Source organism: Pseudaestuariivita sp. (assembly GCF_052825805.1).
On record NZ_JBRBVB010000009.1, the window covers coordinates 113,546 to 169,470 of the forward strand.

Annotated in this window: 52 protein-coding genes, 1 tRNA gene and 1 other RNA gene (1 of these 54 cut by a window edge); 29 read left to right on the forward strand and 25 right to left on the reverse strand. The window is 65.0% G+C overall.

Annotated features, from left to right (window positions below; translation table 11 throughout):
- On the reverse strand, positions 1-482 hold the 5' portion of the coding sequence (locus tag ACU0B3_RS11005) for a hypothetical protein (RefSeq protein ID WP_446260901.1). It extends 13 nt beyond the left edge of the window; only the first 482 of its 495 coding nucleotides appear in the window; it begins with the start codon at positions 480-482; the stop codon falls past the left edge of the window.
- A 259-nt stretch (positions 483-741) separates the two neighbouring features.
- Here ACU0B3_RS11005 and ilvN point away from each other — a divergent pair, with 259 nt between their 5' ends.
- Positions 742-1,308 (forward strand): acetolactate synthase small subunit, encoded by a 567-nt coding sequence (ilvN, locus tag ACU0B3_RS11010; RefSeq protein WP_446260902.1) that lies wholly within the window; start codon positions 742-744, stop codon positions 1,306-1,308.
- A gap of 160 nt (positions 1,309-1,468) precedes the next feature.
- Here the strand turns inward: ilvN and ACU0B3_RS11015 are convergent, their stop codons facing one another.
- Positions 1,469-1,852 carry a hypothetical protein gene (locus tag ACU0B3_RS11015; RefSeq protein ID WP_446260903.1) on the reverse strand — a complete coding sequence of 128 codons (384 nt, stop codon included), beginning with the start codon at positions 1,850-1,852 and terminating at the stop codon, positions 1,469-1,471.
- Between the two features lie 280 nt (positions 1,853-2,132).
- Between ACU0B3_RS11015 and ACU0B3_RS11020 the strand changes: the two genes are divergently transcribed.
- From ACU0B3_RS11020 to ACU0B3_RS11060, 9 genes are all read left to right on the forward strand, one after another.
- Positions 2,133-2,894 (forward strand): helix-turn-helix domain-containing protein, encoded by a 762-nt coding sequence (locus ACU0B3_RS11020; protein ID WP_446260993.1) that lies wholly within the window; start codon positions 2,133-2,135, stop codon positions 2,892-2,894.
- Between the two features lie 87 nt (positions 2,895-2,981).
- The gene (locus tag ACU0B3_RS11025; RefSeq protein WP_446260904.1) at positions 2,982-3,329 is read left to right on the forward strand and encodes a DUF4345 family protein; all 348 of its coding nucleotides are present in this window, start codon (positions 2,982-2,984) and stop codon (positions 3,327-3,329) included.
- 49 nt (positions 3,330-3,378) lie between these two features.
- Positions 3,379-3,727, forward strand: a transfer-messenger RNA (tmRNA) gene (gene ssrA / locus ACU0B3_RS11030).
- 69 nt (positions 3,728-3,796) lie between these two features.
- Positions 3,797-5,071, forward strand: coding sequence for a chromate efflux transporter (gene chrA, locus ACU0B3_RS11035; RefSeq protein ID WP_446260905.1), 1,275 nt, complete (start codon positions 3,797-3,799; stop codon positions 5,069-5,071).
- A 71-nt stretch (positions 5,072-5,142) separates the two neighbouring features.
- Positions 5,143-5,628 carry an SspB family protein gene (locus tag ACU0B3_RS11040; RefSeq protein ID WP_446260906.1) on the forward strand — a complete coding sequence of 162 codons (486 nt, stop codon included), beginning with the start codon at positions 5,143-5,145 and terminating at the stop codon, positions 5,626-5,628.
- A 129-nt stretch (positions 5,629-5,757) separates the two neighbouring features.
- Positions 5,758-7,161 carry a class II fumarate hydratase gene (gene fumC / locus ACU0B3_RS11045; RefSeq protein ID WP_446260907.1) on the forward strand — a complete coding sequence of 468 codons (1,404 nt, stop codon included), beginning with the start codon at positions 5,758-5,760 and terminating at the stop codon, positions 7,159-7,161.
- Positions 7,158-7,553, forward strand: a complete 396-nt coding sequence (locus tag ACU0B3_RS11050) for a VOC family protein (RefSeq protein ID WP_446260908.1) — start codon at positions 7,158-7,160, stop codon at positions 7,551-7,553. The genes fumC and ACU0B3_RS11050 overlap by 4 nt, the downstream gene beginning before the upstream one ends.
- Entirely contained in the window at positions 7,550-7,726 is a 177-nt protein-coding gene (locus tag ACU0B3_RS11055) for a DUF4169 family protein (protein ID WP_446260909.1), read from the forward strand. The genes ACU0B3_RS11050 and ACU0B3_RS11055 overlap by 4 nt, the downstream gene beginning before the upstream one ends.
- Positions 7,723-7,971 carry a ribbon-helix-helix domain-containing protein gene (locus ACU0B3_RS11060; RefSeq protein WP_446260910.1) on the forward strand — a complete coding sequence of 83 codons (249 nt, stop codon included), beginning with the start codon at positions 7,723-7,725 and terminating at the stop codon, positions 7,969-7,971. Before ACU0B3_RS11055 ends, ACU0B3_RS11060 begins: the two co-directional genes overlap by 4 nt.
- A gap of 74 nt (positions 7,972-8,045) precedes the next feature.
- Here the strand turns inward: ACU0B3_RS11060 and ACU0B3_RS11065 are convergent, their stop codons facing one another.
- Positions 8,046-8,327, reverse strand: coding sequence for a hypothetical protein (locus ACU0B3_RS11065; protein ID WP_446260911.1), 282 nt, complete (start codon positions 8,325-8,327; stop codon positions 8,046-8,048).
- Complete coding sequence (locus ACU0B3_RS11070) at positions 8,324-10,966, reverse strand: [protein-PII] uridylyltransferase family protein (protein WP_446260912.1); 2,643 nt, start codon at positions 10,964-10,966, stop codon at positions 8,324-8,326. The genes ACU0B3_RS11065 and ACU0B3_RS11070 overlap by 4 nt, the downstream gene beginning before the upstream one ends.
- A 163-nt stretch (positions 10,967-11,129) precedes the next feature.
- Here ACU0B3_RS11070 and ACU0B3_RS11075 point away from each other — a divergent pair, with 163 nt between their 5' ends.
- From ACU0B3_RS11075 to ACU0B3_RS11100, 6 genes are all read left to right on the forward strand, one after another.
- Positions 11,130-11,597 (forward strand): YbaK/EbsC family protein, encoded by a 468-nt coding sequence (locus ACU0B3_RS11075; protein WP_446260913.1) that lies wholly within the window; start codon positions 11,130-11,132, stop codon positions 11,595-11,597.
- Between the two features lie 323 nt (positions 11,598-11,920).
- Complete coding sequence (locus ACU0B3_RS11080; protein WP_446260914.1) at positions 11,921-12,328, forward strand: DUF2852 domain-containing protein; 408 nt, start codon at positions 11,921-11,923, stop codon at positions 12,326-12,328.
- Positions 12,329-12,388: 60 nt separating this feature from the next.
- Positions 12,389-12,802 carry a DUF2852 domain-containing protein gene (locus ACU0B3_RS11085; RefSeq protein WP_446260915.1) on the forward strand — a complete coding sequence of 138 codons (414 nt, stop codon included), beginning with the start codon at positions 12,389-12,391 and terminating at the stop codon, positions 12,800-12,802.
- A 144-nt stretch (positions 12,803-12,946) separates the two neighbouring features.
- Entirely contained in the window at positions 12,947-13,387 is a 441-nt protein-coding gene (locus ACU0B3_RS11090; protein ID WP_446260916.1) for an RDD family protein, read from the forward strand.
- 73 nt (positions 13,388-13,460) lie between these two features.
- A complete protein-coding gene (locus ACU0B3_RS11095; protein WP_446260917.1) occupies positions 13,461-14,288 on the forward strand; it encodes an arginyltransferase in 828 nt (275 codons plus the stop codon).
- Positions 14,288-14,680 carry a VOC family protein gene (locus ACU0B3_RS11100; RefSeq protein WP_446260994.1) on the forward strand — a complete coding sequence of 131 codons (393 nt, stop codon included), beginning with the start codon at positions 14,288-14,290 and terminating at the stop codon, positions 14,678-14,680. Before ACU0B3_RS11095 ends, ACU0B3_RS11100 begins: the two co-directional genes overlap by 1 nt.
- Positions 14,681-14,958: 278 nt before the next feature.
- On the opposite strand, the gene tig is transcribed toward ACU0B3_RS11100, so the two are convergent.
- Entirely contained in the window at positions 14,959-16,293 is a 1,335-nt protein-coding gene (gene tig, locus ACU0B3_RS11105) for a trigger factor (protein WP_446260918.1), read from the reverse strand.
- A gap of 275 nt (positions 16,294-16,568) precedes the next feature.
- On the opposite strand from tig, the gene ACU0B3_RS11110 reads away from it, so the two are divergent.
- The 3 genes from ACU0B3_RS11110 to ACU0B3_RS11120 are packed head-to-tail and all read left to right on the forward strand — an operon-like array spanning position 16,569 to position 18,502.
- A complete protein-coding gene (locus tag ACU0B3_RS11110) occupies positions 16,569-17,708 on the forward strand; it encodes a sugar-transfer associated ATP-grasp domain-containing protein (RefSeq protein WP_446260919.1) in 1,140 nt (379 codons plus the stop codon).
- A gap of 60 nt (positions 17,709-17,768) precedes the next feature.
- Entirely contained in the window at positions 17,769-18,107 is a 339-nt protein-coding gene (locus ACU0B3_RS11115; RefSeq protein WP_446260920.1) for a hypothetical protein, read from the forward strand.
- A complete protein-coding gene (locus ACU0B3_RS11120; RefSeq protein WP_446260921.1) occupies positions 18,104-18,502 on the forward strand; it encodes a DUF6314 family protein in 399 nt (132 codons plus the stop codon). Before ACU0B3_RS11115 ends, ACU0B3_RS11120 begins: the two co-directional genes overlap by 4 nt.
- A gap of 208 nt (positions 18,503-18,710) precedes the next feature.
- On the opposite strand, the gene ACU0B3_RS11125 is transcribed toward ACU0B3_RS11120, so the two are convergent.
- Positions 18,711-19,922 carry a bifunctional alpha/beta hydrolase/OsmC family protein gene (locus tag ACU0B3_RS11125; RefSeq protein ID WP_446260922.1) on the reverse strand — a complete coding sequence of 404 codons (1,212 nt, stop codon included), beginning with the start codon at positions 19,920-19,922 and terminating at the stop codon, positions 18,711-18,713.
- A gap of 156 nt (positions 19,923-20,078) precedes the next feature.
- Between ACU0B3_RS11125 and ACU0B3_RS11130 the strand changes: the two genes are divergently transcribed.
- Entirely contained in the window at positions 20,079-21,959 is a 1,881-nt protein-coding gene (locus ACU0B3_RS11130) for an NACHT domain-containing protein (protein WP_446260923.1), read from the forward strand.
- Here the strand turns inward: ACU0B3_RS11130 and dddP are convergent.
- Positions 21,956-23,293 (reverse strand): dimethylsulfonioproprionate lyase DddP, encoded by a 1,338-nt coding sequence (dddP, locus tag ACU0B3_RS11135; protein WP_446260924.1) that lies wholly within the window; start codon positions 23,291-23,293, stop codon positions 21,956-21,958. The genes ACU0B3_RS11130 and dddP overlap by 4 nt on opposite strands.
- Positions 23,294-23,424: 131 nt before the next feature.
- On the opposite strand from dddP, the gene ACU0B3_RS11140 reads away from it, so the two are divergent.
- A complete protein-coding gene (locus tag ACU0B3_RS11140; RefSeq protein ID WP_446260925.1) occupies positions 23,425-24,177 on the forward strand; it encodes a heme-dependent oxidative N-demethylase family protein in 753 nt (250 codons plus the stop codon).
- A 56-nt stretch (positions 24,178-24,233) separates the two neighbouring features.
- Here the strand turns inward: ACU0B3_RS11140 and ACU0B3_RS11145 are convergent, their stop codons facing one another.
- The gene (locus ACU0B3_RS11145; RefSeq protein WP_446260926.1) at positions 24,234-25,049 is read right to left on the reverse strand and encodes a lytic murein transglycosylase; all 816 of its coding nucleotides are present in this window, start codon (positions 25,047-25,049) and stop codon (positions 24,234-24,236) included.
- Positions 25,050-25,336: 287 nt separating this feature from the next.
- On the opposite strand from ACU0B3_RS11145, the gene ACU0B3_RS11150 reads away from it, so the two are divergent.
- Positions 25,337-25,711, forward strand: a complete 375-nt coding sequence (locus ACU0B3_RS11150; protein WP_446260927.1) for a DUF6280 family protein — start codon at positions 25,337-25,339, stop codon at positions 25,709-25,711.
- Positions 25,712-25,800: 89 nt separating this feature from the next.
- On the opposite strand, the gene glnA is transcribed toward ACU0B3_RS11150, so the two are convergent.
- The 3 genes from glnA to ACU0B3_RS11165 all read right to left on the reverse strand — a co-directional run bounded on the left by glnA (position 25,801) and on the right by ACU0B3_RS11165 (position 28,325).
- Positions 25,801-27,207: a type I glutamate--ammonia ligase gene (gene glnA / locus ACU0B3_RS11155; RefSeq protein WP_446260928.1), complete on the reverse strand. Its 1,407-nt coding sequence runs from the start codon at positions 27,205-27,207 to the stop codon at positions 25,801-25,803.
- Positions 27,208-27,258: 51 nt separating this feature from the next.
- Positions 27,259-27,597, reverse strand: a complete 339-nt coding sequence (locus ACU0B3_RS11160) for a P-II family nitrogen regulator (RefSeq protein WP_446260929.1) — start codon at positions 27,595-27,597, stop codon at positions 27,259-27,261.
- 299 nt (positions 27,598-27,896) lie between these two features.
- Positions 27,897-28,325: a Hint domain-containing protein gene (locus ACU0B3_RS11165; RefSeq protein WP_446260930.1), complete on the reverse strand. Its 429-nt coding sequence runs from the start codon at positions 28,323-28,325 to the stop codon at positions 27,897-27,899.
- A 214-nt stretch (positions 28,326-28,539) separates the two neighbouring features.
- Here ACU0B3_RS11165 and ACU0B3_RS11170 point away from each other — a divergent pair.
- Both ACU0B3_RS11170 and purB read left to right on the forward strand, forming a co-directional pair.
- Positions 28,540-28,624 (forward strand) — tRNA-Leu (locus ACU0B3_RS11170).
- A 294-nt stretch (positions 28,625-28,918) separates the two neighbouring features.
- Positions 28,919-30,226 (forward strand): adenylosuccinate lyase, encoded by a 1,308-nt coding sequence (gene purB, locus ACU0B3_RS11175; RefSeq protein WP_446260931.1) that lies wholly within the window; start codon positions 28,919-28,921, stop codon positions 30,224-30,226.
- A gap of 169 nt (positions 30,227-30,395) precedes the next feature.
- Here the strand turns inward: purB and ACU0B3_RS11180 are convergent, their stop codons facing one another.
- A complete protein-coding gene (locus ACU0B3_RS11180; RefSeq protein WP_446260932.1) occupies positions 30,396-31,523 on the reverse strand; it encodes a DUF2235 domain-containing protein in 1,128 nt (375 codons plus the stop codon).
- A gap of 124 nt (positions 31,524-31,647) precedes the next feature.
- On the opposite strand from ACU0B3_RS11180, the gene ACU0B3_RS11185 reads away from it, so the two are divergent.
- A complete protein-coding gene (locus tag ACU0B3_RS11185; protein WP_446260933.1) occupies positions 31,648-32,349 on the forward strand; it encodes a hypothetical protein in 702 nt (233 codons plus the stop codon).
- A 171-nt stretch (positions 32,350-32,520) separates the two neighbouring features.
- Here the strand turns inward: ACU0B3_RS11185 and der are convergent, their stop codons facing one another.
- The 3 genes from der to ACU0B3_RS11200 all read right to left on the reverse strand — a co-directional run bounded on the left by der (position 32,521) and on the right by ACU0B3_RS11200 (position 36,345).
- Positions 32,521-33,978, reverse strand: a complete 1,458-nt coding sequence (gene der / locus ACU0B3_RS11190) for a ribosome biogenesis GTPase Der (protein WP_446260934.1) — start codon at positions 33,976-33,978, stop codon at positions 32,521-32,523.
- A 290-nt stretch (positions 33,979-34,268) separates the two neighbouring features.
- The gene (locus ACU0B3_RS11195) at positions 34,269-35,600 is read right to left on the reverse strand and encodes an outer membrane protein assembly factor BamB family protein (RefSeq protein WP_446260935.1); all 1,332 of its coding nucleotides are present in this window, start codon (positions 35,598-35,600) and stop codon (positions 34,269-34,271) included.
- Positions 35,601-35,679: 79 nt separating this feature from the next.
- On the reverse strand, positions 35,680-36,345 hold the full coding sequence (locus ACU0B3_RS11200; RefSeq protein WP_446260936.1) for a tetratricopeptide repeat protein: 666 nt from the start codon (positions 36,343-36,345) through the stop codon (positions 35,680-35,682).
- A gap of 284 nt (positions 36,346-36,629) precedes the next feature.
- Here ACU0B3_RS11200 and ACU0B3_RS11205 point away from each other — a divergent pair, with 284 nt between their 5' ends.
- The 3 genes from ACU0B3_RS11205 (at position 36,630) to ACU0B3_RS11215 (ending at position 43,101) form a co-directional block, all read left to right on the forward strand.
- Positions 36,630-38,996 (forward strand): efflux RND transporter periplasmic adaptor subunit, encoded by a 2,367-nt coding sequence (locus tag ACU0B3_RS11205; protein ID WP_446260937.1) that lies wholly within the window; start codon positions 36,630-36,632, stop codon positions 38,994-38,996.
- Entirely contained in the window at positions 38,993-42,739 is a 3,747-nt protein-coding gene (locus tag ACU0B3_RS11210; protein ID WP_446260938.1) for an efflux RND transporter permease subunit, read from the forward strand. Before ACU0B3_RS11205 ends, ACU0B3_RS11210 begins: the two co-directional genes overlap by 4 nt.
- Before the next feature lie 161 nt (positions 42,740-42,900).
- Positions 42,901-43,101: a VPEID-CTERM sorting domain-containing protein gene (locus ACU0B3_RS11215; RefSeq protein ID WP_446260939.1), complete on the forward strand. Its 201-nt coding sequence runs from the start codon at positions 42,901-42,903 to the stop codon at positions 43,099-43,101.
- Positions 43,102-43,429: 328 nt separating this feature from the next.
- Here the strand turns inward: ACU0B3_RS11215 and xrtE are convergent, their stop codons facing one another.
- From xrtE to ACU0B3_RS11230, 3 genes are all read right to left on the reverse strand, one after another.
- Entirely contained in the window at positions 43,430-45,007 is a 1,578-nt protein-coding gene (gene xrtE, locus ACU0B3_RS11220; protein ID WP_446260940.1) for an exosortase E/protease, VPEID-CTERM system, read from the reverse strand.
- An 85-nt stretch (positions 45,008-45,092) separates the two neighbouring features.
- Positions 45,093-46,901 carry an ABCB family ABC transporter ATP-binding protein/permease gene (locus ACU0B3_RS11225; RefSeq protein ID WP_446260941.1) on the reverse strand — a complete coding sequence of 603 codons (1,809 nt, stop codon included), beginning with the start codon at positions 46,899-46,901 and terminating at the stop codon, positions 45,093-45,095.
- Positions 46,898-48,445, reverse strand: a complete 1,548-nt coding sequence (locus ACU0B3_RS11230; RefSeq protein ID WP_446260942.1) for a LysM peptidoglycan-binding domain-containing protein — start codon at positions 48,443-48,445, stop codon at positions 46,898-46,900. Before ACU0B3_RS11230 ends, ACU0B3_RS11225 begins: the two co-directional genes overlap by 4 nt.
- 159 nt (positions 48,446-48,604) lie before the next feature.
- On the opposite strand from ACU0B3_RS11230, the gene ACU0B3_RS11235 reads away from it, so the two are divergent.
- Positions 48,605-49,159 (forward strand): LOG family protein, encoded by a 555-nt coding sequence (locus tag ACU0B3_RS11235; RefSeq protein ID WP_446260943.1) that lies wholly within the window; start codon positions 48,605-48,607, stop codon positions 49,157-49,159.
- 45 nt (positions 49,160-49,204) lie between these two features.
- On the opposite strand, the gene ACU0B3_RS11240 is transcribed toward ACU0B3_RS11235, so the two are convergent.
- The 7 genes from ACU0B3_RS11240 to ACU0B3_RS11270 form a co-directional block, all read right to left on the reverse strand.
- Entirely contained in the window at positions 49,205-50,092 is an 888-nt protein-coding gene (locus ACU0B3_RS11240; protein ID WP_446260944.1) for a metallophosphoesterase, read from the reverse strand.
- Between the two features lie 26 nt (positions 50,093-50,118).
- Complete coding sequence (locus tag ACU0B3_RS11245) at positions 50,119-50,718, reverse strand: superoxide dismutase (protein WP_446260945.1); 600 nt, start codon at positions 50,716-50,718, stop codon at positions 50,119-50,121.
- Between the two features lie 110 nt (positions 50,719-50,828).
- Positions 50,829-51,245 carry a hypothetical protein gene (locus ACU0B3_RS11250; protein ID WP_446260946.1) on the reverse strand — a complete coding sequence of 139 codons (417 nt, stop codon included), beginning with the start codon at positions 51,243-51,245 and terminating at the stop codon, positions 50,829-50,831.
- Positions 51,246-51,328: 83 nt separating this feature from the next.
- The gene (locus ACU0B3_RS11255; RefSeq protein ID WP_446260947.1) at positions 51,329-51,880 is read right to left on the reverse strand and encodes a sarcosine oxidase subunit gamma; all 552 of its coding nucleotides are present in this window, start codon (positions 51,878-51,880) and stop codon (positions 51,329-51,331) included.
- Entirely contained in the window at positions 51,873-54,818 is a 2,946-nt protein-coding gene (locus ACU0B3_RS11260) for a sarcosine oxidase subunit alpha family protein (protein ID WP_446260948.1), read from the reverse strand. Before ACU0B3_RS11260 ends, ACU0B3_RS11255 begins: the two co-directional genes overlap by 8 nt.
- An 82-nt stretch (positions 54,819-54,900) precedes the next feature.
- Complete coding sequence (locus ACU0B3_RS11265; RefSeq protein ID WP_446260949.1) at positions 54,901-55,233, reverse strand: sarcosine oxidase subunit delta; 333 nt, start codon at positions 55,231-55,233, stop codon at positions 54,901-54,903.
- Between the two features lie 102 nt (positions 55,234-55,335).
- Positions 55,336-55,578, reverse strand: coding sequence for a hypothetical protein (locus ACU0B3_RS11270; RefSeq protein ID WP_446260950.1), 243 nt, complete (start codon positions 55,576-55,578; stop codon positions 55,336-55,338).
- Between the last annotated feature and the right edge of the window lie 347 nt (positions 55,579-55,925).

Genomic DNA, 55,925 nt, shown 5'->3' on the forward strand with positions numbered 1-55,925 from the left:
CGCCAGCGGTAGACCGAGGCCGCGATCACCGCAAAGAGGATGTGTCCCCAGAAGGCGACCCAGGTGATGCCGGTGAACCCGAGGAAGGGCTTCATCCCGGCCACGAGATGCGCCATGCCGTAAAGCGCGAAGACCCAAAGGAAGATGCCGTAGGCCACAGCCGCGACGAGCCACGGCAACGCCGGCAGCACGCGGCGGCGGATGTTTTCGGCGATCACCCAGCCCAGCGGGTAGGCGACGAGGCCGGCAAAGAAGTGCAGACCCTCGGCGGCGGGACGGTAACCGGAGCCGAAGACGGCTTTGATCGTGGCGTTGGCAAGCCCGACGGGCGCCAGCGCGGCAAAGCCGGAGACCGGAGAGAGGACCTGGCCAAAGATGTCAAAGGCCAAAAGGGCGGCCGCGCCTGCGAGCAGGACGCTGAGCGCCTGCTGCAAAAGGCCGGTGTCTGCAGGGGCGAGCGGGGTGGTGGCGGTCATGGTCATGGCGGCGTCTCCTTGGTGCGTCATGTGGTTTGGTGTGCACCGAGGAGCGTCTGCTGAAGGGTGCGGGGTTGAACTGGCCAAGGGTGTGCCAGACCCGGCGCGCCCGGGATAGCGCCGCCACGGACCTGTGAAACGGCGCACACGGCCACGCACGGACCTGTGACAACCTGCCGCATATTGCAACAATTGGCGCTCTTTCGGCCTAGGCGCCGCCGCACGCAGCGGGTAATTGTTTCAAAACTTCGGGGGAGGGAGACCCATGTCAGCGCTCAAGATCAAGAAGGGCTCGTCCAAACACTCGGCCTACAACCTGCGCCCGACCTTTTCGGACACGCAGGAGCGGCACACGCTGACGGTGCTCGTCGACAACGAGGCGGGTGTTCTGGCGCGTGTCATCGGGCTCTTTTCCGGGCGCGGGTACAACATCGACAGCCTCACCGTGGCGGAGATCGATCATCAGGGCCATCTCAGCCGCATCACCATCGTCACCACCGGCACGCCGCAGGTGATCGAACAGATCAAGGCGCAGCTGGGCCGGCTGGTGCCGGTGCACGAGGTGCATGACCTGACCGTCGAGGGCCCCGTGGTCGAGCGCGAGCTGGCGCTGCTCAAGGTCGAGAACGCCGGCGACAAGCGGGTGGAGGCGCTGCGGCTCGCCGACATCTTTCGCGCGCAGGTGGTCGATTCGACGCTGGACAGCTTCACCTTCCAGATCACCGGCACGCAGGAAAAGGTCGACGCCTTTGCCGACCTGATGCGCCCCTTGGGTCTGGCGGAGATGGCCCGCACCGGAGTAGCAGCGCTGTCGCGGCACAGCCAAAGCTAACCTCGCGCTTCACTCTCGGAACAGCAAAGCGGCGAAGGCCCGGGTGGGACCTCCGCCGCGGGCCCTGTCCCGTGAGCGGACTTGAAGACAGGGCGTCTGAGTTGTGCGTGCTTAAAGTGTGGGCGCAGCGCGCGGCGCTATCCAAACCTCTCGGCAAGTATCAGGCGATCCCGCGCGCCGAGACGCCACTGCCGCGCCGCTGCGGGAGCGAAATCACGCCGTCGCAATTGGCCGGATCCCCCGGATGCCGTGCCGCGTCCGACGACGGCGCACGCACCAAAGCCTGCGCCAGCCCTTGGTAGGCCATGCCGCAGAGTACCTTGGGGTTGCGCGCGAGGCGCAGCTGGTCCTGCTCCATCAGGTCGAACCGCACGAGATCGCCGGATTCGAGGCCCGCCGCAGCGTCCGTCAGCGCGCCGTCATGCAGCGACGTCGCGCCGGGTGTGTAATAGGCCAGGCGTCCGTGGTCTTCGCACCAGATCACCGCCTTGTTGTGGGCCGCGTCACTCCAGAGCACGACGCCCATCATTGTTGTCTGTGCCATCAGTCCCATCCCTTTGACACGATGATGGTGCGGCAGAAAGCCGGTCAATCATAGGCGTCAAACCGGACACCCTTGGGCGGTTTGTGGCAGGACAGAAAGACCCTGACGCCAAACAGCGTCACGATTGACGCTAAAGCGGAACAGCTCTAAACAGAAACCTACGGGGGTGGGGACCCGTGGACCACATTATTGCAAGGGACGTGCAATGCTGATGACGAATCCAGCGAAAGGCTCCAAAACTGATGCTGGTATGCCCCCGACCCCGTCCGACTTGCGCGGCATGTTCGGACAGAACCTGCGCATATTGTGTCAGGACGCGCCGTCCATCTCGGCCTTGTGCCGCGAGCTTGGCATAAATCGCACGCAATTCAACCGATACTTGTCTGGGGAAAGTTTTCCTCGCCCCGATGTATTGCACAAGATCTGTGCATTCTTTGATGTCGATGCCCGGATCCTGCTCGAGCCTGTCGCCGATATACGCCAGGCCGACACCGATGTGTTGCACCACCCCGACCTCAAGGACTTCGTCGGCTCCGGCTTCACCTTCCTTGGGGAGGACGCGTTTCCCTCCGGCTTCTACCGCTTTTCGCGCCAGAGCTTCGTCGATGACGGCAGCTACGTGCAGGGCATGATCTACGTCTACCGCACGTCCAAATACACGCTGCTGCGCGGGATGGAGCCGAAGGCCGCGATGGAACAGCAGGGCCTGCCCCTGCACGTGCGCGCACGCGAGTACCGCGGGTTCCTCCTCCCGCAAGAGGGTGGGATCGCAGCGCTGGTGTCGCGGCGCAATGCCATGACCTGCTCGTTCAACTTCCTCGCGCAGGTGCCCTCCTTCGAGAACAACTACTGGGAAGGCTACGCCGCCCGCACCGTGCGGGAGGGCGTGTCGGGCCTGCGGGTCTCGCGGCTGGTCTACGAATACCTCGGGCGCAACACGGGCGAGGTCCTGACCGCCGCGCGCGCGACGGGCTTCTGCACCCTCGAGGACCTGCGCCCCTATCACCGGACACTCCTGCGCGCCGGTCAGCCCTTCCGATAGGTCCACCGCTCCCGTCTTCCAGAAATGCCGCGCCTTGACCTGCGCGTGCATCACCGCATGTGACAAGCTAGATAATGGAGCAATCACATGCACTGGCTCGACCTGACCGTTGCCCTTTTGACCCTGGCCTTCGGCGCCTTTGGCTTTCTCGCCCCGCGCTACACGCTCGGCGTCCTTGATCTGACGACCACGAGCAGCACGATGGGGATGAGCGAGATGCGCGCCTCCGTCGGCGGGCTCTTCGTGATCGCAGCCCTCGGCGGGCTGTGGATGAACGACCCCGCTGCCTGGGCTATGCTCGGCTTTGCCTACACCGGCGCCGCCCTCGGGCGCGTGATCTCGCTGGCGCTCGACAGCCCGCCCACCCGCAAGGTCCTGATGTTCGGCGGTATCGAGGCCGCGCTGGCAGCCGTGCTCCTCGTCCGCCACCTCTGAGAGCGCTCCAGCTTCATCTTCCTAAATAAACTCCCGCCGGAGGCTCCCGAAACTTACAACCGGCGCGGCGCTTGCCTATTTCTGGGATGTCCTTCGGGACTATGGACATAAACGCGCTCGTAATAAACGGCTCGGACCCGGGGGCGGTACCCGGCGGCTCCACCAACTTCCTTCGTTTGAGGATCGCGGGGCCGAAATAGGATCGACGGACGTCTAAAGGGGTTAGCTTTGTCTCGGCTGTCTGCCACCGTTACCGGCGAAAACAGTACAATTGCAAACGACAATCGTGCTCCGGTTGCTCTGGCTGCGTAAGCAGTCCGGGTAGAACCGATCTTAAGCCCTAGGCCCTAGCCGGCCTAGGCGGGGTTCGCAGGCACCTGGCAACAGAAGCCTGCACTTCCATCCTTTCCATCCAGCTTCCCAAACGCTGTCGCATTGCCTTTGCACACGCATGGCATCAAGACGGGATGATGGAGCCTACCCCTACAAATGACGCGGAAACCCTGCCGGAGTTCACCCGCACCTTCGCGCGGATCGGCGTGCTGTCTTTCGGTGGCCCCGCAGCCCAGATCGCGCTGATGCAGCAGGTGCTGGTCGAGGAAAAGAAGTATCTTTCCCAGGACGCTTTCCTCCGCGCGCTTTCCTTCTGCATGCTCCTGCCCGGCCCCGAGGCGATGCAGCTCGCGACCTACGCAGGCTGGCACCGCCGCGGCATCCCTGGCGGGCTGATCGCGGGGCTCCTCTTCGTGCTCCCCGGCGCCTTGGTGATCGCCGCACTAGGCGCACTCTACCTGACCATCGGCACCCAGCCGCTGTTCGAGGCGCTCCTGACCGGCGTGCAAGCCGCAGTCATCGCCATCGTGATCAAGGCCCTCATCGGTCTCAGCAAACGCGCTCTCGACGGCACAAGAGACATTGCCCTGGCAGCCGCATCCTTCGTCGCGATCTGGGCGTTCGACGTCCCTTTCCCTCTGCTCCTCCTCACAGCGGCCTGTGTAGGCGCCCTCTTCTATTCGCGGGCCCAAACCAAGCCCGCCTCGACAGCAGCAAGAAAACCAACTCCACCAGCCACCATCGCCCTCTGGGCGGCTCTCTGGGTGTTGCCCCTCGCACTCCTCTGGCTCGCAGGAGCGGAGTTCCTCCTCGACCTCGGCCTCTTCTTCAGCCAGCTCGCGGTGATCAGCTTTGGCGGCGCCTACGCGCTCCTCGCCTACATGGCCCAGACCCTCGTCGAGGTGCAGGGCTGGGTCACCGAAGGCCAGATGATCGACGCGCTCGGCCTTGCCGAAACAACCCCCGGCCCGCTCATCCTCGTCACGCAGTTCGTGGCCCTTCTCGCCGGATACGGCGCCGGAGGATGGGGCCTCGCCCTCGCCGCGATGCTCCTTTGCCTTTGGGTCACCTTCGTGCCGTGCTTTTTATGGATCTTTGCGGGCGCCCCCTACATCGACCGGCTCGCAGGCATGCCCCGCCTCTCCGGCGCGCTCTCGGCCATCACCGTCGCCGTGGTCGGCGTCATCGCCAGCCTCGCGCTCTGGTTCGCCGGCACCGTCCTCTTTGCCCGCCCGGACGCGCTCTCCCTCCTCGGCCTCACGCTCCCCGACCCAAACAGCCTGCGCCTCGGCACCCTAGCACTTGTCGCCCTCGCCGCAGCGCTCCTCCTCTGGCGGAAAGTGTCCCTCGGCGTGACCCTTTGCGCGACATCCGGCGCAGCGCTCGCGGCCCATCTGATCGCCGTGTGACGCTAGGGCTTTCGCTGCGTCAATGTTGCACTATACTTAAGCTACCAGCGGGACAGCCCCGGGAGAGCCCCATGTCGGATGCCATTGACTACGGCAACTTGATGCACCGCGCGATGCGCAGCCTCATCCACGACGTTCTGACGGATGTGCAGGCCAACGGACTGCCCGGCGACCACCACTTCTTCATCACGTTCGACACGACGCACCCGGACGCGGCGATCGCGCCATGGCTCGCCGACCGCTACCCCGGTGAGATGACCGTGGTGATGCAGCACTGGTACGACGGCCTCGACGTCACGACCGAGGGCTTTCACGTGACGCTCAACTTCGGGGACGCGCCCGAGCCGCTTTATATCCCGTTTGCCGCGATCAAGACGTTTGTCGATCCCTCCGTGGAGTTCGGCCTGCGGTTCGAGAATGCCGAGGATACCGCGTCCGAGCTTTCCGTGGTGCAGGAGCAGACCGCGCCCGAGACGCCCAAACCGGCGGACGCTCCGAACGCCAAGGAGGCAGGCCCGGCTGACGTTGTCTCCCTCGACAGTTTCCGCAAGACCTGATCCCGGCACCCGCCTGTGCACACGCACAGGCTGCACGCACTGACTAAACGTACTGGCATTGAAAGCGCTTGCCGCACTGCCGCGCGCCCCGTATCCCTCTGCCCGACATAAACCAGAGGATCGCGCCACATGACCGCTGCCGAGACCGCCACCCGCACCGAAACCGACAGCTTTGGCCCTCTGGAGGTCCCGGCGGACAAGTACTGGGGCGCGCAGACTCAACGCTCGATCCTCAACTTCCCCATCGGCTGGGAAAAACAGCCCGTCGCCATCGTCCGCGCGCTCGGCGTGATCAAGCAGGCCTGCGCCATGGCGAACAAGCGGTCGGGCAAGCTCGATGCGGACCTCGCCGACGCAATGATCCAGGCCGCCTCCGAAGTGGTGGCCGGCCAGCTCGACGACCACTTCCCGCTTGTCGTCTGGCAGACAGGGTCCGGCACGCAGTCGAACATGAACGCCAACGAGGTGATCGCCAACCGCGCCATCGAAATCCTCGGCGGCACGCTTGGCTCGAAAAGCCCGGTCCACCCGAACGATCACTGCAACATGGGGCAGTCCTCGAACGACACCTTTCCCACGGCCATGCACATCGCGACGGCCATGACCGCCCGCGACGTGATCCTGCCGGGTCTGGCCAAGCTGCACGCTGCTCTGGAGGCCAAGGTCCAGGAGTTCGACGGCATCATCAAGATCGGCCGCACGCATACGCAGGACGCCACGCCCCTGACGCTGAGCCAGGAGTTCTCGGGCTACACACACCAGGTCGCTATGGGCATCCAGCGGGTCAAGGACGCGCTCGGGCGCATCTACGAGCTGGCGCAGGGCGGCACGGCCGTCGGCACCGGCCTCAACACCGCCAAGGGATGGGACGTCGAGGTGGCCGCCAACATGGCGGAGATTACCTCCCTGCCCTTCGTGACCGCCCCCAACAAGTTCGAGGCCCTCGCCGCGCATGACGCGATGGTCGAGATGTCAGGCGCTTTGAAGACTGTCGCCGCGTCGCTCTTCAAGATCGCCAACGACATCCGGCTCCTCGGCTCTGGCCCCCGCTGCGGCCTGGGCGAATTGATCCTGCCGGAGAACGAGCCGGGCTCCTCGATCATGCCGGGCAAAGTGAACCCCACCCAGTGCGAGGCGCTCACCCAGGTCTGCGCGCATGTCATGGGCAACGATGCCGCGGTCGGCTTTGCCGGCAGCCAGGGCCATTTCGAGCTCAACGTCTACAAGCCCATGATGGCGTACAACGTCCTGCAATCCATGCAGCTGCTCGGCGACGCCGCCTCCGCCTTCACCGACAACCTCGTGTTGGGGCTTGCCGCTGACGAGGCGCGGATCGACAAGCTGATGCGCGAGTCGCTGATGCTGGTGACGGCGCTCGCGCCCGAGATCGGCTACGACAACGCCACCAAGGTTGCCAAGACCGCCCACATGAACAAGACCACGCTCAAGGAAGAGGCGATCGCCCTCGGCTTTGTCGACGAAGAGACCTTCGACCGCGTGGTGCGCCCCGAGAACATGGTCGGACCCAAGTGAGCCACCGGGGGCGGAGCATTGCAGCCAAGCGGTCCCTCCGCCCGCACCTGATGTTTCAGGGCAAACTTGCGGAGGCCCTCGCCCTATGGGAGCGGGCCTTCCCCGACATGGCACTCACCCGCCTCGATGACGGGGCGGGCCCGCCCGCCTCGGTCGAGGTACAGCTCGCAGGCCAGACCTTCACCGCCTTCGACAGCCCTCCGGTGCACGACTTCGACTTCACACCCTCGGTGTCCCACTTTGTCGCCTGCCCCACCCAAGAGGATGCCGAAACGCTCGCCGCCATCCTCGGAAAGGATGGCACAATCTTGATGCCCGCCGGCCCCTACGACTTCGCGCCCTGGTTCACCGGCGCCACCGGCGTCAACTGGCAGATCGAGGTCGCCAAATGAGCACCCCGATCAACCTCAACAAAGCCCGCAAGGCCAAGGCCCGCACCCAAAAACGCGCCAAGGCGGACGAGAACGCGGTCAAGTTCGGCCGGACCAAAGCTCAGAAAGACGCCGACAAACGCACCGCGGACAAGGCCATCCGCCACCTCGACCAGCACCGCAGAGACCCATGAGCGCGCGGCCCGTCAAACGCTCGCTTACGCTCAAAGGCCATCGTACCTCTGTCTCGCTCGAGGACCCCTTCTGGCAGGAATTCCGCCGCATCGCCGCCGCGAAAGGCAAACCCATCAACGCGCTGGCTGCCGAAATCGACGCCGCACGCGACCTCGAGACCGGCCTCGCCTCCGCCATCCGCCTCTACGTCCTTGCGCACCTCAAAAACGAAACAAGCCGCGAAGGTCCATCTTCTCTGGTTTGAAAATACCTTGGGGGGAGCGTTGAAACTCCCTGGAGTTTCAACGTGGGGGGCAAAGCCCCCTTCTACCGCTCACGTCACTGACGCGGTCGGGACCGCCACCCACCGCGCCGGCGCGGCGCCGAGATCGTCTGCAGACCCGCCTTCAGCACATCCGTCATCGGATGCCCATCGTCGCCGTGCCGCTCGAGGAGCGCGGCGATGGCCCTGGTCTGCGGCACATCCGCCGGCAGGCTGAGCGCCCAGTCGAGAAAGATCGACCGGCACTGCGCGTCCGTGATCCCCTCGATCCGGTACGCCTCGCGAATGAGGCCCTTGTGATCGATGTTCGCATCCGTGGCGTCCGTGTCCGCACTCATGTGTCCCTGCCTTCGTCCAGCACGCGGGAGATGATCTCCGCCGCCCGAGTTGTGCGCGCCGCAAGCGTTGCGTCAAGGTCCATGCGCGCATCGCAGCCCGTCAGGCGCAAGACAAACGCCGTTCCGGCCTCGCCCAGCGCCTCTGCGTCGAGGTCCCCCTTGCCGATCAGCTGGCCTGCCATGCGCAAGGCCCAGCACAGGCGATAGGCCCCAACGATCTGGCCGGCTTCCGCCTCCGTCACCCATCCCAGCGAGGCCGCCGCCGCAAGCCCGGCCTCCACGCCGGGTCCCTCTTCGCCCGCGACAAGCAGCGCCGCCTGGGCAAAAAGCTCGATGTCTTGCGAGCGCCCCGGTCCCAGCTTCGCATCCCAGGCCGCGCGCGAGGCCCTGGCCTCGAAAATCCGGGCGCGCATATCGGCAAGGTCCCGCAGGACGAGACCGGCAGCGCGGGCCTTCCCGAGAAGGGCTTCGAGGAACGCGGTCAGGTCCGCGCCAAGCTGCGCCTCCCCGGCCACGACGGCGGCGCGGGTCAACGCCATGTGCTCCCACGTCCACGCCTCGCTCTGCTGGTAATCCTGGAAGGCCGCCCAGGACGTCGCCACCGGCCCCTGATTGCCCGAGGGACGCAAGCGCATGTCCACTTCAAAGAGCCGCCCTTCGGACATCGGCGCGGTCAGCGCCGTCACCAGCGCCTGCGTCAACCGCGCATAGTAAGGACGCACCGCCAGCGGGCGGGGTCCCTCCGACATCGCAGCGTCCTGGGGATCATAGATCACAATCAGGTCGAGGTCCGACCGCGCGGTCAGCTGCCCAGCCCCGAGCGATCCCATGCCGAGCACCACCGCCCCGCGCCCCGGCAACGGGCCGTGTTTGGCGGCAAACTGCGCGGTGACCACCGGCCAAAGCGCCGCGAGGATCGCCCGCGCCAGCGCGGCGTAGTGACTTGCGGCCTCCTCGGGCGGGGTGATGCCGCGCAAAAGGTGCACGCCGACGCGAAACTGCCAGTCCTTGGACCAGCGCCGCGCGGTGTCGAGCTGCGCCTCGTAATCCTCTTCCCGCGCCAAAAGGCCCGCCAGCTCCGCCGAAAGCGCCGCCTCTCCCGGCCAGGGCGCAAAGAAGGCGCCGGCGATCACCGCATCGAACACATGCGCATTGCGGGACAGATACGTCGCAAGCTCCGGCCCGATCGACACCGTCTCGACCAGCAGGTCGATCAGCTGCGGGTTGGCGTCAAAGAGCGAAAAGAGCTGCACCCCCGCCGGCAGCCCCGCCAGGAACCGGTCAAAGGCCGCGCGCGCCTCGTCGGGACGCGGGGCGGCCTCGAGCCGCGCGAGGATCTCGGGCTGGAGACGTCTGAAGATCGCCGCCGCCCGGTCCGAGCGCAGCGCCGGATACTTGAGCCAGCTCTCGTCCACCTTGCTCGTGGCCGCCGCGGACTTGCTGCGCGGCGGGTCAAAGAAGGTCTCGGTGCAGGCGTGCACCTCCTCCAGCGTCTCCGTCAGGTGGCGTTTCAGCGCATCCGTGTCCGTGTCCATGAACGCCGCGAGCCGGTCAAAGCCGGCATCGGTCTTGGGCAAATCATGCGTCTGCGCGTCGCGCAGCATCTGCACCCGGTGCTCGACCTCGCGCAGCGTGCGGTAATGGCGCGTGAGCGTCTCGGCGGTGTCCTGGTCGACCCAGCCTTGCGTGGCGAGGCGCGCCAGCGCCGGGACCGTGCCGCGCAGGCGCAAGGAAGCGTCCCGCCCGCCCGAGATGATCTGCCGCGTCTGGGTAAAGAATTCGATCTCCCGGATGCCGCCGCGCCCCAGCTTGAGGTTATGGCCCGGCAGCGTGATCGGCCCGAAGAGCCCTTTGGCCTCGCGGATCGCCAGCCGCATGTTGTGCGCGTCCTCGATGGCGGCAAAGTCCAGATGCCGCCGCCAGATAAAGGGGCGCAGTGCGGTGATAAAGCTCTCCCCGGCAGCCAAATCCCCGGCGGCGGGGCGCGCCTTGACCCAGGCGGCACGCTCCCATGTCCGGCCGAGGGTTTCGTAATATTGCTCGGCGGCGCCCATGGCGATGCAGACGGGCGTGGTGCCGGCGTCGGGGCGCAGCCGCAGGTCGGTGCGAAAGACATACCCCTCGGAGGTCACGTCGTTCAGGATCGCCGTCATCTGTCGCACCGCGCGCGCCAGTTTGCGCCGCGCTTCGGCGATGTCGACAAGGTCCATGCCCGAGTCGTCAAAGAGGCAGATCAGGTCGATGTCCGAAGAATAGTTGAGCTCGCCCGCGCCCATCTTGCCCATGGCAAAGACGGTCGGGACCGGCACGTCCTCCGGCAGGCGGCGCAGGCCATAGCGCAGGGCGGCCTCGGTCGCGGCGTCGGCAAAGTCGGTCAGGGCGCCAGTCACCTCCTCCAGCGTCCAGAGCCCGGCCAGATCGGCGAGCGCCACCAGCAGCGCGCAGCGGCGTTTGAGCCGGCGCAGGTCTTTGGACGGATCGGCATTGGGCGGCAGCGCGTGGGTCTCGGCCACAAGCGCGTCGCGTGCCTCGGTGATGTCAGCGGCGGCGGTCTCGAGCCACGCCTGCTCCTTGACGATCAGGTCGGCGAGATAGGGCGCGCTGCCTGCCGCCCCCGTGAGCAGCTGTAAGGTGGGCATGTCTGCCCACCCTACGTGGCGGGTCACATCTTCCGCCCGGGCTTTGTCATACGGACGGGGACAGCGGGTGTGCGGACAAAGTCGGGTCATGCGCGCAGCCTTGGTGCTTGACCCCGGCGGCGTCAATCTATTGTCCTCGGGCGCAGGACGAAGGAGCGCGCAGATGAGCAAGAGTTTGAAACGGGTTCAGGCCGCGCTGGAGGCCGAGGGGCTGTTCCCGGACTTTCGCGAGGTCGCGCAGGCGCGCACGGCGCAGGAGGCCGCGGACGCCGTCGGCTGCCACATCGACCAGATCGCCAAGTCGATCATCTACCGCGGTCAGGACAGCGCCACGGCGCTCCTCTTTCTGACGGCGGGCGGCAACCGCGTGGACGACGCCAGGGCCGCGCTCGTCGCAGGAGAGCCGCTGGGCAAGGCGGACGCGGCGCTGATCCGCGCGCAGACGGGCTTTGCCATCGGCGGTGTCGCGCCCGTCGGGCACCTGGTGCCGATCCGCGCCTTTTGGGACCCACGCCTGTCGGAATTCGACGTCGTCTGGGCGGCGGGCGGCACACCGCGGCACGTCTTTGCCCTGCCGCCACGGGTTCTTTTGCGGATTTCCTGCGCGCAAGTGTCTGAATTTACGTCGTAACGCGGACGGGCTGAAAGCGGGTATACTTGAACCGGTTGTTCACGCGCCGACCCGAGGGGTGGCGCAATCGCGCCGCCCCATCGGGGCGGGTCGGCGCGGCCTGACGGTTCCCGTCAGGCGGGGGGCTTTGTTTTGAGTCATTATTGTGTGTGCAATTTCAGGTCGGCTGTTCCAATTTTAAAAATGTAAAAAACCTTCACATTTGCCCTTGCAAGAACGGCGAAGGTGTCCCATCTCTTGTGATGTGAAAGGGATTTACATGAGGCCAAACCGGCAGCAGCCCGATCACACCGCAACATGGGACACATGATATGGAGACCTCGATGACCACTTTCGCCACGACCCCTCACTCCGCGCCCCGCCCCGCCGGGTGGTTCAGCCGCACCGAGGCCTGGCTCGACGACAAGGGCAAAGGTGCCTGGATCGCGGCGATGGTGCTCGGCTTCATCTTCTTCTGGCCCGTCGGCCTCGCCCTTCTGTTCTACATGATCTGGAGCAAACGCATGTTTTCGAAAAGCTGCCGCTCGGTGCGCACCTCGCGCTTTGGCATGAACCAGACCACCGGCAACCGCGCCTTTGACGCCTACAAGGAAGAGACGCTGCGCCGCCTCGAGGAAGAGCAGCAGAGCTTTGAGGATTTCCTCGAGCGCCTGCGCGAGGCGAAGGACAAGGCGGAGTTCGACCAGTTCATGGACGAGCGCGCCACCTCGAACCAGAAAGACGACGCCTAAGGCGCCACAGGGTCCCCGCCCCGCCCGCACGAGGGCGGGGCCTTTGCAGAAGAGGACAAGATGACCGCACACACGCCCCCGTCCCAGCCGCGCGTCCCCAACTGGATGCTGGTGGTATTGATGGCCATGTACACCGGCTTTGCCATCCCCGTCTCGATCGTCGCGCTTGTGCAATCGCTGTTCTTCGGCGTCGTGATCGTCGTGGTGCTGGCCTATTTCTGGACGCAAATCCCGGCGATGCTGCTTGGACGGAACGCACCGATGGCCGAGGCGGTGGGCGAAGTCGTGCCGCAGATGCCGGCGCTGGCGCCTACGGGCAACGCGAGCTTTGACGCCTACCGGGCCGAGCTGATCGACCGGCTTGAGCGCGAACGCACCGACTTCGACACCTTTGTCACCCGGCTGCGCGCGAGCAAGGATAAGTCCGAGTTCGACCGCTTCATGGACGCCCGCGCCAATCGCGGCGCCGCGTAACCTGCCCGCGTCCCGGGCCTGACCCGGGACGTCGCTCCAAGCCTCAATCCTTGCGGCATCAGTGGCGGCAGCGCTGGCAATCGCCCAAAAGCTGCCCATATCCCGAGAGCAATACGCTCTCACCCCCCCTCGAAGAGACCCCCGATGCACACCCCCGACCCGATGACACAGCCCGGCTTTTACACCTCGGTCCCGATCAAGCGGCTTGGAGCCTGGGTCGTAGACATTCTCGTGATCACGCTCATCTGTCTGGTGCTGACGCCCTTCACCGGCTTTCTCAGCATATTTGTCTGGGCGCCGTTCTGGCTGATGGTCAGCTTTCTCTACCGCTGGGCGACGCTGGCGGGCGGGTCGGCGACCTGGGGGATGCGGCTGATGGCAATCGAGCTACGCGACAATGAGGGCCAGCGCCTGACCGGCGGCCTCGCCTTTGCGCATACGCTCGGCTACTCGGTGTCGATTGCACTGGCGGTCCTGCAGGTCATCTCGGTGGTGCTGATGGCGACCTCCGCGCGGGGTCAGGGCCTGACGGACATGGCGTTGGGAACCGTGGCGATCAACCGGCGGTTAAGTGGGCGATACTGATCACCGTTTTCGGGGGGTTGGCGGAGCCGGGCGCTGTTGCTAGGCTCCGCCCACGCCCCCCGCTAGGACCCGCATGCGCCACACCCTGCCCATTGCACCGCAGTTCTATGTGACTGCACCGCAACCCTGCCCTTACCTTGAAGGGCGGATGGAGCGGAAGCTGTTCACGGCGCTGCAGGGCGACACGGCGAGCCGGCTCAACGACTCGCTGTCGAAACAGGGCTTTCGCCGCTCGCAGAACGTGCTTTACCGCCCCTCGTGCTCGGATTGCGCGGCATGTCTCAGCGCGCGTATCGACGTGTCCAAGTTCACCCTGTCGCGCAGCCAGAAGCGGGTGCTCAAGAAAAACGTCCACCTCGCGCGGCGCGCCACCTCTCCCTGGGCAACCGAAGAGCAGTACGAGCTCTTCCGCATCTACCTCGACAGCCGCCACGCCAATGGCGGGATGGCGGATATGGACGTCTTTGAATTCGCCGCGATGGTGGAGGAGACGCCGGTCAAGTCGCGTATCGTCGAATACGCGGACACCCAGAAGGGCGAGCTGATCGGCGCGTGTCTGACGGACGTGCTCGATGACGGGCTGTCGATGGTCTACTCGTTCTTCGACCCCGACTACGCACAGGATTCGCTCGGCACCTACATGGTGCTCGACCACGTGGAGATCGCGCGGGAGGCGGGTCTGCCTTACGTCTATCTCGGATACTGGGTGCCCGGCTCGGACAAGATGGGCTACAAGGCGCGGTTTTCGGGGCTCGAAGTCTATGCCGGCAACCGCTGGCAAGTGCTGCGCGATCCGCGCGATTTCGACGCGACGCGCCATCCCCTGTCGAATGATCCGATTGCCGAGCAGGTGGCCAACATCTCGCTGCCCGGCGCCGAGCCTGCCAGCGGGAACGAGTGATCCAGCACCTGCACGCCGTCGCGCTTTTGGTCCCGGACTATGACGCCGGGCTGGCGTTCTACGTCGATACGCTTGGGTTCGAGCTTGTGAGCGACGAGGACCAGGGCGGCGGCAAACGCTGGGTGCTGATCCGGCCACCGGGTGGTGAGGCGTGCCTTCTGCTTGCCCGCGCCGTCGGGGAGCAGACCCGCGCCATCGGCAACCAGTTCGGCGGGCGCGTGGGGCTGTTCCTGCACACCGAAGACTTTGCCCGCGACCACGCGCGGATGCTGGCCGCTGGCGTCACCTTCGAAGAAGCGCCTCGGCATGAGCCTTATGGCACCGTCGCTGTCTTTCGCGATCCCTGGGGGACGCGCTGGGATTTGTTGCAGCTCGTGCAGGCCAGCGAGTGAGCCGGCTGCTTCTTTTCAATGGAAGCAAAACTGATGTGCACGCGCCGGCCCGGGGTGGCGCAATCGCGCCGCACGTTTTGCCGAAGGCAAACCTTTGGTTTGACGGGGGCGGGTCATGCCGGAGGCATGCCTACGGCATGACGCGGCCTGACGTGAACGTCAGGCGGGTGTTTTGAGTTAAGCGGAACGTGTTAGGGAGAGGATTGGGCGCTGCAGATCAACAAAAAAGGCCGCCTCGGTTGTACCGGGCGACCTCTTTTTAGTTCAGGTACAGAAACTTACTCGTCGTCCATCGCCTCGACGGTCTTCTCGAGCTCTTCCTTGGAGACCTCTTTCTCGGTCACGTCGGCGAGCTCGGCGATATAGTCGATCACCTTGTCTTCGAAGATCGGCGCGCGCAGTTGCTGCTGCATCTGCGGGTTTTGCTGCACGAATTCAAAGAACTGGCGCTCCTGACCGGGGTACTGGCGCGCCTGCGCCATCACGGCCTGGCTCATCTCGGCGTCGGTCACGTCGACCTCGGCCTTTTGTCCGATGTCCGCGAGCAAAAGGCCCAGACGCACGCGGCGTTCGGCGAGCTTGGTGTGCTCTTCGGTCGGCTCGACCTCACCATGGTCATGGCCCTCGACGTCCGGGTTCTCGTCGTGGAAGAGCTGATGCGCGATCTGCTTGGCCTCGGCCTCGACCAGCGACGGCGGCAGATCGAAGGACACCTTGGTGTCGAGCACATCGAGGAGGCCACGCTTCATCACCTGGCGCGCGGCGGCGGCGTACTCGGCCTCCAGACGCTCGGCGATCTGCGCTTTCAGCGCGGCAAGGTCCTCGGCGCCAAATTTCTTGGCCAGCTCATCGTCGATGGCTGCCGCTTCGGGTGCCTTGACCTCTTTGATGGTGCAGGAGAACACGGCCGCCTTGCCGGCCAGATGCGCGGCCTGGTATTCCTCGGGGAAGGAGACCTCGACCTCTTTCTCTTCACCTGCTTTCACGCCGACGAGCTGCTCTTCGAAACCGGGGATGAAGGAGTTGGAGCCAAGCACCAGCGGGTAGTCCTCTGCCGAGCCGCCCTCGAACGCCTCGCCGTCGACCTTGCCGACAAAGTCCATTACGACCTGGTCGCCGTCCTTGGCCTTGGAGCCTTTCTTGCGCGGCTCGAAATTCTGCGCGGTCTCGGCGAGGTTGCCCAGCGCCTCGTCCACCGCGGCGTCCTCGGCCTTGACCACGAGACGCTCGAGCGCGACGCCCTTCAGATCGACCTCTGGAATGTCCGGCAGCGCCTCGTAGGACATTTCGACGGTGACGTCGTCGCCCTCTTTCCAGCTCTCGCCGTCCTTCATCTCGACCTTGGGTTGCAGCGCCGGGCGGTCACCGCTGTCCTCGAAATGCTTGGACATCGCGCCGTCGATGGTCTCCTGCATGGCCTCGCCCAGAACACGGGGGCCGAACTGCTTTTTCAGGAGCGCCATCGGGACCTTGCCCTTGCGAAAGCCCTTCATCTCAACCTCGGGCTGCGCCTCGGCGAGCTTGGTGTTGACCTTGTCGTCGAGCTCATCGGCGGTGAGCGTGATGGTATAGGCGCGTTTCAGGCCTTCGTTCAGGGTCTCGGTGACCTGCATATCGGGTCCCTTTTTCTCTCGGGTCGTCGGAAAATCAGGCGCCCTGATACAAGCGCCCCCTGCCCCGCGCAAGCACCTTTATTTTGTGGCTCGGCGCGCCGGATCGGTGGTTGCTATGCGTGCGGCCGTGCGTCTTTGTTTTCGCGGCATCTGGCGCTATGCGCGCTGCAGTGCCGCGCCACGAACCCGCCCCCAAGTGCCGCGTGAGGGACATAAGATCGCCGGAAAGGCCGGGCTTAACTCAGCGTCAACGCAGTGGGCTTAAGAGGGGCGATATGGTTGATACAACTCTGGGGGCGGTGCCGTTTATGAGCGCCGACAAGGCGGCCTACGCCCAGACATCCGCGCCGCAAAGCGCGGCCGCGCTCCTCACCTATGCCGCCCGCGCCTCGGGGCGCGGCGTGCTGAGCCTCGCGCTCGAGGCGCGGCGGTTCAAACGGTCCAGGGCGCGGCTCGAGCTGTGGGAATACGTCAAATTCGGGCTCTACGATCCGGCGCGCCACAGCGCCGAAGAGCGGGCCGCCTTTGTCTCCATGAGCCTGCAGAACCGGTGCCTGCACGCAGTCAACGACATGGCCTGGTTCGGCGTCACCGAGGACAAGTGGAACTCCGTCAAGTTTCTGGAGGCCGCCGGCCTGCCCGTCCCGCACACGTGCGCCGTGCTCGACCGGTCGGCGCGCATCTATCACCAGGGGCGCGGCCTCCGCACACCAGACGCGCTGCACGGCTTTCTGCGCGATGAGGCGCGCTTTCCACTTTTTGGCAAACCGAACAAGGGGCTCGGCTCCATTGGGGTCTTCATCATCGACGATGCCGGCCCGGATCACATCCTTGTCCGGGGCCATGCGCCGATGGGATACAGCGCCTTTTTCGACATGGTCGTCGGGGATCAGGCGTTCCTGTTGCAGGAGGTGGTCCGGCCCTGCGCCGCGCTGCGTGCGGTGACCGATGCCACGCCGACGATCCGCATGGTGAACCTGTGGTCCGAGGACGGGCTTTATACGCCATCGGCGGTGCTCAAGCTGCCCGCGCGCGGCAACCTTGCGGACAATTTCTGGCGCCAGGGCAACGTGCTGTGCGACGTGGACGTCACAAACGGCGAGATCCGCTCGATCGTGACCTCTGAAGGCCCCGCGCTCAAGCGGCACCTGACGCACCCGGACACGGGCGTGCCGCTCATCGGCACCCGCCTGCCGCATTGGGAGGCGGTACGCGCCGTCAACGCCGACGTCGCCGCGCTGCACCGCCCGCTCGTCTACCAGTCGCTCGACATGGCGATCACCGACGACGGCCCGGTTGTGATCGAGGTCAATCCCGGCTCGTCCTTTACCCTGCCGCAATACGCGTCTGGCCAAGGGTTCATGGCGCCGCGGGTGCGGGAGCACTTCACGCGCGCGGGGGCTGACTTCCTCTAGCTCAGCGCTCTGATGTGAAAGTGAGGCGACAGCCTCCGCGCAATACGCTAGGCACGCGGCATGCGCTGCACGCCTGCTCTTGCCCTTTCCGCCGCTCTCCTCGCGGTCCCTGCCTCCGCCGAAGACTGGCAACCCCTCGACGGACCCGCCATCCGGGACGCGTTGACCGAGCGCACGCTGCGCTTTCCCACCGCAACGCAGACCTTCTACGCCTCCGGCCGCACGCTTTATGACGCGGGCCGCCCGTCCTGGGGGTATTGGCGCATCGAGGCAGACCGCTATTGCTCGCAATGGCCCCCGCGCGGTGAGTGGGCGTGCTACGCGGTCGAGGCTGCGGGAGATGCCGTGCGCTTTGTCGCGCCGGACGGGTCGCTCTCCACCGGCGTGCGCGTGCCGTGATCGATATCTGGTCGTTCGAAGGACGCTGGCACCTCACCCGCCACATCGACGACCGCGCGGGATCGCAGTCCGGCCGCCTGGCCGGAACCGCCACCTTTGCCCGAGACGGCGCGGGGCTGACGCTCACCGAAACCGGAACGCTGCGTCTCACCAACGGCGGCACGTTCAAGGCGACACGCCGCAGCCTCTGGCGCCCCGGCATCACCGTCCTCTTCGAAGACGGCCGCCCCTTTCACAGCTTTACCGCCGACGCTCCCCAGGCCCACCACAACTGCCCGCCGGACAGCTACGATGTGACCTACGACTTCGACGCCTGGCCGGACTGGGAGGCCCGCTGGACCGTCAAAGGCCCGCGCAAGGACTACACGATGGTCTCGCGGTATACGCGGAGCTAGTGCATTCCGTAACGTAGGTGGATCGGTCATTCACGCGCCGTCCCGCGGGGTGGCGCATCGCGCCACCCGTTTTGCCGTAGGCAAACCTACGGTTTGACGGGGGCGGATCATGCAAGAGGCATGCCTTCGGCATGACAATTCCTGTCAGGCAGGTGCTTGAGTTTGAGCGAGCGCACATACCAAATGCCACTGCGCAAAAGTCCGGTTCCTAACGCTCCACCAACTCCGTAATCACGTTCGAGACACGCTCCATGGTACGGTGCACCGGGCACTTGTCCGCGATCTCCATCAGGCGCGCGCGCTGATCGGGGCTCAGCGGCCCTTCGAGCGTGATGCGCCGCAGGAACGAGTCGATGTTCTCCGACCCCGCAACACCCGCGTCCTGCGCGTGCACCTTGTCGTGGCTCACATCGACCGACACATGGCGAAGCGGCCACTTCTTGCGCCGCGCGTACATGCGGATCGTCATCGACGTGCAGGCCCCCAGCCCCGCCGACAGGAACCCGTAGGGCGTCATCCCGCGGTTGGTCCCGCCATAGGCTTCGGGCTCGTCGGCGCGCACATGGTGATAGGGCCCCGCGTTCACGTCCTGCAGGAAGCCGTCTGCGTCCGCCTCGGACACCCGCACGATCCCCTCAGGCGCGCCGATGGGCGGCGCCGGCACGGTCAGCGGCACGTAACGTTTCACCCAGGTCGCGATCACGTCGGCAGCATATTCGGCGTCGCCGGGATCGGAGATCAGGTGATCGGCGGTGTCGAGCGTGACAAAACTCTTGGGGTGTTTGGCAGCGGTAAAGATCTCGGCGGCGTTGTCGATGCTGACCGTGGCGTCCTGGGGGGCGTGCAGAACGAGCAGCGCCTTCTTGAGGTCCGCGATCGCGGGGCCAAGCGACTGGGCGCGCACGTCCTCGACAAAGTCCCGGCTGATGGTGAAGGGGCGCCCGGCGAGGGAGACCTCGGCGCGGCCCCTGCCCTCGATCTCCGCGAGTGCGCCCTCGAAGTTGTGGGTGACGTGGCCGGGGTCAAAGGGCGCGCCGAGCGTGACGACGGCCTTGGCGCTTGGGATGTCGCCCGCCGCCTTGAGCACCGCAGCCCCGCCGAGCGAATGTCCGATCAAGAGCGCGGGCGCCATGTCCACCGTCTCGAGCGCGGTGGCCGCCGCGACCAGATCGCCGACGTTGGAGGTGAAATGCGTGTTCTCGAACTCCCCCTCGCTGTGCCCGAGCCCGGTAAAGTCGAACCGCAGCACCGCAATCCCCATGGTCGTCAACCGCTGCGCGATCCTGCGCGCCGCCGCGATATCCTTGGTACAGGTAAAGCAATGCGCGAACAGCGCCGTCGCCAGCGGCTTGCCCTGCGGCATATCGAGTCGCCCCGCCAGCGTATGCCCCTGCATACCTTTGAATTTAAACGGTTTCATGGGATGGTCCTCGCCCGGTGTGCCTCAGAGTGTGGGGGGCTCCGGCGTTTGGGGCAAGGTTCGTGTCACCGGTGTCACGGGGGTGTGAGAGGGGGTGAAGTATCGACATGTGGCAAAGAGAGAAGTACTATTATAGAAATTGAGGAGTAGTAGCTAATGACAGGTCAAGTTGACCCAAACCAAGTAGCGGCAACCATTGCTACTGACTTAATCAAAGACTTTTTTGGTGGGGTCGCAAGTTATACCCAAGATAAGTTCTCTGACACACTGCAGCGGCTTTTCCCAAAATTTGAAAAACATCTCATCGAAGTCCATCGACGTGTATCGCACGTCAAGGTTCTATGCTCCCCAGATGCACCGATCGATTTCAGATCGGTGTACGTGTGTCCAACTCTTCGATTAAGCGAAGAGACTATCGGTGATGACGAATTCTTGGAGCGGGTCATCGATGGAGGGCGGATCGTTGTAAAGTCGCAAGGTGGTGCAGGTAAATCATTTCTAGTGCGGCACCTCTGGTTATCGCTCTTTGAAAAACCGCGTGGTGTTGTTCCAGTTTTTATAGAATTACGTGGCATTAACTCGAATTCGTCGGTTGATCTAGAGTCGTATATTCGACTGACTTGCGTGGAGACCGGCGAATTATCTGAGGCGAACTTTGCAGCCTTTGGCGCTAAAGGCGCCTTTGTCTTTTTGCTGGATGGATTTGATGAGGTCGAACGAAGGCATCGAGCAGAACTAGAAGCCCAGCTACTTTCTTTGGCAAAGAAGTTCCCCAAGTGTTCCTTGGTTGTCACTGGAAGACCAGACGAGCGCTTTGCGAGCTGGACAAGCTTTTCAATTTATTCATGCGAACCGTTTAATTATGAGCAATTTTGTGCGCTGATCGGTAACGTACCGTTTGATGTCGGGGCCGTTAAGCGCTTCTTGAAATTGGCGTCCGAAGATTTTTTCAAAAAAAATGAGGATTTTTTATCAAACCCACTACTTGCGCTTATGATGTTGATGACATACCGTGAAAACGCGGAAATCCCAACATCTCTAGCCGCTTTTTATGAAAATTGCTACTTTACTTTGTTCTCGCGCCACGACGCTCTGAAGGAGCAATTCAATAGAGAGAAAGTTCTAGATCAAAATGAGTTTCGCAGGCTTTTCTCTCTATTTTGTTTGCTTGGATATCTTAAGTCTAAGCAAGATTTTTCAGAAGCCGAGATCTATTCCCTAATTGAAAGATCAATCGAGCTTTCTAGAATTTCAATAGGAATACCAGAGGCGCTCGCAGAGTTTTGCGAAACCGTCAATCTTGTTTATAAAGATGGGCTAAGATACTGGTTTGTCCATAGGTCGTTCCAGGAGTATTTTTCAGCCTACTGTTGTGTTGCAGTCTTGACGGAAAGAACTTCAGAGATTCTAAGGGTATTTGCCGAACGCCATATGGATAGCTGTCTTCAATTGGCCTCTGAGATGCATCCAGATTTAGTTTTTAAAGAATACTTCTCTCCTGGATTATCATTGCTTGAGGCAAGGTTCAGCAAGATCGAGAATGGGCAAGGGGAAGGTTTTAACGCACTTTCAACGACAAAATTTGTAGTCATGTTTGATCTGAGTAAGGGGGGCTCGTCGACTAGTTTGTTTTGGGACGAAGACGCAGACTTGCGAGTTTTTATGGCTGCATGCCGAAAAGTCTTCGGCTTTAATGAGAGCGGATTTATTGATTGCTTATTGAAAATGCACAATGAGACTTTGATTAATGCGTCAATTACCCCTTGGCCTTCTAAATTTCCACAACGCATTCGCGTGTCGGTTTCAACCTCCAACCAAGCTCTTATATTTTCCTATGAAGGTGCGACAAATGGCGAAAACCCTTTGGTGCCGACCAAAGCATTTGATGCATCTGTCCAGAAAAAGTTGGCACCACACATTGAGGAATTGAACAAGGTTCTAGAAAAGGAGCACTTAGAGATCCTTCAATTCATCCGAGAAATTATCAAGAAATCGAAGGAGAAGTCCAATATTCTTGCCGAAGAATTGGGTATCTAGCCCACCAACCTCTCATCAAACGGATACTTCGTCAAATTCTCGTACCCGTCTTCGGTGATCAACACCTGGTCTTCGAGCTTGATGGAGAAGTCGCCGCCGACCTCTCCGAGCAGCACTTCGACACACAACGTCATGCCGGGCTCCAGGGCGTAGTCGAAGGCACCCGGGACGGCCTTGTCGGGGTAGGCGAGGAGGGGCCATTCGTCGCAGAGGCCGACGCCGTGCATGAAGCAGCCGTAGCGCTGTGCCAGGAACTTGTCGTCGAGCTGATGGCAGCGGGCGATGAGGTCGGGGATCATCACGCCGGGGCCGAGCATCTCCATGTTGGTCTGGATGTGCTCGATGGCGTGGTTCATCGCGTAGATCATGTCGGGGCGCGGTTTGGCGTCGCCGATCCACCAGGTGCGCGAGATGTCGGTGCAGATGCCGTAGGCGCCCACCAGGTCGGTGTCGAAGGCCAGGATTTCGTTGTTCTTGCAGATGCGCGGGCCGCATTCCTGGAACCAGGGGTTGGTGCGCGGGCCTGAGGTCAGGAGCCGCGTCTCGATCCACTCCCCGCCGCGTCGGATGTTCTCGGCGTGCAGGATCGCCCAGACGTCGTCCTCGGAGACGCCGCCGCCGGGAATGCGCTCGCGGGCAAACTCCTCCATCGCGTAGCACGCGGTCTCACAGGCGTGGGAGGAGCAGCGCATCGCCTTGATCTCGTCGGGACCTTTGACGGCGCGCGCCTTTTCGGTGACCTCCTCGCCCTCCATGACCTCGAAGCCTTGCGCCTCGAGCGCGCGCAGGCCGTGGAGCATGGGCTTGTCCACGGCGAGGCGCATGTTGCCGGGGGCGTGCTCGGCGCAGAGGCGGCGGACTTCGTTTGAGAAGGCGTCGGCGGCGATGTCGATCTTGTCCCCGCGGTCGAAGTAGAAGAGGTCTGCGCCGGAGCGCACTTCGCGCACGAGCGGGTTGAAGGACGACAGGAACGGCGCGTTCCTGTAGTCCCAGATCACCATGTATCCGTCCGCGCAGAGCAGCACGGCGCGGAACGGGTTGTGCGTGTTCCAGAGCTGCATGTTGGTCGAGTCGGTGGCGTAGCGGATGTTGAGCGGGTCGAACATCAAAAGCCCGGCGTAGTCGCGGTCCACGATGTGCTGCGTCAGGCGGCGCCAGCGGTAGTCGCGCATTGCAGCGAGGTTGGGAAGCTCGAGACCGGCCGCCTCCCACTCGCGAAAGGCGAGCTGCGTCGGGCCGATCTCGATCCGGTCCATGTCGTTGGGGGTGCCGTCGCCAAGTGTTGCGCCGCGGGTCGGGTCGATCTTGCGGGTGTCGCGGTAATGCTGGTTCATGGCGTGCCTCCCTTTTGGGCAAACGTGGCAAGCCCGCGGGGGCGCGGCGCGCCTGTTCCCGACACGAGCGTTGCCGTTTTTTGATCGGGTATTGGCTGTTGCGGGGGCGGGATTTGCGGCACTCTGGCGGGATGCAAGCCGCTCCAATCCTGCAACACGCCCTGCCCTATGTGCTCGACAGCACGCGGCGTCTGCCGGGGATTGCGCCGACGGAGCACTGGCTGATTCAGGACGAGGCCTATGCGGCGCAGATGGCCGAGCGGGCGCGGCTGATCGCGGAGCTGCCGGAGGAGGTACTGGCCCTGACGCCCGAGGGGCAGCCGGCCGCCGAAGAGCTGCTGCGGCTGGTCGTGGACGAGGCGCAAGGCTGGGACGGGTTCGAGGTGCGGGACGGTGCGGTGCGCTGTCCTGACGGGCGGGCGGTGGCGATTGATTTCGCACAGCCGCTCGAGACGCTCGCGCAACTGGTGCAGGAGGACCTGTGCCTGCTTGCGCCGGCAGGCGGCGGGTCGGTGCTGACCGGCGCGGTGCTGTGTTTTCCGGCGTCCTGGCGGCTTTCGGAAAAGATCGGGCGCCCGCTCCCGGAGATCCACGCGCCGGTGCCGGAGTATGACGACGGGCTCGCGCGGCGTGTTCAGAGGCTCTTTGATGCGATCCGGGTGGGCCAGGTGCTGATGCGGCACAACCTTTTGTGGTACGCGCGGCCCGAGCTCTACCAACCGCGCTCGGAGATCACGCCGCGCAAGGAGGCCGGGCCCGGCGAATATCTGCGCAGTGAACGGCAGACCTTGCGGCGGCTGCCGCGCACTGGGGCCGTGGTCTTTGCGATTCACACGTATGTGCTGAGTCCCGAGGACGGCTTACGTGCCGTTTCCGTTAGGTAAACCTCGGGGAAAATGCCAAGCGGGCGCCGGATGGGCGCCCACTTTGTGCCGCAATGTCAGCCGTCGACGCGCTGCGCGGAGTAAACAATCGCGCGCAGGTAGTTACCGCTATCATTCCAGACGTTGAGCACGTTGAAGTTGTGCGTGCCTTCTCCGTAGGGCTGTCCGGCGCGCCAGCCGTTGCGGGCGAGCATGTTGGCAGCGGAGGCGAGCGCGTCCACCGCGGAGTAGGGATCGGCCTTGCCGTCGCCGTTGCCGTCGACCCCGTAGCGGATCCAGTTGCCGGCCAGGAACTGCATGTGGCCAAGCTCGCCGGACGGTCCGCCCTTGGTGGCGGCGGTGATGACGCCGCGGTCGACGAGCTGCAGCGCGGCAATGGCATGCGACTCGAACCGGGGATGGCGCCGGCAGTAGGAGGCGAGCGTCACCGCGCCGCCCACGATGGGCGTCGCACCGAGGTAGCCGCCCCAGCTCGTCTCCAGCCCCCAGATGGTCGCAAGGATGCCAGCGGGCACGCCATAGGCGCGCTCGATCGAGGCGAAGGTATTGGGATTGTTGGCTTTCTTGCGCTTGGCTGCATTGATGAAAGCCTGTGCGGAGCTGCCGGAGCGTTTGGCCAAGAACTGCCCCGGGTCGGCCTGCAGCGTGCCGGTCTGGCTTGAGGGGCGCGACTCGAATCGCCACGTGATGCCCGAAAGCTTGGCCCCGCTGAGCGCCTGCATCCCGCGCTGTCCGATGCCGGCGGCCTGCGCCTCGCGGGCGAGGCCCTGCTTGTAGCCGCCGAAGGCGTTCTGGCTGGTGATGCATTGTGCTGCGCTGACCGCTGTCGCGGCCATGGCGATGGCGCCCGCCACAAGGCTTGCTTTGATCATATGACCCGTCCTCTCCCCGAAGTTCCTGTGCCTTGGCTGGACCTTACCCGAAGCCTGCCGGTGCGGTCAGCCCCGAAATCCTGACTTGTGCGACATCTTGCTAGGGCGGGCTTGGTGAGGGCACAACACTCCGTAACCAATTTTTCAACAATGGCCCAGAATAGGGCCCCTTTGAACAAGCTATTGCCGCATTTCGGTTCAACCATAGCGGTACTCAAGTGCGGGACTGAAGCACGAGGTGATTTTTATGAGTACGGGTAAAGGAAAAAGACTATGGAGCAGATAAAATGGCTAAAGATACACAATTCCCATCCGGGAACCGAAAGCAGGCAGATCGCGTAAAACGGGTTTTTGCCAGTTTTGTCGTCAGCGCCGTCGAAGAAGCGGCTGAGGACGAAAAAATGAACGGAACGGGCGCGGCGGCGATTGCCGACTGGGCCAGATCCAAAGAAGGTCACGAAATCCTGTGCAAGGCCGGGGTCACCCCCTGCCCCGATTGCATCGCAGCGCTGCGCGAGTTGGTCGCGCTTTCTGCGCAGACAGGTCCAAGCTGGTCGCGGCGCCAGGTGTTTTCCCACCTCAGACGCGCGCAGACCGATCACCCGCATGACCATTTACCCGCCGCTCTGGGGATGCGGCACGAGGCGCCGCGCGCGGCCTGACGGGTCAAGACAACAAAGCCACCACTCACACGAAAAAAGCGCCCACCGCATCGGGTGGGCGCCTGTCGGCCAGTCTCAGGGAGAAGAACTTAGCAGCTGTAGTAGAGCTGGAACTCCATCGGGTGCGGGGTGTGCTCGTAGGCCTGGATCTCTTCCATCTTGAGGTCGATGTAGCCCTGGATCTGGTCCTTGGTGAACACATCGCCCGCCAGCAGGAAGTCCATGTCGGCTTCGAGCTCTTCGAGCGCTTCGCGCAGGCTGCCGCAGACCGTCGGGATGCCGGCCAGCTCTTCGGGCGGCAGGTCGTAGAGATCCTTGTCCGACGGATCGCCCGGATCGATCTTGTTCTGGATGCCGTCGAGGCCGGCCATCAGCAGCGCCGCAAAGCACAGGTACGGGTTCGACGACGGGTCGGGGAAACGTGCCTCGACGCGCTTGGCCTTCGGCGATTCGGTCCACGGGATACGCACACAGCCCGACCGGTTGCGCGCGGAATAGGCGCGCAGCACCGGCGCTTCAAAGCCCGGGATCAGACGCTTGTAGCTGTTGGTCGACGGGTTGGTGAACGCGTTGAGCGCCTTGGCGTGCTTGAGCACACCGCCAATGAAATACAGCGCCTCCTGGCTGAGGTCGGCGTATTTGTCGCCGGCAAAGAGCGGCTTGCCGTCTTTCCAGATCGACATGTTGACGTGCATGCCGGTGCCGTTGTCGCCCGCGATCGGCTTGGGCATGAAGGTCGCCGACTTGCCGTAGGCGTGCGCCACGTTGTGGATCACGTACTTGTATTTCTGCAGCTCGTCCGCCTGCTTGGTGAGCGAGTCGAAGATCAGGCCGAGCTCGTGCTGGCACGAGGCCACCTCGTGGTGGTGCTTGTCGACCTTCATGCCGAGGCGCTTCATGGTCGAGAGCATCTCCGAGCGCAGGTCCTGCGCCTCGTCGATCGGGTTGACCGGGAAGTAGCCGCCCTTGACGCCGGGACGGTGGCCCATGTTGCCCATCTCGTACTCGGTGTCGGTGTTCCAGGACGCGTCCGTGGCATCGACTTCGTACGAGACTTTGTTCATCGAGGTCGAGAACTTGACGTCATCAAAGAGGAAGAATTCCGCCTCGGGACCCATGTACGCCACGTCGCCGATGCCGGACGACTTGAGGTAGGCTTCGGCCTTTTGCGCCGTGCCGCGCGGGTCGCGCTCGTAGGCTTCACCAGTGTCCGGCTCGACGATCGAGCAGTGCACGCACAGCGTCTTTTCGGCGTAGAACGGATCGATATAGGCGCTGTCGGTGTCGGGCATCAGCTTCATGTCCGACGCTTCGATCGACTTCCAGCCGGCGATGGACGAGCCGTCGAACATGAACCCCTCGTCGAGGAAATCCGCGTCGACCTGGTCGGACATCACGGTCACGTGCTGCAGCTTGCCGCGCGGGTCGGTGAACCGGATATCGACGTATTCGATGTCCTCGTCCTTGATCATTTTCAAGACGTTGTCTGCACTCATAAGTCTAGGTCCCTGAAGTTAGAAAGGTGGTGCGGTTTGGATGGCGCGCGGTTACAGCGCCTCGGGTCCGGTCTCGCCGGTCCGAATGCGAATGGCCTGGTCCACGGTGGACACAAAGATCTTGCCGTCGCCGATCTTGTCGGTCTTGGCGGCGGCGACGATGGCGTCGAGCGCGCTGTCGACCGCGGTATCGTCCACGACGACCTCGATCTTTACCTTTGGCAGAAAGTCGACGACGTACTCGGCGCCGCGGTAAAGCTCGGTATGGCCTTTTTGTCGGCCAAAGCCCTTGACCTCGAGCACGCTCAGGCCCTGGACGCCGACATCTTGCAGCGCCTCTTTGACTTCATCGAGCTTGAACGGCTTGATAATGGCTTCGATCTTTTTCATGGTTCCTCCGCAGCGTCTGGGATTGCGTGAGACCATCTCGGCACGGTGGCCTCAATTGACGAAGGAATGAGGCGGGGGGAGAGTTCCCCGGAATCGCAGGGGTGAGCCTAAAAAACAGGCCGCTTGCACAATAAATAGTCAGAATTGAATCGACGTGCGGCACATCTGGGCAGAGGTCCCTGCCCTGAGCCTGCACATGGCTGTCTTGAGCCGCGCCAACTCACGCAGCGCCGGCGAGACGATCTGTTGAAAAGCCTACAGCTTTTGGCTGCGAATCTGGTGCGAAAGGGCGCTTGGGATCAGGCGGCGACCGTGCGGCGCACGTCGCAGGCAAGCTCGAGCCCGCCGGCATACATCACGTGGGCCGCGTCGCAGTGCAGTTGGTACACCGTGACCTCCTGCAGGCCCGCGTCGGTGACAAAGCTGCCGTCGATCAGGCGGTGCGCCGGAACCATCGCGCTGTCTGTGCCGTAGAGCGCCCGCGCGCGCCAGTCGCGGATCAGGATTTCCTGGTCCCACGGCACCATCATGTCCTCGTCCGGGCGCGTGTGCCCGAGCGAGCCTGCCGCGATGCGCACCATGCGCACGGTGCTGTGCTCGGCGGTGATGGCGGTGATCGGCACAAAGCCTGCGTCGCGGGTGATGAGGCTGTCGCCAAGCCCGAGGTATTCGACCGGCAGCGCCCCGTCCCGCGTCAGCACGGATGTTCCCATGGCAATCCCGGACATCTGAGCCGCCGTAGCTGCCGCGACGTGTCCTGTCCGCTGATCTTGCGCAATATTGGCCATACCACTGAACCTCCGTAACCCACCGACCTTGATTTTGCTCAAAGCTGTGCCGGTTTTCAGCCAAGACTTAGGCAAATCTTTGGCAATTTTTTCCGCTCGCACCCTAGCCCGGCAGGTGTTAATTCCGCGTAAGCGCGGCTCAGAGGCGTGCGATGCGGGTGTGGCGGAATTGGTAGACGCACCAGATTTAGGTTCTGGCGCCGCGAGGCGTGGGGGTTCGAGTCCCTTCACCCGCACCATTAAATTTGTCCTATCGCCTATCGGCTACTTGAGGACTGGTATGGTGTCCTACCGCCTATCGGCTACTTGAGGACAGGTTTGTGTCCTACCGCCTATCGGCTACTTGAGGACAGGTTTGTGTCCTATCGCCTATCGGCTACTTGAGGACAGGATTTACGTTGCGGCGGCGAACGAAAGCACACATTCAAGTCACCCGCGTACAGGCTCCCTCTCCACACCGTGACCTCTCCTTGTGACCCCTGCGGTCCTTGGCTAAGACGCGCGCAACCTAATGCCGCTGCCAAGGAGCCGCCATGATCCCCCGCTATTCCCGCCCCGACATGGTCGCCATCTGGGAGCCTCAGACCAAGTTCCGCATTTGGTACGAGATCGAGGCGCATGCCTGCGACGCCATGGCCGAGCTGGGCGTGATCCCGCGCGAGAACGCCCAGGCCGTGTGGAAGGCCAAGGACGTGGAGTTTGACGTCGCCCGGATCGACGAGATCGAACGGGAGACCAAGCACGACGTGATCGCCTTTCTCACCCACCTGGCCGAGATCGTGGGCAGCGACGAGGCACGCTTCGTGCACCAGGGGATGACCTCTTCGGACGTGCTCGACACGACCTTCAACGTGCAGCTCGTGCGCGCCGCAGACATCCTGATCGCGGACCTAGAGGGCCTTTTGGCCGCTTTGAAGCGCCGCGCGTACGAGCACAAGGACACGATCCGCATCGGGCGCAGCCATGGCATCCATGCCGAGCCGACGACGATGGGCCTGACCTTTGCCCGCTTCTATGCCGAGATGGACCGCAACCTTAGCCGCATGCGCGACGCGCGGGCCGAGGTGGCCACCGGCGCGATCAGCGGCGCCGTCGGCACCTTTGCCAATATCGACCCCGCCGTCGAAGAGCATGTCTGCGACCAGCTGGGCCTTGTGCCCGAACCGATCAGCACTCAGGTCATCCCCCGCGACCGCCACGCCGCGTTCTTTGCCACGCTGGGCGTGATCGCGAGCAGCGTCGAGAACATCGCCACGGAAATCCGGCACATGCAGCGCACCGAAGTGCTTGAGGCGGCGGAGTTTTTCTCGATGGGCCAAAAAGGCTCCTCGGCGATGCCGCACAAGAAGAACCCGGTCTTGACCGAAAACCTGACGGGTCTGGCGCGACTCGTGCGCATGGCCGTGGTACCGGCGATGGAGAACGTGACGCTCTGGCACGAGCGGGACATCTCGCATTCCTCGGTCGAGCGGAACATCGGGCCGGACGCCACGATCACGCTCGACTTTGCCCTCGTACGGCTGACAGGCGTGATCGACAAGCTGCTCGTCTACCCGCAGAATATGCTCGACAATATGAACAAGTTTCCGGGCCTCGTGATGTCCCAGCGGGTGCTTCTGGCGCTGACGCAAGCGGGCGTGAGCCGTGAGGACGCCTACCGGCTGGTGCAGCGCAACGCGCTCAAGGTCTGGGACCAGCGCACCGATTTCCGCGAAGAGCTGCTGGCCGACGAAGAGGTGCGCGCGGCGCTGAGCGAGGATGAGATCAACGAAAAGTTCGATCTTGGATACCATACCAAGCATGTGGACACGATCTTTGCCCGGGTTTTTCCTGAGGGTTAGATCACCCTACTTAAAAGCGCAGCCCGCTATCCAAAACAGTACCAACACACGTTCACGCGCCGTCCCGGGGTGGCGCGATCGCGCCGCCCATGGGGCGGGTCAGCGCGGCCTGACCGTGCCGGTCAGGCGGGTGCTCAAAGATAAGCGATAACTCGGGGTTCAGCTGGCGCTAGCTTCTCAACCGATCCATCACCCGTGCCAAACTCTGCGGCGCGTACCCCAGCTCGCGCACGCGCAGCTTGGCCGTCATCGACACGTCGTCGGGATGGTCCGGGCCGTCCCGGTCGCGCAGCAGCCGACCAAAGAGGTTGAGCGCGCCCTCCTGCTGGGTGATCGCGGCGCCACCCGCAAGCGGGTCGGCGTTCTCGAGGATGCGCTGCATCCGAGCCTCTTCGAACACCAAACCTTCGCGGCGTGCACCTGCCGCCATCCACAGCGCGACCTCCGACGACAGGCCCGGCACGTTGCCCGCCCCGCCGATGATACGGTGATTGCCGGGGAACCAGACCTGCTGGTAGGGGCGCGCGTCGCCGGTGGCGTCGCCGTTCATCTCGATCAGCTTGTCGTCCCAGAGCGTCGGCGGGTAGAGCTTGCGCCGCTCGTCGAGCGCCACCCCGTGCCGCGCCGCCGCCACCAGCCGCGTCAGGCGCTGATCGTGAAAAGCGTGCTTGCGGTTCACCCGCCGGGCAATCGCGCCAAAGATGCCGGGCAGTCCCATCGCGCCAACCGTGTCCCAAACGCCCAGATATTTGATCCGCAGCACATGGCTCTCGCCATACCCGTTCTTGAGGCGCCAGGCGCGCTCGTCTTCGGACGTGGAAATGTGCGGCGACAGGATCGCGCGGAACTGGTTGCTGTCCCGGGTGTCCGGCTTGGTGTCCGGGTCGCGGCTGCGGTAACGCGCGATGGCGCCGGGGATCGCCCTGAGTTGCGCGCGGTCCGGCAGCCCGGTGGAGCGCAAGAGGCCGCAGAGCGAGCGCGCGGTATAGGCGCCACGGGAAAAGCCGAAGACGTAGATTTCGTCCCCCGGCTCGTAGCAAAAGACGAGGTTGCGGTACGCCTCAACGATGTTCTCGGTCAGCCCCCAGCCGAACGCACCGCCGCCGATCCGGTCGATCACTTGGCTCAGCCTGGTGCTGCCGCGGCCCGACCCGACACCGGGCATGTAGAAGACCTGCTGCTTGACCCCGTCCGGCGCGGTGGGTGCCACGGCTTGCGCCAGCTGCACCACGTTGGTCGGCAGGCGCGCGTCCGAGCGGTTCCAGGTCCCGTCACAAAAGAGCGCGATGCGTTTCACCAAGGCTTCCTTTGCCGGCGTGCTGGTTTATGTGCAGCTGAGGCGCTGCGTGTGGAACTCGTCGGCCCGTAAAGCGTCATATGACAAATGCCTGACGAAGTCTCCTGATCCTGAAAGTAGCCGCATGCCCCGCCTTTGGTCCATCCTGGTCTTGCTCGCCACCGCCGCCTTTGTGGCAGGTCCCTTTCTGACGCCCGGTTTCGGCGGGTTCGAGCCCGGCCAGTTCCCGGTCCCGCAGGAGGATCCGCCCGTCCAGCCGGCGGGGTATGCCTTTGCGATCTGGGGGCTGATCTACACGTGGCTCGCGATCTCGGCGGTGTTTGGCGTGTTTAGCCGCGGCACGGATGTCGATTGGCAGGACTTCCGCCCTGCCCTCTTTGTCAGCCTCGTCGCGGGTGCGGCTTGGCTCTGGGTTGCGACGCTCTCGGTGATTGCGGCGACGCTGCTGATCTGGATCATGCTGGTCTCGGCGCTCGAGGCCCTCTTCAAGACCGGTGCCACGGACCGCTGGCTGCAGCAGGCGCCGGTCGCGATCTATGCCGGCTGGCTGACGGCGGCCTCCTGCGTGTCGGTCGGGCTGGTGCTGGCGGGTTACGGGTTCACCAACCAGATCAACGCCGCGATCATCGCGCTGGTGCTGGCGCTCGTCATTTCGTGCATCGTGCAATACGCGCTGCACCGCGCGCCCGAGTACGGCTATGCGGTCATCTGGGCGCTGGTCGCGGTGATCGTTCAGAACGTGGCCCCGTTCAACATCGTGCTGATCGGCTTGTCGGTGCTCGGCATCCTGGCGCTTCTGGCTTTGAGGCTGACGGATACGGAGTGAGCGAAAAAGAGCCGCCCTTTATCTGATACCCTTGGAACTTAGGTGCACGCGCCGCCCGTTTTGCCGGAGGCAAACCTTTGGCTTGACGGGGGCGGGTCGGCGCGGCCTGACGGTGCCCGTCAGGCGGGCGCTCTGTGATAAGCTGCTGTTCGTCCGGTCAAAAGTGACACCCTAGCTCCCACGCGGCCCGCTCAAGTGCTTGCGTAGCTTTGAGGGACCGGGCGTCTTGCGCCCCTTGTAGGGGTTCTTGTCGCCCTGGCCGCGCAGGGTCAGCCGGATCGGCGTGCCGGGCATGTCGAAGTCCGATCGCAGCCCGTTCACCAGATACCGCTTGTAGCTTTCGGGCATCTTGTCGGGGTGCGAGCACATCACGACAAAGCCCGGCGGCCGCGTCTTGGCCTGCGTCATGTAGCGCAGCTTGATCCGCTTGCCTTGCGGCGCAGGCGGCGGGTGCATCGCGACCATCCCGTCGAGCCAGCGGTTAAGATGCGACGTGGTCACGCGCATGTTCCAGACCCGGTGCGCCTCGAGGATCGCCTTGTGAAGACGGTCGAGCCCGCGTCCGGTCCGCGCCGACACCGTTACCAGAGGCGCGCCTTTGAGCTGTGGGAGGAGCCGCTCGAACCCCTGCTTGAGCTGCTTGAGCTTCTCCTGCCGGTTCTCCTCGATGTCCCACTTGTTGACCGCAACCACGACCGCGCGGCCCTCACGCTCGGCCAGATCGGCGATGCGCAGGTCCTGCTGTTCGAAGGGGATCGCGGCATCGAGGAGGACCACGACGACCTCGGCGAACTTCACCGCGCGCAGACCGTCCGAGACTGACAGCTTTTCCAGCTTGTCCTGCACCTTGGCCTTCTTGCGCATCCCGGCGGTGTCGAAGATGCGCATGGGCGTGCCGTCCCAGTCGATCTTGAGCGAGATGGCATCGCGCGTGATCCCCGCCTCCGGCCCGGTCAGCAGGCGGTCCTCGCCCAGAATGCGGTTGATCAGCGTGGACTTGCCCGCGTTCGGACGGCCCACCACGGCGACTTGAAGAGGGCTTTCAGGGGTGATGAGGGGCGGCTCGGTGTCCTCGTCATCTCCGTCGACATCGACGTCCACACGCGGGCCGGTCTCGACGACCTGCTCGGCGGCGTCCTCGATCAGCGGCGACAAGGCGGCGTGCAGATCGCCCATCCCCTCGCCATGCTCACCAGACAGCGCGATGGGCTCGCCAAGGCCAAGCGAGAACGCCTCGATCACGCCCGCCTCGGAGGCCATGCTTTCGGACTTGTTGGCGGCCAGAAGCACCGTTGCGGCCGACTTACGCAGGATGTCGGCAAAAAGCTCGTCGGTGGGCGTCACCCCCACCCGCGCGTCGATCATGAAGAGGCAGGCGTCGGCCTCGGCCACCGCCCGCTCGGTCAGGCGGCGCATGCGGCCTTGCAGGCTTTCGTCGGTCGCTTCCTCGAGGCCGGCGGTGTCGATCACGGTGAACTGCAGATCTCCGAGCCGCGCCGCGCCCTCCCGCAGGTCACGCGTCACGCCGGGTTGATCATCGACAAGCGCCAGCTTCTTGCCAACCAAGCGGTTGAAAAGCGTGGATTTTCCAACGTTGGGGCGCCCGACGAGGGCAAGGGTAAAGGCCATGGGACTCGCGCCGCTGCAAGGTAAGCTCTCGCCTTACACCAGCCGGTTGTCGGCGGAAAGGCTTAGAAGAGTGGTGTCGGGCGGGTGGCCATAGCAGGAAAGGCTGAGCAACAGCGGTTCACGCGCCGTCCCGCGGGGTGGCGCATCGCGCCGCCCACTTTGCAGAAGGCAAACCTACGGTTTGACGGGGGGCGGGTCATGCCGGAGGCATGCCTTTGGCATGACGCGGCCTGACAGTGCCCGTCAGGCGGGGACTTCGACTTAGGCGTAGGCGTCGGAGGAGCGCTCATCTACCGGAACGCGTGCAGCACCCCATTGCCGGACACGACATAGAGCGTGCCGCCCGCCACCACTGGCGCTGTCGTCGCCCCACCTGGCACTGCGATCTGGCGCAGCGGCTCCCCACTCACCGGATCAAAGAACCGCAGGAAGCCGTCGCCCGAGGCCACGATCAGCGCGCCACCCGCCAGGATCGGCCCATGGTGCTGAAAGATCGCCGCGCGCCGGATCGAGCGCCGCTTGGGCACGAACCCCGGCAGGTTCTGGGTCCACACGACGCTGCCATCGCTGCGGTCGAGCCGCACCAGCTGGTTGAGATCGTTGACCGCAAAGATACTGTCTCCGGCAGGCCAGACCGGCGCGAGCGCGCCCATGGTCTGCGTCCACTCCCGCGCGCCGCTGTCGACATTCAGCGCGACAAGGCGCCCGGCATGGGTGCCGACAAAGACTTGACTGCCCGAGATCACCGGATCCGCCGTCACGTCGTTCACGGTGGCGGGCGCGAACCCGTCGCGCTCTCCCACCACGGCCGCGTTCCAGAGCTGGAACCCGCCCTTTCGGAACGCCGCCTGCACGTCACCCTCGCCATAGGCAAAGAGCACAAGGCTGTCGTTCACCGCCGGCGCCGGCGCGCCCTGCACGTTGTTGATGTCGCTCACCCCGTCGAGCTGCCATCGGATGCGGCCAGTCGCGGTCTCGAGCGCCCAGGCCGTGGTGTCGCCTGCCACGATGTAGACCAGGTCTCCCGACACAAGCGGCGCGCCGGTGGCGGTTGCGCCGAGGCGCTGCTGCCAGATTTCTTCACCGCTGGCGGCATCCAGTGCAGTCAAAGTCCCGTAGGCCGAGGAGACGTAAAGCACGCCGCCTGCCACCGCGAGCTGCCCGCCCGCCGCCTGGCCGGAGCGGTCGCGCTCGGGCGTCATGTCCCGCGACCAGAGCTGCGCGCCCGCGGTCGACGTGGCCACGACCACCGAACCACTGTCCATGGTAAAGACGCGCCCGTCCGCCACGACCGGGTCGGTGATGATGCGCTGCCGCTTGCGGTCCCCGGTCCCTATGTTGGCGCTCCAGAGCGGCTGCGGCGCGCTCGACAAGGCGGCATGCGCCACGCGCGTGGAGGGAGAGCCCGGACGCTGCGCCCAGGCCGCGTTCGATTGCTGGGGCGGCAGCGAGATGCCGCGCGCCGCGTTCTCCGCCGCGCTCAGCAGCCGGGCATTCGGCGCCGGATCCCCGCCCTCGCGGATCGCCTCGCGCTCCCCGGGCAGGATCACTTCGGGCTCCGCACAGGCGCTCAGCAGCAAAAGGCCAAGGGCCGGCACAAGACATGTTGCACTGAGCTTCACCGGAACCTCCTCGTCTGCTCGCCCGATGCGCCACGGCTCTTTGCGGCCGGGCGCGGCATCCTGCGCAACCTGGCTTTCGTCACGTTGCGTCCGTCTCGGACGGCTCGCCGCCCAGGGCCACAATCAACTGGCGCGCGCGTTGACGCAAGCCCTCCGTCGCCTCGGCATCGTCGATCAGGCGGGTGAGGCGCGTGATGGCGCCGTCGGTGTCGCCCTCCTCGACGTCGATCAGGGCAAGCTGCTCCTCGGCCAGCGCGCGGAGCGTGTTGCCGGGGACGGCGAGGTTTTCAAAGCCGATCCGCCGCTCTGCCGCCGGTGTCTCGGTCCCTTGCGCCAGGAGCGCCTTGAAGGCGGCGATCTGGCGGTAGATTTGCGGCAGCTCGCCATTGGAGGCCACGCCGGCCAGTGCGCCGGTCGCAGCCTCCGTCTGGCCGTCCTGCGCCTGCTCGGCGGCAATGAGCAGCTGCAGCATGGCCGACCCGCCGGGCGATCCAGCGTCGATCTCTCCCAAAGCGTCGATGCGCGCCTGCGGCTCGGGGCTGTCGAGCGCGCTCAGGATCTCGTCCCCCAGCGCCTGCGCCGCGGCCTCCGTTTGTGCCTTTTGCCACTCGGACCACGCGGCACCGCCGACGATGCCGAGGATGATGAGCGCCGCAATCCAGCCGTAGCGCTTGAGGTAGCCGTAAAGCCGGTCGCGGCGGACCTCTTCGGTGACCTCTTCGATGAAACTGTCGCTGTCGCTCACGTCCCGGCGCCCTCGTGTCTTTCGGTATCTTGGTTTGCGTTGGTCTGGCCCGCATCGGGCCACACAAACCCGCGTCCTGCGCGGTTTACGCCGCCGCCGCACTGGTGCCAACCCCTGACGCAGATCGGGCACGGTCCAGCCGCAGCCTAGGCAACCTGCCGTTTCGTCAAGCAAAGTGAACCGTTTCGTACAGGAAACGCCTGATTTCGATTGCATTGAGCGGGAATGCGCCTATGTCAGCCGTGGACTGATCCCGCTACCAGCGGCTTGAAAGGCTCTCAAGCATGCGAATTTTCCCGATCCTGACCGCCCTCGTGGTCTCGGCCGTCCTCTATTCCGTGATCCTCGAACGCGACACGCTGCTCGCCCTGGCGCGCGGCGACGAGGTCGATGTGGCCGAGGTCCTCGACGGTCCCGAGCCGGTGGCCCCGGAAACCACTGCCGAGCCGGTCTCGGTTGTCGATGCCGCCACAGGGGCGGCAGCAGATCCGGTGCGGGTGATTGCCCGCGCCTCCACCGCCCGCGAGATCGACAGCGCCGTTGTGCTGCGCGGAGAGACCGCCGCCGTGCGCGAGGTCGATGTGCGCGCCGAGACCACCGGCACGATCGTCTCCGAACCCCTCCGCAAGGGCGCACAGGTGGCCGAGGGCGACTTGCTCTGCCAGATCGACCCCGGCACGCGCGATGTCTCGCTCGAAGAGGCGCTTGCCGCCCTCGCCGAGGCCAACGCCCGCGTGCCGGAGGCGGACGCGCGCCTGCTCGAGGCGCAGGCCGCCCTGCCCGCAGCGCGCGCCCGCGTGGCCGAGGCCAACGCTGCCGTGCCTGCCGCCGAAGCCGCGCTTGCACAGGCCCGCGCGGGCGTTCCCGCTGCCGAGGCGCGCCTGATCGAGGCCGAGGCGCGCGTGCCGGAATCCGAAGCCCGCCTGATCGAAGCCGAAGCCCGCATCCCCGAGGCACAGGCCCGTCTGGCAGAGGCCGCCGCCGGCATCTCCGCCGCCATCTCGCGCCTGTCGGAGGCCGAGGCCGGTATCCCGACGGCAGAGGCGCGCCTGGCCGAGGCCGAGGCCAACATCCCTGCCGCCGAGGCGCGACTGGTCGAGGCGCAAGCGGCCCTGCCCGCAGCCGAGGCGCGCCTGCGCGAGGCGGAAGCGAACATCCCGTCATCTGAGGCCCGTCTTGAAGAGGCCGAAGCGGGGATCACAACTGCCGAGGCCCGCCTCGTCGAAGCGCGCGCCGCTGTCCCAGCCGCCGAAGCGCGCGTTCTGGAGGCTGAGGCACGCGTGCCGGAGGCCGAGGCCCGGCTGATCGAGGCACAGGCCCGCATCGCCGAGGCAGAGATCAACCAGAACGCCGCGACCCGCCTCTCGCAGGGCGGGTTCGCCTCACAGACGCGCGTCGCGAATGCCAACGCCTCCATCGAGGCCGCGCGCGCACAGGAACAAGCCGCCCGCGCCCAGCTGCGCGCCGCCGAGGCCGGCGTGCAATCAGCCAATTCCGCGCTCGAAGGCGCCCGCGCCGGGATCGAGGCCGCCCGCGGCCAGGTCACCAGCGCCCGCGCCGCCGTGCAAAACGCCAAAGGCGGTGTCGAAAGCGCACTCGCCGGCGTGGAAACGGCCAAGAGCCAGGTCGAAAACGCCCGCGCCACCATCGCCTCGGCCAAAGGCCAGGTGCAAAGCGCCATCGCCGCCGTGCAGGCCGCCAAGGGCCAGGTCGAAAGCGCCAAGGCCGGCGTGCAATCGGCCAAGAGCCAGATCGAAGGCGCCCGTGCCGCCGAGCAATCCGCCAAGAGCCAGGTTCAGAACGCCACCGCCGGCGTGCAGACCGCCAAAAGCGGCGTCGAAAACGCCCGCGCCGGGGTCGAAAGCGCCAAGAGCCAGATCGAAGGCGCCCGCGCCTCGGTCCAGTCGGCAACCTCTGGCGTCGAGGGCGCCAAGGCCGCCGTCATCTCTGCCGAGAGCCAGGTCGAGGGCGCCGAAGCCGCGATCCAGGCGGCGCGCAGCGGCATCCAGAACGCGCAATCGGGCATCCAGTCCGCCGAGGCCCGCGTCGCCACCGCCCGCAAGGAAATCGAGCGTCTGGATGTCCACGCGCCCTTCGGCGGCCTTCTGGAAAGTGACACGGCCGAGCTGGGCACGCTGCTCCAACCCGGTGACCTTTGCGCGACGGTGATCCAGCTCGACCCGGTGAAGATCGTCGGGTTCGTGCCCGAGACTGAGCTGAGCCGCGTGCGCCTCGGCGCGCCGGCGCAGGCGACCCTCACGGGCGGCGCGACCGTGCAAGGCACCGTCGACTTTGTCTCGCGCTCCGCCGACAGCACGACCCGCACCTTCCGCGTCGAGGTCGCCGTGTCAAACGCCGACCTTTCGATCCGCGACGGCCAGACCGCCGAGCTCTACATCGCGGCCGAAGGCCAGTCCGCGCACCTGCTGCCGCAATCCGTGCTGACACTGAACGACGATGGCGCGCTTGGCGTGCGGATCGTCGACGCGGGCTCCGAGGCGCTGTTCGTGCCTGTCTCGCTCCTGCGCGACACGGCCGAAGGCGTCTGGCTGACGGGACTGCCGGACAAGGCCGACATCATCCTCGTCGGACAGGAATACGTGATCGACGGAGTGCCCGTCGCCCCCAGCTTTGAAGAGGTCCTGCAATGACCGGTATCGTCGATTGGGCTGCGCAGCGTGCGCGGATGGTGCTCGCGTTCATCGCGCTGTCGCTGGCGGCAGGCGCCTTTGCCTACACGTCCCTGCCAAAGGAAGGAGAGCCGGACATCGAAATCCCGGCTCTTTTCATTTCCGTCCCCTTCCCCGGCATCTCGGCGGCAGACAGCGAGACGCTGCTGCTGAAACCGATTGAGACCGAGCTGAGCGACCTCGACGGTCTGAAAGAGATGACCGGGACAGCTGCCGAGGGCTTTGCCGGTCTGGCGCTCGAATTCGAGTTCGGCTGGGACAAGACCAAGATCATCGCCGACGTGCGCGACGCGATGAACAACGCCGAAGCCGACTTTCCCGATGGGGCAGAGCAATACTCGATCACCGAGATCAACTTTTCCGAATTCCCGATCATCATCGTGAACCTGACCGGCGACGTGCCCGAGCGCACGATGAACCGCATCGCCAAGGACCTGCAGGACGAGATCGAAGGCATGGACGCGGTGCTCGAAGCCTCGCTCGCCGGCAACCGCGACGAGATGCTCGAGGTGCTGATCGATCCGCTGCGGCTCGAAAGTTACAACGTGACCGCCGGCGAACTGATCAACGTCGTGCAGAACAACAACCAGCTGATCGCCGCCGGCGAGGTGGAGACGCGGCAGGGTGCCTTTGCGGTCAAGATCCCCTCCTCCTTCGATGACGCGCGCGACGTCTACGACCTGCCGGTCAAGACCAACGGCGACCGTGTCATCACGCTTGGCGATCTCGCGCGCATCCAGCTGACCTTCGAGGACCGTGCCGGCACCGCCCGGTTCAACGGCGAGACCTCCGTCGCGCTGCAGGTGGTCAAGCGCAAGGGCTTCAATCTCATCGACACCTCTACCGCCGTTAAAGAGGTCGTCGCCGCCCAGCAGGAGACCTGGCCGGACGAGCTGACCGCCGCCGTCACGCTTGGCACCTCCAACGACCAGTCGCGCATCGTCGCCTCCATGGTCAGCCAGCTCGAAGGCTCGGTCCTGACCGCCATCGCGCTGGTGATGATCGTCGTGCTCGCCTCGCTCGGCACGCGCCCGGCGCTGCTGGTGGGCTTTGCCATCCCGACCTCGTTCCTGTTGTGCTTTGTCCTGCTGGCGGTCATGGGCATCACGGTCTCGAACATCGTGATGTTCGGCCTCATCCTCGCCGTGGGCATGCTCGTCGACGGCGCCATCGTCGTCGTGGAATACGCCGACAAGCGGATGAAGGAAGGCGTCGGCCCGATGCAGGCCTACGTGGACGCGGCCAAGCGCATGTTCTGGCCGATCGTGTCGTCCACTGCAACCACGCTCTGCGCCTTCCTGCCGATGCTCTTCTGGCCCGGCGTGCCCGGTGAGTTCATGGGGATGCTGCCGGTCACGCTGATCTTCGTCCTTTCGGCCTCGCTGGTCGTGGCGCTGGTCTACCTGCCCGTGATGGGCGGCGTGACGGGGCGCTTTTCGCGCGGGCTCGAGGGCGCCTCGGCCTTTGTGAAACGGCTCCTGCCCTGGTGGATCGCGCGCGCGGCGCTGGTCGTGGCGGCGATCTTTCTGACCTACGTGGGCGCCCGTGCCGTGCTGGCGCCCCAGTGGCTTTTTGGCGCGGAGAGCGTGCCCGAGGGCAACCTTGCCTGGATCATCCCGACGCTCCTCTTTTTCGCCGGCGCCATCCTGTCGTCCATCGCCATCGGCGCCGCGCGCATCGAGCGCCGCGAGAAAAAGGTCAAAGCCGGCTACCGCCGCAGCCTCTTTGGCCATTTCATCAACTTCATCGCCGGCAACCCGATCATGCCGATCGTCAGCATCGTCGCCGTCGGTTTCTTTGTCGTGAGCGTCTTCAGCTACTTTGGCGAGAACAACTACGGCGTCGAATTCTTCGTCGAGAGCGAGACCGAACAGGCCATCGTCTACGTGCAGGCGCGCGGCAACCTCTCGCTGGAGGAAAAGGACGCGCTCCTCAAACGCGCCGAGCGGATCGTCCTGTCGCACCCCGGCATCGACAACGCCTTCTCCTTTGCTGGCGAGGGCGGGCTGAACGCCAACACCGGCGGCACCGAGGCGCCGGGGGACACGATCGGGCAAATCCAGCTCGAGACCATCCCATGGGAGCAACGCCCCGGACGCGCTGACCTCGACGGCGACGTGGTCGTCGCCGAGATCGAAGAGCAGCTCGCCGAGATCCCCGGCATCCAGACCGAGATCCTCGCCCTCGCCGGCGGGCCCGGCGCCGGCAAACCCGTGCATCTTCGCCTGACCGGCGACAATTGGGAGGACCTGATCGAGGGGACCGCCCGCGCGCGCGCCGTCTTCGACGCGACCCCCGGCCTGACGCTGATCGAGGACACCCGCCCCCTGCCCGGAATCGACTGGCAGATCGACGTGGACGTCGAAAAGGCCGGCCGTTACGGCGCCGACGTGGCCACCGTGGGCGCGATGGTGCAGCTCGTCACGCGCGGTATCCTGCTCGACACGATGCGCGTCGACAGCTCGGATGAAGAGATCGAAATCCGCGTGCGCCTACCCGAAGAGGACCGGGTCCTCTCGACCCTCGACACCTTGCGCGTGCGCACGGCGGATGGCCTCATTCCGCTCTCGAACTTCATCACGCGCCAGCCCGTCGCCAAACTCGCCGAGATCAACCGCGTCGATCAACAGCGCTACTTCGACGTCAAAGCGGACATCCTGCCCGGCGTTCTGACCTTCGTGACCGGATCGGGCGACGAGGCACGCCTTATCGGCTACGGCACCGAAAACGAAGACGCGCCCGACTCGCTCTCCATCGGCGAGCGCAGCTATGACGTGACCGGCCTCGCGGACGGCGCCACACGCGCCGAACTCAGCGAGCTTGCCGCCTCCGAAGAGCTGCGCGCCGTGCCGCTCACCGCCAACGAGCGTATCGTAGAGCTGACCAAATGGCTCGACACCGATCCTCTCCCGACCGGCATCGCCTTCGAGTGGACGGGCGATCAGGAGGAGCAAGCCGAAAGCCAGGCATTCCTCTCCTCGGCCTTTGCCGCGGCCCTGGGCCTGATGTTCATCATCCTGCTGGCGCAGTTCAACTCGTTCTACAACGCCGCGCTGGTGCTTTTGGCGGTGGTGCTGTCGACGACGGGCGTGCTGATCGGGATGCTCGTGATGCAGCAACCCTTCTCGATCATCATGACGGGCACAGGGATCGTCGCGCTTGCCGGGATCGTGGTGAACAACAACATCGTGCTAATCGACACCTATCAGGAGTATAGCCAGTACATGCCGCGCATCCAGGCGATCGTGCGCACCACCGAGGCGCGCATTCGCCCGGTGCTGCTGACGACGATCACCACGATGGCGGGCCTGACGCCGATGATGTTCGGGCTGTCGCTCGACTTTGGCGCGGGCGGCTTCTCGGTCGATTCGCCCACTGCCCTCTGGTGGAAGCAGCTGGCGACGGCGGTCGTCTTCGGCCTCGGGATCGCGACGGTGCTGACGCTGGTCTTTACACCGTCGATGCTGGCGCTGCGCGTCTGGATCAGCACTTACGCGCTGGCTCTGGCCCGGCTGTTGGGCCGGCTCTCGATGCCGCGCTCGAGCCAGGTCGCGCGCGACTGGGCGCAGCGCCGTCAGGCCCGCAAGACCAAGGCGCCGCAGATCATCTGGGACGACCCCGCGGGCGATGTCGAAGACGAGCCGGCGGACGTCACACGCCAGACCGAGTTCGTCTTCCCCGGTCCGGTCAAAGCCGCCGAATGATTCGGCAGACCCCACGATTCGTGCAGCCATTGGGTTCCGAATCGTGGACAGTCCCTCTACAGTCCACCAGTGTTTCGATGTCTGCTATCAATGTTGTCGAAAATTTGACGTGATCAAGAAACGCGCGCCTTAGTGGCGTAGTGATATTATGGAGTGAGATCATGGACCAGGTTAGCACTACACCTTGGGGGTGGAATACGGGCGGTGGCATTACCATCGTACCGGTCGACACTGGCTACTGCTCGACGCAAGCGTGCGCTGCCGTGCCGGAAATCGATGCGTCGATGGGCGCCCTCGCCATCGCAGCCGTGCTTGCGCTGACCGCGCTGGCATGGGAAATCAAGCGCCGCCGCAGCGTCTGATTTCATTTAGTTCGCGTCACGCCTGAAGAAGGCGTGCCGCCAAAGGCGTGGCCCGCGGGACGGGGCCACGCCTTTTTCTTTGCGAGGCGGTCTTCTCTCAATACGCAGATCAAAGCCAAAAGCGCGCGCATAATAGCGGGTGACCCGAAACGTGATTCCCAATAGCCTAAATCAAAGCGCCCGCCTGACAGGCACTGTAAGGCCGCGCCAACCCGCCCCCGTCAAACCGAAGGTTTGCCTCCGGCAAAACGGGCGGCGCGATTGCGCCACCCCGCGGGACGTCGCGTGCACGTCCGTTCCGGTTGGATCAGATTGATGACCAGCTGCCTTAGATCAACGTCCAGTCACCCGACATCGCCGCTACCGCCGCGATCAGGATGTTTGCCACTGCGTGCGAGACGATCGGGTCGATGAGTTTGCCGCGGCGCAGATACACCAGCGAAAAGATCAGACCCGCCAGCCCCGCCTCGATCCAACGCCCATGCAGTGCGGCAAATCCCACGGTCGAAACTGCGATGAGGCCAAGCCTCAAAGCAAGACCGCCCGTGTCGAAGCGGCCGATGATGTAGCCGCGAAAGAAGGTCTCCTCGGCGATCGGCACAAGAATGCCGGTGCCGATCACGCGGATGGCGATCCAGAGCGCGCCGAGCAGCCCGGTGACTTCTGCCGCGCCAGGCCCCTCGCCCGCTTCGGCAAAGTAGAGCCAGAACGCCCCAACCACGGCACCGGAGAGATAAGCCAGCGGATCGGGCTTGGCCACAAACGCCATGAGGTCGCGGCGGTAGACAAAGATCGCCAGCGTCATCGCCGCCGCCGTCAGCGGATAGCCTAGAGCCGGGTCTTCGAACACCGCCTGCACCAGCATACCGCCGGCCATGAATGCGATGAACGGCACGATCAGCGCCTCGACCCGCGTCTCGCTCTCGTACGCGGAGACGGGAGCACGCACAGCTTCGGCACCGCGCGCCTTCAAGAGGAACGTCCAGTTGTGCGCGACCCAAAGGACGCCCGCCACCAGACACAGGAAAAAGAGCCAGCCGGCAAAGCTGTGAAATCCGTTGACCGCAAGCTCGGGCGATTGCCACGCGCCGATCAGGATCAGCGCGGTGATCCGCAGCGCATTGAGGCCCCAGCTCGCCAAAAGCGCCAGCGGCCAGAGCACCGCCCAGAACCGCCCCTGCTGCAGGTCCGCGCGAAAGAGGATGGCGTAAAGCACCATGAACCCGGTGATCAGCGCCAGCCCCTCGATCCCCGAACACTGGCTCGCGACCAGCACAACAAAGTCGTCGAATCCGATCATCGCCGCTTCGTAGTTGACGAGGATCGTGCCCGGAAACCAGCTCAAGAGGTAGATCACCGTGTTAAACGTCGCCTGCGCGAGCACATCGACGGACCAGAGCGGGCCCAAAAGGTCGACCACATCCGGCACCAGGAACGCCGGAACCGACAGCGCCAGAAGCGGCAGGCCAAAGGCACTAAGCCACCCCGCCCAGGCGCGCGCCGGCGCCATCGCCAAAAGCCCTCCGACCAGCATCGCGGCGCCACCAGCGGCAAGCGCGGGCAGCACACGGCCAAAGGCGGCATTCATCTCGCCCTGCGGGATCAGCACCAGTGGCGCAAAAGCCACCATAACGCCCGCCAGATGCACCAAAGTCCAAGGCAAAGCGCCGCCCTGCGCCACGACCCGGCCAAAGGCCGCACGCGCGGCAGGCCGCGCCCAGAGGAAAACGCCAACTGCCATCGCGACGCACACCAGCCGGATGAGGCTGCTGCGCAGCCCGCGGCACGCGCTCTCATACGCGGTCAGCTGACACTCGATCGGCGTGACGACCTGATAGGCCACGACAAGCGCGATGAGCTCGGCCGCAAAGAGCCCGGTCCACCAAAGCCCGCGCGACGACGTCATATGAAGCGTCCTTTCCATAGCGGCCGTGCGTGACCCAAAAACATGGCGTCTTCGTGACCAGACTAGGGAGAGTCCATAGCACGGCTCACGCCACGTCGTCGCGCTCCTGCAGGTGCCAGAGCTGCGCGTACCGCCCGTCGCGCGCCAAAAGCGCGGCGTGGCCGCCGGTCTCGATCACCTCACCCTCCTGCAGCACGACGATCTTGTCCGCGTCCGCGATGGTCGACAAGCGGTGCGCGATGGTGATGACGGTGCGCCCCTCGGCGGCGGTGTCGAGCGCGTCCTGGATCTCGTGCTCCGTCTCGGTGTCGAGCGCGGAGGTCGCCTCGTCCAGGAGCAGGATCGGCGGGTCCTTGAGCAACGTGCGGGCGATGCCGACGCGCTGTTTCTCGCCGCCCGACAGCTTGAGCCCACGTTCGCCCACGGGCGTGTCATACCCCTCGGGCAGGCTGGTGATGAAGTCGTGGATTTGAGCGGCGCGCGCAGCGGCCACGATGTCCTCTTCGGTGGCGTCCGCCCGGCCGTAGGCGATGTTGTACCGGATCGTGTCGTTAAAGAGCACGGTGTCCTGAGGGACCACGCCGATGGCCTCGTGCAGCGAGGTCTGGGTGACGGCGCGCAGGTCCTGGCCGTCGATGCGGATCGCGCCGCCGTTCACGTCATAAAACCGAAAAAGGAGCCGCCCGATGGTCGACTTGCCGGAGCCCGACGGGCCGACAATCGCGACCGTCTGCCCCGCGGGCACATCGAGCGTCACGCCCCGCAGGATCGGACGCGCGGGGTCGTAGCCAAACGCCACCTCGTCGAGCGTCACGCGTCCTCCGCGCACCTCGAGCGGGCGCGCATCGGGGGCGTCGCGCACCTCGGCGGGCTGCTCGAGCAGGTCGAACATCTCGCCCATGTCCACCAGCGCCTGCCGAATCTCGCGGTAGACCGTGCCGAGAAAGTTCAGCGGCATGGTGATCTGGATCATGTAGCTGTTGACGATGACAAAATCGCCGACGCTCAGCGTGCCGTTCTGCACGCCGATGGCGGCCATGACCATCACCACCACCAGCCCCGATGTGATCAGGAACGACTGGCCGAAGTTGAGGAACGCGAGAGAGTAAGACGTCTTGAGCGCGGCGCGCTCGTAGCCGGCCATGGCCATGTCGTAGCGCTCTGCCTCGCGGGCCTCGGCGCTGAAATACTTGACCGTCTCGTAGTTGAGGAGGCTGTCGATCGCCTTTTGGTTGGCGTCGGTGTCCTGGTCGTTCATCTCGCGGCGCAGCTTCACGCGCCACTCGGTCACCGCAAAGGTGAACCAGACGTAAAGCGCGATGGTGACGGCGACGACCAGGAGATACCAGGGGTCGAAATAGAAAAAGAGCACGCCGCCGATCAGCAAGAGCTCGAGGATGAGCGGGCCGATGGAAAAGAGCAGGAAGCGGAGCAGGAACTCGACGCCTTTGACCCCGCGCTCGATGATGCGGCTGAGCCCGCCGGTCTTGCGCGTGATGTGATAGCGCATCGAGAGGGCGTGGATGTGGCTGAACGTCTCGAACGCGAGCTTGCGCAGCGCGCGCTGTGCCACGGGGGCAAAGATCACGTCGCGCAGCTGCTGAAAGCCGTTGGTCATCAGGCGCGCCACGCCATAGGCGATCGTCAGACCGACAGCGCCCAGCACCAGGTCCGACACGCCGTCCTCGGCCAGCGCATCGACGGCGCGGCCCTGCAGCATGGGCGTGCCGACGGCGATCACCTTGGAGAGAAGCAGCGCCAGCATCGCAAAGACGACGCGGCGCCGTACGGCGGGCGAGTCTTCCGGCCAGAGATAGGGGATGACCTTACGGATCGTCCGCCAGCCCGAGCGGCGTTCGTCCTCGGCAGTGCGCGCGGGCTTGGCGTCGCTCACTCGGGCACCGTGAAGACCTGGCCTGGGTAAATCAAGTCAGGGTTTCGGATCCGGTCGCGGTTGGCCTCGAACACCTTGACGTACTGCGCGCCTGCACCGTAGCGCGTCTGCGCAATCGCCCAGAGCGTTGCGCCGGGCTGGACGGTGACGGCGGTGATCGGCGCGGCGGCGGCGGCCACTTGCTCGGCTGCGCGTTCGAGGGCGGCCTCGCTTTCGCGTTTGAAGGGCGTTTCGACCCGGCTCACCACGTCGCCGGTTGCATCGACCGCGTCCACGCGCAGCGTGTAGACGCCGGTGTCGATGTCCGGCAGGTCGACTGCCCAGCTGCCGTCCTCGCGGATGCGCGACGTCGTGATTGCGCCGTTGTCGAGGTAGACCCGCACAAAGCCGCCTTCGGTGCCACGTCCAGCCAGCGCCACGTCACCAGCCTCCGAATAGCTGATCGTGTCGAGCGCGAGCGGGGCCGGCATCTCGGGGCTTGGCGTAGGCGCTTCGGGCGCCTGGAGCAGGCGCACTCCGTCGCGGCTCGACAGAAACACGGTCGGCGCCTGAGGCGCGGCGGGCGCAGGCGAGGTCAGCGCCTGCGGCGCGCGCGGCGTGCCAGGCGAGACAATCGGAGCTTGCGAGACAGCCGCCCCCGCATCGCCAAAGCTCTGCGGCATTTGCGGCGCGGGTTCTGCCCGTCCAGCCACCAGCGGCGCGGAGGGCGTCGCAACGGGTGGCTCTGTTTGGATTGGCGCTTGCGGTTCGGTGGTAGCTACTTCCGTCGTTGGTTCAAGTGCAGGTGCAGCGGCAGCTGTGTCACGTTCCGTGTCTGCGACAACAGACACTTGCGGCGCTACCGCAACCTCTTCGGTTGGTGTGACCACCGTCTCCGAAACCTTGGTATCCGCCGTGTCCGTTGCAACCTCTGGGTCGTCACGCGTGATCCTTGTCTCGGCCACTTGATCCGGCGCTTCGGATGCCACCTCGGCACCTTCCTCCACCGGCGCGGCGTCAGCCCGCGCGATCTCTTCCACCGCAGGCTTCACTGCCACAGGTGCGGCGGCGATGATGACCTGATCCTCGGACGTCACGCGCGTGCCCGCGACATCGGCATCGAGCGTCAGGACCTGCGCCTCTTCGGATTGCTCGATGGTCAGGAAGGCCACGAACTTGCCCGACCCGTCCGCTTCGGCCTGCGCGATTTCCGCGCCGTCGACGGCCAGCGACACCGTTGCGCCCGGCGCAGCCGAGCCGGCGATCAACGCGGTGCCGTCGGCCTCCACCCGCACCAAGTCGAATGCCGGTGCGCCATCCGGGTCTGTCGGCGCCTCGGCGGTGTCCTGCGACGCGGGCTCAGATGGCTGGACCTCTGGATCGGCCAAAGCCACATCCGTCCCCCCGGCATCTGCCGAAGCTGGCCCATCCTCCACAGGCGCCGTTGCAACCGGTGCCGAGGCCGTCACGCTGGACGGCGCCGCGGTCTCCGGCTCGCGCGGCGGCAAGAGCCCGGTCGCAGCGAGCCCGCCGGCCACAAGGCCCGCACCGAGCGTGAACAGCAAAACGGGTTTCCCCGCCAAAGAAGACAACAAACCGGCCATGTTAACCCAGACCCCCCGGGGCGCGCACTTTGGCGCTTTTAGCAACGCGCGTGTCAATTGCCAACGCGGCTGCTATGTTTGGCCCTGAATTCGCATCAATTCCGTCCCGAGAGGCCCTTCATGCCCGCTTTGTCCGTCTGCGTCTTTTGTGGCGCGCGCTCCGGCACCGATCCGCGATTCGAGGAGGCGGCGGAGGCGACCGGCCGGATGCTCGCCCAGTCGGGCGCGCGGCTGGTCTTTGGCGCCGGCGATGTGGGGCTGATGGGCACCGTGAGCGCGGCCTGCACCGCGGCGGGCGGACGCACGCTTGGGGTGATCCCCACGCACCTCGTCCCGCGCGAGCGCGAGGGTCGCGTGCCCGAAGGCCATCTGGTCACCGAAACGATGCACGAGCGCAAAAAGGTGATGTTCATGAACGCCGACGCCGTGCTGCTCTTGCCCGGCGGGGCGGGCTCGCTCGACGAGATCTTCGAGGTGCTGACCTGGCGCCAGATCGGCCTGCACGCCAAGCCGATCTTGGTGCTCAACGTGGCCGGCTTCTGGGACCCGCTGCTGGCGCTGATCGAACATGTGATCGCGCATGGCTTTGCCGATCAAAGCCTGCGGGACATGATCACCGTCGCGGCGGACGTCGGAAGCCTGGGCCACGCGCTCTCCGCCATCGGGGATGGGTGAGATCACCCATCCTACATGCGCGCCGGTCACGTAGGATGGGTGATTTCACCCATCCCGGCTGATCTCGATCACGGTGATTTCCGGGGCCACGCCAAACCGCACCGGCGCAATCGAACACCCGATCCCGCCGGAGACCACCAGATCGCGCCCACCCTCGCGCACATGGCCATAGGCGAAGCGGTTGCCAAAGCGCGACGGCACCATCGGCGACCAGCCAAAGAGGCGCACCTGTCCGCCGTGGGTATGGCCCGACAGCGTGAGCGCCACGCGGTCCGGCACTTCGGCAAAGATGTCGGGCTCATGCGCCATCAGCACACACGGCCTCCCGTCGTCTGCCACCCGCACCATCGTCCCCGGCAGATCATCGAGACCGACCAGCCGCCCGTTCCTTCGGATCGCCAGTTGGTCCTCGAGCCCCGCCAGCCAGATGCCCGAGCCTTCGAGAAAGAGCGCCTCGTTCGAGAGCACCTGTATCCCTACCTCCCCCAGCGCCTGTGCATAGAGGTTTGGCCCGCCGCCCCGGCGCTGTGCGCTCAGGTCATCCCACCAGTCGTGATTGCCCAGCACTGCAAAGACGCCATGACGCGCGCTGAGACCCGCCAGGACCGGCGCGGCGTCGGAAAACTTCACCGGTTTCGACACGAAACTGTGGCTTGCGGAGAAGTCTCCGAGCAGCAGCACAAGATCACCTCCCAGCGCATTGGCGCGCTGCACCACCTGCCGCAGCCTTTTGAGGCCCACGTACGGCTCGCCGAGGTGAATATCGCTGATGACCACAATGCGGAGCGGCGGCGCGCTCCAGTCCGACCTTTGGATTGCCCAACGCTTCACCCTCAGCCGCAAGGCAGGCTCGATGAAAAAGGCGTAGAGCCCAGCAAAAAGGGCCGCCAGCGTCGCCGCCAGCAGCCCTTTGAGAAACCCGCGCCGGGTCATGTGAAACGGGTCACATCACGCACCGCTTACATGCGGCTCGCGACGTTCTCCCAGTTCACCAGCTTGTCGAGGAAGTTCGACAGGTACGCCGGGCGCTTGTTGCGGAAGTCGATGTAGTAGGAGTGCTCCCACACATCACAGCCCAGAAGCGCTGTCTGGCCAAAGCAGAGCGGGTTCACGCCGTTCTCGGTCTTGGTGACCTTGAGGCTGCCATCCGTGTCCTTGACGAGCCATGCCCAGCCTGAGCCGAACTGGCCCGCGCCCGCGGCAGAGAAGTCTTCCTTGAAATTGTCGACCGAGCCAAAGCTCTCGGTCAGGGCCTTTTCCAGCTCGCCCGGCATGGCGCTGTCGCCCGGACCCATCATCTCCCAGAACTGGTTGTGGTTCCAAAGCTGGCTGATGTTGTTGAAGATGCCGTTCTGCGCCACCGCGCCCGCGTCGTAGGTGCCGGTGATGATCTCTTCGAGCGACTTGCCCTCCCACTCGGTGCCCTCGATCGCCTTGTTGCCGTTGGTGACATAGGCGTTGTGGTGCAGGTCGTGGTGATACTCGAGCGTTTCCTTGGACATGCCGTTGTCCGCAAGCGCATCGTGCGCGTAGGGAAGGTCGGGAAGTTCGAATGCCATGGGCGGCCCCTTTCATCTTTTGGGTTCGTTTGACTACTCCATGTGCGCGCTCCAGAGCCCGCGTCAAGGGGCCGCGGGGAAGAATGCCGCGCTGTCGGTCTCCTGCCGGGTCAGTCGACTTCTTTGATCTCGCAGGTGCCGCGGCTGCTATAGCTGCGACCACCACCGGCAAAGCTGACGCGCATCGCCACATCGCCTGTGCCACGCGTAATCGTCGTCCGATACGTCACGCGCAAATTGTGGCCCTGCATCGCGCGCATGCTGTGCGTCCACACAAAGGTCACGTCGTTCCCGCGATCCCGCCCCACACGCACCTCCATCGGCTTTCTGTCGTTGTAGTGCAGGATGATCGGGTCCGAGGCGACCGCCGTCTTCGATCCCGTCTTGTGCCCGACAAAGAGGACTTCGGGGATCCAGTTGGCTGAGATCGGTTTGATCTTGCATGTGTAGGCTGTGGTTGTCGCATGGGCGGCCGGCGCCGCAGCCATCACCGACATCACAGCGAGAATAAGGGAAAGGCGGCGCATGCGCACTCCATTGACACAGTTTGTGTCAGCATACGCCATCCGGGCTTGACCACAACCAACCCGCAGCACGCTGTGCCGCTAAGTCACCCGTGCCAGCCCACGGGCGCGTCCGCGTCGGCAGCGGTGCGCAAAAGCTGCGCGACGTAATCCGCAACCGACCGGAAGCACACCACATGGACCTGCTCGCCCTCGGCCCAGAGCGCCGCTGCCACCTGCGCGAGCCGCGTGCGGCGCAGCGTGCCGTCTGCAAAGGCCGCGCTTCGCAAGTCTGCCGGGGTCAGCTTGCCCAGCACATCGCGCGCCGCAGCGCCTGTCACCGTGAAATACGCCCGCGCGTCCGAGACGTTGACCACCAATGCGTGACACTCCGCCAGAGCGCCCTCGAGGACCGACACCTTGGCCGGCGCGTCGCCATGCGCGCAGAGCAGCAGCGCCTCGTCCGGAGACATCCAGCCCAGCGCCACGTCGCTGCCGCGCACGATCTGGCCCACGCCCGGCATCTCGGTCCCCGTCACGGCCGTCAGCGCGATGATCACCGCCGGATCGCTGAGGTCCGCGCGGATCGTCAGCATGCCCGTCGCTGGCATCTGGCTGACCTCGGCCAACCCCTGCGTCAAAACCACCGCCTTAGACATTCTGCTTCTCCCCCTCGGGGTCATAGAAGACCGGATCGACGATTTTGGCCCTCACAACGCTGCCGCCCGGCACTGGGAAGTCGAGCACTTCGCCCATGCGGTCCGGCCCGTGCCGCACAAGCCCCATGGCAATCCCCTTGCCCAGCGTCGGGGAGTGGTAGGTCGAGGTCACCCGCCCCTGCACGCGCCTCTGGTCGTTGGCATTCCAGCCGTCCTCCACCGCATAGGCGCCATCGGGCAGGACCGAGCCGTCGGTCGTCTCGAGCCCCACCAGCTTCCACCGTGCGGGATCGGCCATGTGGCTGCGCTCCTGCGCGCGCTTGCCGAGGAAGTCGTCCTTCTTCTTGGAGATCGCCCACTGCATGTTCAGGTCCTGCGGGATCACCGTCCCGTCGGTCTCGTCCCCGATCATGATAAAGCCCTTTTCGGCCCGCATGATGTGCAGACATTCCGTGCCATAGGGCATGACGCCGAACTCGGCGCCCGCCTCCATCAGCATCTCCCAGAACTCGAGCCCTCGGCTCGCGTCGACCGCGATCTCGTAGCTGAGCTCGCCGGAAAACGAGATGCGGTAGGCGCGGCAGGGAATCCCGCCGATCTCGCCGTCTTTGAACGCCATGAAGGGCAACGCCTCGGCGCTCACGTCCATCCCGCCCAGCTTTTCCAGCACTTTTCGTGCGTTTGGGCCCACCACGGCAACCTGTGCGAGCTGCTCGGTGGCGTTCACCACCCAAACCTTCCAGTCCCAGAACTCGCATTGCAGCCAGTCTTCCATGTGGCCGTGAATGCGGTCCGCGCCGCCGGTTGTGGTGTGGCAGAGGAAGGTCTCCTCATCCAGCCGCACCACCACCCCATCGTCGATCAGAAAGCCGTTTTCCGAGCACATGAGCCCGTAGCGGCAGCGCCCGGGCTTCAGCGTCGACATCATGTTGGTGTACATCATGTCGAGGAACTTGCCCGCGTCCGGCCCTTTCACGATCAGCTTGCCCAGCGTCGAAGCATCGAGCAGGCCGAGGTTCTGGCGGGTGTTCGTGACCTCCCGCATGACCGCGTCATGGATGCTCTCGCCATCCCGCACATAGGCGTAGGCGCGGCGCCAGGGGCCAACCGGCTCCCACTCCGCGCCGTGTGTGTCGTGCCAGTGGTGCATCGGCGTCTTACGGATCGGCTGAAAGAGCTCCCCCCGCGCCTCGCCCGCGATCGAGCCCATCGAGATGGGTGTGTAGGGCGGGCGGAAGGTCGTCGTGCCCACCGCCGGGATATCCTTGTGCAGCGCATCCGCCAGCACCGCCAGACCGTTGATGTTGCTGAGCTTTCCCTGGTCCGTCGCCATGCCGAGCGTCGTGTAACGCTTGGTGTGCTCGACACTCTCGTAGCCTTCCTGCGCGGCGAGCCGAACGTCTGAGACCTTCACGTCGTTCTGGAAATCGAGCCAGGATTTCGACTGGAGACGCTTTTCAGCACGCGCCGGCATCTGCCAGACGGGGGAGAGCGGCGCTTCGTCCGTCGCTTCCGCCCCTTCGAGGATTTCAGGGAGGGTCAGATCGCCGTTGGCAGCGCCAACACAAGAGACAAACCCCGTGCCATCCGCGCCTGTGGGCGGCTGGGAGGCGTCGGGTTTGAACATCGCGCGGGTCTCGTCCCAGACCAGCTTGCCGCCACAGTGCGACCAGAGGTGCACCACGGGGGACCAGCCACCGGACATGGCAACGGCGTCGCAGGCGATCTCGTCGACGGCGCCCCCATCGGAGTCCATGCGGCAGAGGCCGATCCCGGAGACGCGCTTGCCGCCCATGACCTTGGCAATGGCATGGCCCAGCTCGACACGGGCGCCGCGATTGCGTGCCTCTTCCATCAGAGGGCCTGCGGTCTCGCGCGCATCGGCGATCACGGCGATCTCGACCCCGGCGTCCATGAGCGCAAGCGCCGTGCGGTAGGCGTCGTCGTTGTTCGTCGCAATCGCCACGCGCTGACCGGGCGCGACGCCGTACTCCACGAGGTAGTCGCGCATGGCCGAGGCGAGCATCACGCCGGGGATGTCGTTGCCGGCAAAGGAGAGCGGGCGTTCGATGGCGCCGGTGGCGGTGATGATCTCGCCCGCCCGGATGCGCCAGAGGCGGTGGCGGGGTGCGTCGCTGCCGGGCTGGTGGTCCGCGACCCTCTCGTAGCCCAGCGCGTAGCCGTGATCATAGACCCCTGCCCCCATGGTCCGCGCGCGGAGGCGGACGTTGGGCATGGCCTCGAGCCTCGCGAGGGTGTCTGCGATCCAAGTGGTCACAGGCTTGCCGTTCACCTCGCCACCATCAACCGGCGCGCGGCCGCCCCAGTGCGGGGTCTGCTCGAGAAGGAGGACTTCCTTGCCTGCCTCACCTGCTTTCAAGGCCGCCTGAAGGCCCGCAACGCCGCCGCCGATCACCAGCGTGTCAACGTGGGCGTAGAAGTGCTCGTAGGTGTCCACGTCGCGCGCCTCGGCATCGGGCGCCTTTCCGAGACCTGCGGACTTGCGGATGAACGGCTCGTAGATGTGCTTCCAGAAGGGGCGCGGGTGGATGAACATCTTGTAGTAAAAGCCCGCGGGCAGGAACTTGGAGAGCGCGTTGTTCACCACGCCGATGTCGTGCTCGAGCGACGGGAAGTGATTCTGCGAGGTACACGTCAGCCCATCAAACAGCTCGGTCGTGGTGGCGCGCTGGTTCGGCTCGGCCCGGTCGCCGGTGCCAAGGTTGACCAGAGCATTGGGCTCCTCGGCGCCCGAAGCGACGATCCCGCGGGGGCGGTGATACTTGAACGAGCGCCCGACGAGCATCTGGTCATTGGCCAGAAGCGCCGAGGCGAGCGTGTCACCTTTGTAGCCACGATAGCTCTTTCCGTTGAAGGTAAAGCTGCGCGGTTTGCTGCGGTCGATGTGGCGGCCGCCTTGGGGCAGTCTGTGGCTCATCGTTTTGGACCTTGGCGTGGGTTGTGGGTGCGGGAGCCTCCGGCGGAGGTATTTTTAAACCAGAGAAGCACGGGACGGCGCGTCATTCGGCCATCTCGCGCCAGCTCCAGCCGGGGCGTTTGACGGAGATGGCGTCCTTGACCTCTTGCGGCGGCGCGAGCGTCTGGGCCGGGTACGTGCCGAAGACCTCGAGCGTGCGCGTGCAGCGGACGGCGTGAAAGTACTTGCCGCAGCCGTAGGCGTGGCGCCAGCGCTCGATATGCACGCCCTTGGGGTTCTCGCGCTGGAAGAGGTAGGCGGTGAAATCGGCGTCCGACGCGCCGGGGCCGAAGCGTTTGAGATGCGCCTCGCCCTCGGCGTGGAGTTCGGTTTCGTCGGCCATGACGCCGCAATAGGGGCATTTGAGGGTCAGCATGGGCCATTGTCCTCGGCTGGGCGGAACGCAAAAAATCCGGCGCTCGGGCAGGAGCGCCGGATCGGTGTCATCGCGGGTGCGCGGTGGGGCGCGCGGGTTTTGTTATTCGCCTTCGGCTGCGCCGGCAGCGGCGCCAGCCGCGCCTTCGACCGCGTCAGCTGCGCCTTCGATGCTGATCGTGACGTCGGAGCTTTCGCCGCCCGAGGGGAGCGCGCCGCCAAAGACGACATAGGCGAGGATGCCGAGCACAACGACGACGGCGCCGAGGATGAAGGCCATGCCGTTGCCGCCCCCGGTCTTTTCGGTGGTTGTGTGGTGCGAGCTGGTGTTGTGTGCGTCGGCCATGTCGGGCCTCCTTTCGTGTCTTTGGTTGGCGACACAACGGGGAGGGGCCGGGGGGCGTTCCGAAGTTTTTGGGGGGTATTGTGGTGGGCGCGCTCAGTTGGGAGCGTGCGTTGGTTAGGTTGGGTGATGCCGTGGCGCATGGCTTTGATAAGGGCAAATAAATCAGAAACTGATGCGTGTCGGCAATTTACAGAGCACATGCGGTTGAGATGCGCAGCGCGCAGCGCGCGGAGTCCGGACTTGTCGGCAATGACGCCGCAGTGGTGGAATTTGACGGTTAGCATTGATTGACCCCGCAGTTCCACAGGTGTGCGACAAACCAGTCACCGTAGCCCCACTGAACAGTA

Excerpts from the sequence above, each read along its gene's own strand:
- ACU0B3_RS11270 (WP_446260950.1), bottom strand. The coding sequence starts at position 55,578 with ATGGCCGACGCACACAACACCAGCTCGCACCACACAACCACCGAAAAG.
- ACU0B3_RS11255 (WP_446260947.1), bottom strand. The coding sequence starts at position 51,880 with ATGTCTAAGGCGGTGGTTTTGACGCAGGGGTTGGCCGAGGTCAGCCAG.
- ACU0B3_RS11265 (WP_446260949.1), bottom strand. The coding sequence starts at position 55,233 with ATGCTGACCCTCAAATGCCCCTATTGCGGCGTCATGGCCGACGAAACC.
- ACU0B3_RS11140 (WP_446260925.1), top strand. The coding sequence starts at position 23,425 with ATGCAAGCCGCTCCAATCCTGCAACACGCCCTGCCCTATGTGCTCGAC.
- ACU0B3_RS11125 (WP_446260922.1), bottom strand. The coding sequence starts at position 19,922 with ATGAAACCGTTTAAATTCAAAGGTATGCAGGGGCATACGCTGGCGGGG.
- chrA (WP_446260905.1), top strand. The coding sequence starts at position 3,797 with ATGATGGAGCCTACCCCTACAAATGACGCGGAAACCCTGCCGGAGTTC.
- dddP (WP_446260924.1), bottom strand. The coding sequence starts at position 23,293 with ATGAACCAGCATTACCGCGACACCCGCAAGATCGACCCGACCCGCGGC.
- ACU0B3_RS11150 (WP_446260927.1), top strand. The coding sequence starts at position 25,337 with ATGGCTAAAGATACACAATTCCCATCCGGGAACCGAAAGCAGGCAGAT.
- ACU0B3_RS11055 (WP_446260909.1), top strand. The coding sequence starts at position 7,550 with ATGAGCACCCCGATCAACCTCAACAAAGCCCGCAAGGCCAAGGCCCGC.
- ACU0B3_RS11165 (WP_446260930.1), bottom strand. The coding sequence starts at position 28,325 with ATGTCCGGGATTGCCATGGGAACATCCGTGCTGACGCGGGACGGGGCG.
- tig (WP_446260918.1), bottom strand. The coding sequence starts at position 16,293 with ATGCAGGTCACCGAGACCCTGAACGAAGGCCTGAAACGCGCCTATACC.
- ACU0B3_RS11040 (WP_446260906.1), top strand. The coding sequence starts at position 5,143 with ATGTCGGATGCCATTGACTACGGCAACTTGATGCACCGCGCGATGCGC.
- ACU0B3_RS11235 (WP_446260943.1), top strand. The coding sequence starts at position 48,605 with ATGCCCGCTTTGTCCGTCTGCGTCTTTTGTGGCGCGCGCTCCGGCACC.
- ACU0B3_RS11025 (WP_446260904.1), top strand. The coding sequence starts at position 2,982 with ATGCACTGGCTCGACCTGACCGTTGCCCTTTTGACCCTGGCCTTCGGC.
- ACU0B3_RS11185 (WP_446260933.1), top strand. The coding sequence starts at position 31,648 with ATGCCCCGCCTTTGGTCCATCCTGGTCTTGCTCGCCACCGCCGCCTTT.
- ACU0B3_RS11090 (WP_446260916.1), top strand. The coding sequence starts at position 12,947 with ATGCACACCCCCGACCCGATGACACAGCCCGGCTTTTACACCTCGGTC.
- ilvN (WP_446260902.1), top strand. The coding sequence starts at position 742 with ATGTCAGCGCTCAAGATCAAGAAGGGCTCGTCCAAACACTCGGCCTAC.
- ACU0B3_RS11115 (WP_446260920.1), top strand. The coding sequence starts at position 17,769 with ATGCGCTGCACGCCTGCTCTTGCCCTTTCCGCCGCTCTCCTCGCGGTC.
- ACU0B3_RS11085 (WP_446260915.1), top strand. The coding sequence starts at position 12,389 with ATGACCGCACACACGCCCCCGTCCCAGCCGCGCGTCCCCAACTGGATG.
- ACU0B3_RS11260 (WP_446260948.1), bottom strand. The coding sequence starts at position 54,818 with ATGAGCCACAGACTGCCCCAAGGCGGCCGCCACATCGACCGCAGCAAA.
- ACU0B3_RS11095 (WP_446260917.1), top strand. The coding sequence starts at position 13,461 with ATGCGCCACACCCTGCCCATTGCACCGCAGTTCTATGTGACTGCACCG.
- ACU0B3_RS11065 (WP_446260911.1), bottom strand. The coding sequence starts at position 8,327 with ATGAGTGCGGACACGGACGCCACGGATGCGAACATCGATCACAAGGGC.
- ACU0B3_RS11060 (WP_446260910.1), top strand. The coding sequence starts at position 7,723 with ATGAGCGCGCGGCCCGTCAAACGCTCGCTTACGCTCAAAGGCCATCGT.
- ACU0B3_RS11210 (WP_446260938.1), top strand. The coding sequence starts at position 38,993 with ATGACCGGTATCGTCGATTGGGCTGCGCAGCGTGCGCGGATGGTGCTC.
- der (WP_446260934.1), bottom strand. The coding sequence starts at position 33,978 with ATGGCCTTTACCCTTGCCCTCGTCGGGCGCCCCAACGTTGGAAAATCC.
- ACU0B3_RS11110 (WP_446260919.1), top strand. The coding sequence starts at position 16,569 with ATGGTTGATACAACTCTGGGGGCGGTGCCGTTTATGAGCGCCGACAAG.
- ACU0B3_RS11145 (WP_446260926.1), bottom strand. The coding sequence starts at position 25,049 with ATGATCAAAGCAAGCCTTGTGGCGGGCGCCATCGCCATGGCCGCGACA.
- ACU0B3_RS11080 (WP_446260914.1), top strand. The coding sequence starts at position 11,921 with ATGACCACTTTCGCCACGACCCCTCACTCCGCGCCCCGCCCCGCCGGG.
- glnA (WP_446260928.1), bottom strand. The coding sequence starts at position 27,207 with ATGAGTGCAGACAACGTCTTGAAAATGATCAAGGACGAGGACATCGAA.
- ACU0B3_RS11205 (WP_446260937.1), top strand. The coding sequence starts at position 36,630 with ATGCGAATTTTCCCGATCCTGACCGCCCTCGTGGTCTCGGCCGTCCTC.
- ACU0B3_RS11130 (WP_446260923.1), top strand. The coding sequence starts at position 20,079 with ATGACAGGTCAAGTTGACCCAAACCAAGTAGCGGCAACCATTGCTACT.
- ACU0B3_RS11070 (WP_446260912.1), bottom strand. The coding sequence starts at position 10,966 with ATGCCCACCTTACAGCTGCTCACGGGGGCGGCAGGCAGCGCGCCCTAT.
- ACU0B3_RS11240 (WP_446260944.1), bottom strand. The coding sequence starts at position 50,092 with ATGACCCGGCGCGGGTTTCTCAAAGGGCTGCTGGCGGCGACGCTGGCG.
- ACU0B3_RS11160 (WP_446260929.1), bottom strand. The coding sequence starts at position 27,597 with ATGAAAAAGATCGAAGCCATTATCAAGCCGTTCAAGCTCGATGAAGTC.
- ACU0B3_RS11075 (WP_446260913.1), top strand. The coding sequence starts at position 11,130 with ATGAGCAAGAGTTTGAAACGGGTTCAGGCCGCGCTGGAGGCCGAGGGG.
- xrtE (WP_446260940.1), bottom strand. The coding sequence starts at position 45,007 with ATGACGTCGTCGCGCGGGCTTTGGTGGACCGGGCTCTTTGCGGCCGAG.
- ACU0B3_RS11215 (WP_446260939.1), top strand. The coding sequence starts at position 42,901 with ATGGACCAGGTTAGCACTACACCTTGGGGGTGGAATACGGGCGGTGGC.
- fumC (WP_446260907.1), top strand. The coding sequence starts at position 5,758 with ATGACCGCTGCCGAGACCGCCACCCGCACCGAAACCGACAGCTTTGGC.
- purB (WP_446260931.1), top strand. The coding sequence starts at position 28,919 with ATGATCCCCCGCTATTCCCGCCCCGACATGGTCGCCATCTGGGAGCCT.
- ACU0B3_RS11245 (WP_446260945.1), bottom strand. The coding sequence starts at position 50,718 with ATGGCATTCGAACTTCCCGACCTTCCCTACGCGCACGATGCGCTTGCG.
- ACU0B3_RS11015 (WP_446260903.1), bottom strand. The coding sequence starts at position 1,852 with ATGGCACAGACAACAATGATGGGCGTCGTGCTCTGGAGTGACGCGGCC.
- ACU0B3_RS11250 (WP_446260946.1), bottom strand. The coding sequence starts at position 51,245 with ATGCGCCGCCTTTCCCTTATTCTCGCTGTGATGTCGGTGATGGCTGCG.
- ACU0B3_RS11020 (WP_446260993.1), top strand. The coding sequence starts at position 2,133 with ATGTTCGGACAGAACCTGCGCATATTGTGTCAGGACGCGCCGTCCATC.